We start from the raw sequence: 57,671 nt of genomic DNA on the forward strand, positions 1-57,671 counted from the left end.
GCCGGCGGTACGGTGACCGAGATCTACTATACCGAGGGCCTGCAGGTGATCTGGCCGTGGGACGAGATGTACATCTACGACGTGCGCCTGCAGAACGATGCGCGCGTCTACGACGTCATCTCAGCCGACGGGCTGGAAATGAGCGTCGAGATCGCCGTGCGCTACCGCGTGACGCGCGACAGCGCCGGCTATCTGCACAAGCTGATCGGCCCGAACTATCCGGAAATCCTGGTCTACCCGGAAATCGGCTCGCACGCCCGGACACTGATCTCGCGCTATTCGCCGGAACAGCTCTACACGACCAAGCGCGCCTTCATCCAGAAGCAGATCCTGGAGCGCATGGTGACCCAGCTGGGCGAGTCCATGCTCGACCAGGGCCTGGACGACCGCCTCGTGCAGGTCGAAGACGTGCTCATCCGCTCCGTCCGCCTGCCCGAGCCCGTGCGCCAGGCCATCGAGCACAAGATCCAGCAGTACCACGTGATGCTCGAATACGACTACCGGTTGCAGAGAGAGCAGAAGGAGCGGGCGCGCAAGCAGATCGAGGCCGCCGGCATCCAGGCTTTTCAGCAGACGGTGTCTCAGGGAATCACGCCCGACTACCTGCGCCTGCGCGGCATAGAGGCGACACTGGCGCTGGCGCAGTCGCCCAACAGCAAGATCGTCATCGTGGGTGGCGGCGACGACGGGCTGCCCATCATCCTGGGCGGCCTGGACCAGGCACCGGCCGCCACGGGGCGAACAGGCAGGACTCCGGCTGCCGCCCTGCCCGGAACGGGCCATCCGGCGCAGGATTCGGGAATCGCCGCATCGGACTTTCCCGCCATGGTGGGCAACGCAAGCCACCAGCCCGCGCCCGGCGGCGACGCGACGGCAGGCGGAGCCACCGCCGGCACGGCCTCGCCCCGGGTGGCGCGACCGACGATGGAGCCTCGCCAGGATCTGGCTCCGACAGGGCCCGCCGGTAACGTCGCACCGGACCGTCCCGCGCCGTCGGAGCGGCCGAGCACCGGCGCCGACGGCCGCCCCACGGGCGACCGCCCGGCCGCCGGCGCCGCGCCGTCGGCTGCTGTCGACGCCAGTCCCGCGCCGCCTTCGGGCATGCCGCTGCGGTAACGTGACGGGGCGCCCTGCGCAGGTCATAAGACCACCGTCGAACGACCGTTGCCACTACCGTTGATTTACATTCCTTTTCACGCACGTCAGGGTTGCCCCCGCAACAGGCCTCTGATAGCGTCAATTGCGATGGTCGATGGGGGACCATGGAACCGTCTCGATTCCGCAAGGGCGGTATCGGCTACATCCAGCCAGGGGGAATTTCCGATATGACTGAGCGCCTCAACCAGGCCAAGAGCGTCGTCAACCGCTATGCCATGCTGTCCGGCGGTGCCGGCCTGATTCCGGTGCCGCTCGCCGACGTCGCCGCCATCACCGCCATCCAGGTCAAGATGATCGCCGACCTCGCCAAGGTCTACGAACTCGAGTTCAAGAAGGACCGGGTGAAAAGCGTCGTGACCAGCCTGCTGGGCGGATTCGTGCCGACCGCCGCCGCCGGCGTCGCCACGGGTGCGGCGGCCTCCTACGTGAAGTCCGTGCCCATCGCCGGCACCATCATCGGCACCATCACCCTGCCGGCGTTCGCCTACGTCGCCACCCGCGCCGTCGGCCGCGTGTTCACCACCCATTTCGAGTCGGGCGGCACGCTGCTGAACTTCAACCCGGAAGCGGTGCGCGCGCAGTTCGAGGCGGAGGTCCAGAAGGCCGCCGAGGAGAAGGGCGCCGACAAGAAGCCGGCCGCCTCCGGCACCGGCTCCAAGGCCGCCACGGCGTAAGCCGAGCGGCGGGGCGGCCTGGAACCGGAGGTTTCCGGCTGCCCCGCCGGACGCCGCGCCGCCGGCTGGAGCAGACCGCACCAGCCGCCGGCGCCGCCTTGAAAGACCAGGACTACGGCATGCGTCCGACACGCCTGCCGGTCGACCCATCCAGCGCCGTGACCGGAGGTTGGGACCTCGTGCCCGTGCCGATCCGACAGACGCTGCAACGGGCCTTCGACCGGCCGGACCGGCGGTGATGCCGTGCGACCGGGACGCAGGTCAGCGCCCGGAGTAACAGGGGCTTAGGCTTCGGACACGCGACCACCGCGGCGCAGGGGATCACGCTGCCATGGTCGATACGGTCCGAGGGCCGAATGGGGGGAAAACGCCATGCTGCCTCCGCCAGGAGAGACGGTATCGGCCTTGCCCGCGGCGTCCGTGCGCCAATCGGGTGCAACGGGAACCGGCGGTTTTTCGGAGTGGGGACCGGGGGCCTGCACGCCATGACCGTGCAGGACCGGACGCTCATCGACCGCGTGCGCGCGGTTGCCAACGACCGAACCCACGACCGGGGCATCATCTTCATTTCCGGCGAGCGCCAGGAAACGCGCGTCCCCTACGCGCGCCTGTGGGACGACGCCGGACGCATGCTCAGCCGCCTGCGCGCCGCCGGCGTGGCGCCCGGGCACGAACTGGTGCTGCAGATCGAGGACCAGCGCACCTTCCTTACCCTGTTCTGGGCCTGCCTGCGCGGCGGCATCGTTCCGGTGCCCCTGCACGTGGGCGCGCGCGACGACTATCTGCGCAAATTCCTCAAGGTTTGGAAGACCCTATCCCATCCATGGCTGGCGACAACCGACAAGCGGCTGCCGCAAATCTGCGAATTCTGGATGGCCGAGGGCGCCGATGCCCGCGCCCTGGAGGCGCGCGCGCTTCTGATCGCGAATGCCGAGGACGGGGCGGAGAGGTTCGAGCCGGCCGACGAGGTCGCCCCGCAACCCGACGCCCTGGCCTTCCTGCAATTCTCCTCGGGCTCTACGGGGGATCCCAAGGGCGTCACCGTCACCCACCGCAACCTGCTGGTGAACGTCGAGGCGCTGGCCGACCGCGCCGGCATGACCCCCGACGACACGGCCCTGTCATGGATGCCCATCACCCACGACATGGGGCTGATCTGCATCACGATGACCGCCCAGTTGCGCGGCCTGACGCTGTGCCTCATGCCGACGCCGCTGTTCATCCGCCGGCCGCTCCTGTGGCTCAAGAAGGCGCACGAGCACCGGGCGACCATGCTGTGCTCGCCCAACTTCGGCTACCACTTCTTCCTGTCCGCCTACGAGGGGCTGGAGGAACGGCCGGACTGGGACCTGTCGTCGGTGCGGCTCATCTGGAACGGCGCCGAGCCCATCTCCGTCGATCTCTGCCACGCCTTCCAGGAGCGTCTGGCCGTCCACGGCCTGCCGGGCACCGCGATCCTGCCCTGCTACGGCCTGGCAGAGGGAACGGTCGGCGTGGCCGTGACCCCGCCGGGCACGGGCATCCGCACCCACCGGGTCAGGCGCGACCGCATCGCGCTGGGCGAGGCCATCGTGCTCGCCGACGCCGCCGACACGGACACCGACGCCATCACCTTCGTCGACTGCGGCCCGGCCATCGACAACGTCGAGATGGCGATCCTGGACGCCGCCGGACGCCTACTGCCCGAGGGCACCGTCGGCCGCATCGCCATCCGCGGGCCCAGCGTCACCGACGGCTATTACAACAACGAAGACGCCACCGCCGCCGCGCGCCTGGACGACGGCTGGCTGGACACCGGCGACATCGGGTTCCTGGACGACGGCCGCCTGACAGTCACCGGCCGGGCCAAGGAACTCATCATCGTCAACGGCCTGAACCATCACCCGCACGACATCGAGCAGGCGGTGGAGACGCTGGACGACGTCAAGCCCGGCAACGTGGTCGCCTGCGGCGTGCCCGGCGGGCGCGACGGGCGTGGCGCCGAGGAACTGGTCCTGTTCCTGCGGTGGACGGGCGGCGACGACGGGTTTTCGGCACTTGCCGACCGCGCCCGCGCTGTCGTGCTGGAGCGTGTCGGCCTGCCGGTGGCCCAGGTGGTGCCGGTGCGCAAGATTCCAAAGACCACCAGCGGAAAGATCCAGCGCGTGGCGCTCGCCCAGCAGCTGGTGGCCGACAGGGCACAGACCGCCGCGGCACAGGCACTGACGGGTCCGCGAAAGGCTGGCCCGGATGACGCACGGCTGCTGGCCGACATCATCGCCGTGGCGCACGCCATCACGGGACGGGACATAGCGCCTGATGTCCGCTTCGCCGACGCCGGCTTCACCTCGCTGGTCGCCGTCACCTTCGCCGACCACCTGGGCACGCGGCTCGGCCGGCGCCTGCCGCCCTCGCTGGTGTTCGACCACCCGACGCCGCTCAGCCTGGCCCGCCGTCTGGGCGGCGGAACACCAAATGCGGCACCCGCCGTGGCCCTGGCGGCAGAGGAGCCCGTCGCGCTGGTGGGCGTGGGCCTGCGCCTGCCGGGCGGCGTGGTCGACATGGACAGCTTCTGGCGCCTGCTGGAGGGCGGCGTCGACGCCATCACCGGCATTCCGGCCGACCGCTGGGACGCCGAGGCCCTGCACGACCCCGACGCCGCCGCGCCCGGCCGCCTGACCATCCGCCACGGCGGGTTCCTGGACGGCGTGGACCTGTTCGACAACCGTTTCTTCGGCGTCTCCGCGGCGGAGGCCGAATGCGTCGACCCGCAACAGCGCCTTCTGCTGGAGACAGCCTATGAGGCCATGGAGGACGCGGGGCTGGACCTGGGTCCGCTGGCGGGCGGGCCGGTGGGCGTGTTCGTCGGCCTGTCAAACGCCGACTACACGCGCAAGCAGCTGCATTCCGGCGATCTGGCGCGCATCGGCACCTACAGCATGACCGGCACGGCGTTCTCCACCGCCGCCGGCCGCCTGTCCTACGGCTTCGGCTTCCAGGGGCCGAGCCTGACGGTGGATACGGCGTGCTCGTCGTCGCTGGTCGCCGTGCACCTGGCGGCCCAGAGCCTGCGACGGGGCGAGTGTTGCGTCGCGCTGGCCGCCGGCGCCAACCTGATCCTCTCGCCCGAGGTCCATGCCGGCTTCTCGCGGCTGGACAGCATGGCGCGCGACGGCCGCTGCAAGACCTTCGACGCCCGCGCCGACGGCTATTGCCGGTCCGAGGGCGTGGCGGTGGTGGTGCTCAAGCGCCTGTCCGCTGCGCAAGCCGATGGCGACCGCATCCTGGCGGTGCTGAACGGCGGCGCGCTGAACCAGGACGGCGCCTCCAACGGTTTGACGGCACCCAACGGCCCGGCGCAGGAAAGCCTCATGCGCCAGGCGCTTGCCGCCTCCGGGACCACGGCGGACGCGGTGGGCTATGTGGAGGCGCACGGCACCGGAACACCGCTTGGCGACGGGATCGAGCTGAACGCGCTCAACGCCGTCTATGGCGCGGCCAAGCGGCCGGTTTATGTGGGCTCGGTCAAGAGCAACATCGGCCACACGGAAGCCACCGCCGGCCTGGCGGGGCTGCTGAAGGCGGTGCTGGCGGTGCGTCACGGCATCATCCCGCCCAGCCTGCACATCCAGGCGCCGACGCCGCAACTGGATTGGACGGCGAGCGGCCTGTGCCTGCCCATCGCACCGACGCCCTGGCCGGAGGATACGCCGCGCACCGCCGCCGTCTCCTCCTTCGGGTTCAGCGGCACCAACGCCCATTGGCTGGTGAGCGCGGCGCCCGTCGTGAAGGGCGAGCCCGTTGAGGCACCCGAGGCCCTGCCGCTTTGCCTGTCCGCCCGCACGCCGGACGCGCTGGAGGCCCTGCGCACCGCCTGGCTCGACCGGCTGGCGGAGGACGACGCGGCGGAGGCCTTTCCGGCCCTTGCCGCCACCGCCGCCCACCGCCGCACCGCCCATCCCTGGCGCCTCGCCGTCGCCGCCCGCACGGCCGCCGAGGCGCTGGAGGTGCTGGAAGGCGCGCCGCTGCCCACCCGTGCCGTCTCCGCCGCGCCGGGACGCACCGTCTTCGTCTATCCCGGACAGGGCGGCCAGTGGCCCGGCATGGCGCGCGATCTCGCCACCGCCGAGCCGGTCTTCGCCGAGGCCCTGACGGCCTGCGCCGAGGCCCTGCGCCCGCATGTGGAGTGGGACCCGGCACTGCTGACCGAGGGCGCCCCGGACGCGCTGCTGGACGGCATCGACCGCGTGCAGCCGGCGCTGTTCGCCGTCTCCGTCGCGCTCACCCGCCTGTGGCAGAGCAAGGGCGTGCACCCCGACGCCGTGGTCGGCCACAGCCTGGGCGAAGTTGCCGCCGCGCATGTGGCCGGCATTCTGTCGCTGGAGGATGCCGCGCGCGTCATCGCCGTGCGCAGCCGCCTGCTCACCCGCATCGCCGGCCAGGGCGGCATGATGGTGGTCGACCTGCCCATGGCCGAGGCCGAGGCCCTGTGCGAGGGCGCGGGCGGCGGCGAGGTGTCCGTCGCGGTCAGGAACGCCACCGGCTCCACCGTCATCGCCGGTGACCCGGCCGTGCTGGAGGCTCTGGCCGCCGACCTGGAGGCGCGGGAGGTCTTCTGCCGCCGGGTGAAGGTGGATGTCGCCTCCCACAGCCCGCAGGTTGAGCCGCTGCTGGACGACCTGAGGGCGGAGCTTGCGGGCATCACGCCCCATGCGGGCCGCATCCCGCTGGTCTCCACCGTGCATGGGCGCGTGCTTGAGGGGGAGGAGGCTGGCCCCGACTACTGGGTGGAGAACCTGCGCCGGCCGGTGCTGTTCGCCGATGCCGTCGCGGCGCTGGCCGACGATGGGGCGCGCTGGTTCGTGGAATGCGCGCCGCATCCGACGCTGGTCTCCTTCATCGACCAGGAATGCGATGGGGTGGCCGCCTTGCCGTCGCTGCGCCGGGACGAGCCGGGACCGCGCGAGTTCACCGCCGCCGCCGCCGCGCTCTGGGCCGCCGGGTATCCGGTGGCATGGCGCGGTTTCGTGCCGCGTCCCGCCGAACCCGCGCACCTTCCGCGCTACCCCTGGCAGCGGGAGCGCTTCTGGCTGGAGGACGCCACACCCGTCGACCGCGCCACCGATCCGCTGCTCGGCCGTCGCACGGACCTCGCCGGAGAGGACGCGGCGGTGTGGGAGACGACCGTCAGCACCGCCGCCCTGCCCTGGCTCGCCGATCACAAGGTTGCGGGGTCGGTGGTGCTGCCCGCCGCCGCCTACACGGTCATGGCCCTGCGCGCCGCGCCCGGCCGGAGTCTTCGCCGCATGGACTTCCGCGACATGCTGGTGATCGAGGACGGAGCGTCCGTGACCGTCCAGACCCGCCGCCGGGGCGCGCGGGTGGAGGTTCTGGCGCGCGACGGCGAAACCTGGCGCCTGCTCGCCGAGGGCACGCTGGCCGATGCCGCCGATCCGCCCGCCGCCGCCGTGCCGCCGGTGCTGGAGGGGCGCGAGGACGCGGGCGCCTTCTATGCCGGGCTGGATGCCGCCGGCCTGAACTACGGCCCGGCCTTCCGCCTCATTGACGGCATCGCGCGCACGGAGGGAGAGGCTGTCGCCGATCTGACGGTGCCCGCGCCGGGCGGCCCGGTGACTCCGGCGCTGCTGGATGCCTGCCTGCAAGCCGCCGCGCCGCTGGGCCTCGCCGAGACGCGCGTGCCGGTGGCCCTGAGCGGCGTGACCCTCTTCGGCCCGGCGCCCGACGCCTTGCGCGTCACCGTGCGGCGCGAGGGCGAAACCGCTCGCATTCTGGCGACGGCACCCGACGGGACGCCGGTGCTGGTGGTCGACGCCCTGCACCTGTCGGCCGGGGACGCCGGGCGCGACGCCGTGGCCGACGCCATGCTCCGCCTGTCCTGGACCGATGCCGGCCCCGCGCCCGCCGCCGTGCCCGGCCCGGTGACGCTGATGGGCGCGTCCGACCCCGCGTTCAAGGACGCGCTGGTCGCCGCCGGGGCGGAGATCACCACCGATGCACCGCGCATCCTCTGGCGCGCGCCCGCCGCCGGAGACCTGGACGCCCTGGACCCGGCGGAAGTGGAGCGCTGGACGCTGACGCTCGCCGCCGACCTGACCGCGCTGGCCGACCGCGCCGCGCCGCCGGCCTCAGTTCGCGTGGTGACCTCGGGCGCCGACGCCGATCCGCTGGCTTGCGCCCTCACCGCGCTGGCCCGTACCGCGCGTGCCGAGCACCCGGAGCTTGGCGTGGCGATCGTGGACCTGGACCGCCCGGTGGAGGCCGCCGCGCTGCTGGCTCCGCTGCCCGCCGAGGCCGCCCAGGTGCGCCTGCGCGACGGCCGGATCCTCACCCCGCGCCTGACGCCCGACGCCGACGCCGCCGCCCCGCTGCTGGAGGTGCCGGCGGCGGAGGTCGACGCCTACCGCGCCGTCCTGGCGCGGCCGGGCGATGCCGGGTCGATGCGCTTCCTCGCCGCCGACCGCCCCGCGCCGGACGCCGGGCAGGTGGAGGTGTCGGTGGAAGCCGTCGGGCTCAACTTCATCAACTTGCTGTCGGCGCTCGGGCTCTATCCGGGCGCGCCGGAGGGCTTCCGGGCGCTCGGCATCGAATGCGCCGGGCATGTGACGCGCGTCGGGCCGGGGGTGGAAGCGTTCGAGCCGGGCGATGCCGTCATGGGCATCGTCGACCACTGCCTGAGCAGCCACGCCCTGGCCGACGCCCGCCTGGTGGTGCCCGCGCCCGCCGGGCTGACGATGGCCGAGGCCGCCGCCCTGCCCGTCGCTTATGCCACCGCCGCCATCGGCCTGCAGGACATGGCGGGGCTGGAGGCCGGGGAGACGGTGCTGATCCATGCCGCGTCCGGCGGCGTGGGCCGGGCCGCCATCGCGCTGGCCCAGGCCGCCGGAGCCACCATCATCGCCACTGCCGGCACGCCGGAGAAGCGCGCGGCGCTGGCGGCGCTGGAGGGTGTCGCGCATGTGTTCGACAGCCGCTCCACCACCTTCCGCGAGGGCGTGATGCAGGCCACCGGCGGGCGCGGCGTGGACGTGGTGCTCAACTGCCTCGCCGGGCCGCTGCTGGAGGCGTCGCTGGACTGCCTCGCCCCCTTCGGCCGCTTCGTCGAGATCGGCAAGCGCGACCTGTGGGGCGCGGGATCGGTGCCCATGGCGGCCCTGCGCCACGGCACCGCCTTCCACGTCCTGGACCTGGACCGCATGAGCCGCGAGAAGCCGGCCCGCGTCGGCCGGGTGCTGGCGCGCATCGCCAACGGAACCCTGCCGCCGCTGCCGGTGACGGAGGTTCCCTTCGCGGATGCCTCCAAGGCCTTCGCCGAGATGGCGGCGGCGCGGCACACCGGCAAGCTGGTGCTGACGCGCCACGACGCGGGGCTCACCGTCATCGCCCCCGACGACGCCCCGGCGTTCGACGAAACCGGCACGGCGCTGGTCACCGGCGGCGCCGGCGCGGTGGGAACGGCGCTCATCGACGATCTGGTGGCACGCGGCTGCACGAACATCGTGGTGCTCGGCCGCTCGGGCACCCTTCCGGACGACCGGGCGGAGGCCTGGCGCGCGGCCGGTGCGACGGTCAAGGCCGTCGCCATGGATGTCGCCGACGCCGGGGCGCTCGCGCGCGTGCTGGCGCAGCTGGAGGTCACCATGCCGCCGCTGACAGCCGTCATCCATGCCGCCGGCGTGCTGGACGATGCCAGCCTGTCGGCGCTGACGCCCGATCAGGTGGTGCGGGTCATGGCGCCCAAGGTGCGCGGCGCGCTCAACCTGCACCGCCTGACGCAAGGGCAGCCGCTGGAGGCCTTCGTGGTGATCTCGTCCGCCGCCGCGCTGCTCGGCCCCATGGGCCAGGGCGCCTATGCCGCCGCCAATGCCTTCATGGACGGCCTGATCGCCGCCCGCCGCGCCGCCGGCCTGCCGGGCACCGCCCTGGACCTGGGCCCGGTCGCCGGCGCCGGCCTCGCAGCCCGCGCCGACCGCCTGGCGAACGTGCTGGCGACGGGCCTGCGCCCCATGCCGGCCGAGGCGGTGGCGGAGGCCCTGCACCGGGCGCTGTTGGCCGACACGCCGCGCCTCGCGCTGCTGGACCCGCTGTCCACTTTTGCCGACCCGCTGTGGCAGGGCGGAGAGGCCCCGGCCCCCGCGGAAGACGGCTCCGACGCCGCCGATGGCTTGCGGGCAGTGCTCGTGGACCTGCCCACTCAGGACGCCCGGCTCGCGCACCTGGAAGACCTGCTGACCGCACAGGCCGCCGCCGTGCTGCGCTGCGCGGAAAGCAAGGTGGACCGCGACACGCCGTTCAAGAGCCTGGGTCTGGACAGCCTGCTCGCCATGCAGCTACGCAACCGGCTGATCGAGGCGACGGGCGTGACGGTGGCCGTCACCACCTTCTGGAACACGCCGACCATCACCGCTTTCGCCCGCCTTCTGCTCGCCGAACTGATGCCGGCGGCGGACGATGGCGCGGCCGTGACCGACGACGACTACGACGCGCTCTCCGACGAGGACGCGGAAGACCTTCTCCTGGCGAGGCTCTGACATGGCCGACGGTTCCGCGAAATCCGCCCGCCCCACCGGCGACACGGTGAAACGCGCGCTGGCCCGCATCGACGCGCTGGAACGCGAGCTGGCGACCTTGCGCGCCGCCGATGATCCGGTGGCCATCGTCGGCATCGGCTGCCGTTTCCCCGGCGCCGAAGGGCCGGACGCCTTCTGGGACATGCTGGTGGCCGGCCGCGACGCCACCGGCCCCGTCCCCGCCGACCGCTGGACGGCCGATGCCTTCTACGACGCCGACCCCGCCGCCGCCGGACGCTCCTATGCCCGCGCCGGCGGATACCTCGCGCGCTCGCCGGAGGAATTCGACGCCGCCGCCTTCGGCATCATGCCGGTGGAGGCCCACGCGCTCGACCCGCAGCAGCGCATGCTGCTGGAAGTCAGCCTGGAAGCCTTCGAGCACGCGGGCCTCGCGCCCGAGCGCCTGAAGGGCAGCCGCACCGGCGTCTTCGTCGGCCTGTCGCAGAGCGATTACGCCAGCCACACGGTGTTCTCCGGCGCGCCCGAGGGCATCACGGCCTATGACGTCACCGGCTCCATCGGCTCCACCGCCGCCGGGCGCTTGTCCTACGTGTGGGACCTGCGCGGGCCGTCGGTGGCGGTGGATACGGCGTGTTCGTCGTCGCTGGTGGCCGTGGACATGGCGGTGCAGGCCCTGCGCCGGCGGGAGGCCGATGCGGCGCTGGCCGGCGGAGTCAACGTGATCCTCGGGCCGGAAACGGGCATCTGTTTCTCGCGCATGCAGGCGCTGGCGCCCGACGGCAAATGCAAGACCTTCTCCGCCGAGGCCGACGGCTTCGCGCGGGCGGAAGGCTGCGGCCTGGTGGTGCTCAAGCGCCTGTCGGATGCACAGAGGGACGGCGACCGGGTGTTGGGCGTGATCCGCGCCACCTGCGTCAACCAGGACGGCCGCTCCAACGGACTGACGGCGCCGAGCGTCGAGGCCCAGAAGGCGCTGCTGGCGGAAAGCCTCAGCCGCGCCGGGCTCGAAGCGGCGGACATCGGGTACCTGGAGGCCCACGGCACCGGCACGCCCCTGGGCGACCCCATCGAGATCGAGGCGGTGGAGGCGGTCCTGCTGAAGGATCGGCCCAAGGCCGCGCCGCTGGTGGTGGGCTCGGTCAAAACCAACATCGGCCACGCCGAAACCGCCGCCGGCATCGCCGGGCTCATCAAGGCGGTGCTGGCGCTGGGGCACGAGACCATCCCGCCGCATCTGCACTGTGCGACGCCGAGCCCCCACATCCCCTGGGACCGCCTGCCGCTCACCGTTGCGCGCGAGGCGGTACGCTGGCCGCGCGGACAGGCTCCGCGCCGGGCGGGCATCTCCAGCTTCGGCTTCGGCGGCACCAACGTGCATGTGATCGTGGAGGAAGCCCCGCCGGCGCCGGCGGTTGAGGACATCGCGCCCGGCCCCGCCGCGCTGTGCCTGTCGGCCCGCACGCCCGAGGGGCTGGCGGCCCTGTCGGCCCGGTGGGTGGAGTGGCTGACGGCCAATTCCGATCTTCCCGCCCCCGCCATCGCCGCCGCCGCCCTGCGGGAGCGCGCGCGTCATCCGCACCGCCTGTCCGTCACCGGTGCCTCGCCCGCCGCCCTGGCCGAGGCGCTGGGCACGGCGAAGCCGGGCAAGGCGGAGGGGCGGCCGCGCGTGGTCTTCGCCTTCACCGGCCAGGGCAGCCAGTTCGCCGGCATGGGCGCGGACCTGTATGCGGCCGAACCCGCCTTCCGCAAGGCTTTCGATGCCTGCGCCGAGCACTTCCGGGAACCGCTCGGCCTGTGGCTGCCGGATGCCGTGTTCACCACGGGGGACGAGGCCGGGGCGACGCTCCAGCGCACGGGCCTCGCGCAGCCGGCGCTGTTCGCCGTGGAGTGGGCGCTGGCCGCGCTTCTGAAAAGCCGGGGCATCACGCCCTGGGCCGTCGTCGGCCACAGCATCGGCGAATATCCCGCGGCCGTGCTGGCCGGGGCGATGAGCCTGCCCGACGCCTGCGCCCTGGTCGCCGCCCGCGCCAAGGCCATGGACGCCCTGCCCGAGGGCGGCGCCATGGTCGCCGTGCAGGCCGACGAGGCAACGGTGCGCGCGGCTCTGGAAAAAGCCTCCCCGGACGGCGCCGCCGCCATCGCCGCCATCAATGCGCCGAAGCGGGTGGTTGTTTCGGGCGAGGCCGAGGCCGTCGCCGCCGTGGTCGCGGCGCTGGAGGCCGAGGGGGTCAGGAGCACCGCCCTCAAGGTCTCCCACGCCTTCCACTCGCCCCGCATGGATGCCGCCCTGCCGGCGGTTGAGGCGGCGGCGCAGGCGGTGACGCTGAAGGCCCCGCGCCTGCCGTTCGCCTCCACGCTGACGGGCGATGCCTCCGCCGACCTGACCACCGCCGCCTACTGGTCGCGCCAGCTGCGCGCGCCGGTGCGCTTCTCCCAGGCCTGCGCGCATCTGGCGGACCAGGGCGCGACGCTGTTCCTGGAGGTCGGCCCCGGCCCGGTGCTGACCATGCTCGGCCCCCAGGCCACGCCCGGCACGCCCTGGACGGCTTGCCTTGAGCGCGGCAAGGACGGCCCCGCCCGCTTCGCCGAGGCGCTGGGGCGGCTGTTCGTCCATGGCGCGCCCGTTGCCGCGCCGGGACGGGGGCGGCCTCCGTCCCTGCCCACCCTGCCTCATACGGTGTTCGAGCGCCGCCGCTTCTGGCGCCCGCGCACCATCACGCCCACGCCATCCACAGCCACCGCGCCCCGGACCCCGACCCGCCAGGAGACCCCCATGACCCAGACGGCCGCGACCGACGTCATCCGCTCGGCCCTGCTTGATATCCTGCACGCCAACTCGGGGCTGGCGGACATCGACCCGGCGGTGAACCTAATCGAGCTGGGGCTCGACAGCCTCATGCTCATGAGCACGCGCCAGCAGATCGCCGAGCGTTGGGGCCTGGAAATTCCCATCAGCGACTTCATCGAGACGCTGAACACCGCCGACGCCATCGCCGCCCACATCGCCGCCCACGCCGAGCCGGGGGCGGTTGCCGTGGCGGCGGTTCCGGCCGCGCCCGCCCCGGCGGCGGCACCGGCGGGGGCGGGCCTGCTGGACTGGCTGACGGAAACCATCAAGGCCGACGCGGGGCTGGAGACGGACGACCCGGACGCGAACCTGATCGAGGTGGGCATCGACAGCCTGATCCTCATGACCGCGCGCCAGCAGATTACCGAGACCTTCGGCATCGAGATCCCCATCAGCCACTTCTTCGAGGACATGGACACCCTGCGCAAGATCGCCGCGCACCTGGAGGCCCAAGGCGCGCGGCTGGCCGGCGCGCCCGCTGCCGCCCCGGCGGCGGCGGCTCCGGCGCGCGAGGGGCTGACGTGCTCCATCACCGCCCGCCCGGCGGCGGTGCCCGCGCAGGTGCCGCAGATGCCGGCCATGCCCGCCGCTCCGGCGGTTCAGGCCGAGGGGCTGCCGCAGCTTTTCGCCGCCCAGCTTCAGGCGTTGACCACCCTCATGGCCCAGCAGAACGCGCTGCTCTCGGGCCAGCCTGCTTCTCCGGCTGCCACTCCGGCGGCGCCTGCTCTCTCGCCGCCGGCCGCACCGGCGCCCACGGCACCCGTTTCCACGCCCGCGCCGACTGCCTCCCCGGCGCCGGGCGTGTCGGTGCCGGCGTCGGTGGGGCAGCCGGAGACCTTCGTGCCCTACAAGGCCATCCGCACCGACGAGGACAAGGCGGCGACCGACGCCCTCCAGCGCCAGCACCTCAAGGAACTGGCCGAGGCCTACACCGCCATCACCGGCGGCTCGAAGGAGCGCACGCAGCGTTTCCGCCAGTATCTGGCCAACAACCGCAACATCGCGGGCTTCCGCCCCTCGTGGAAGGAAATGGTCTACCAGCTGGTGGTGGAGCACGCCGAGGGCTCGCGCATCCGCGAGGTCGGCGGGCGGGAGTTCATCGACCTGACCATGGGGTTCGGCGTTCACCTGTTCGGCCACAAGTTCAAGCCGATCCACGAGGCCGTCGCCAAGGAATGGACCAAGGGCGCGCCGCTCGGCCCCATGTGGGAACTGGCCGGGCCGGTGGCGGAAGACATCTGCGCCATGACGGGCATGGAGCGCGTCGCCTTCTACAACACGGGCACGGAAGCCGTGATGGTGGCGCTGCGCATCGCCCGCACCGCCACGCAGCGCAACAGGATCGTGATCTTCGAAGGCTCCTACCACGGCAGCTTCGACGGCATCCTGGCCCTGCGGCGGGAGAAGGACGGCCAGCCCGTCGCCGTGCCGGGATCGCCGGGCACGCCGCAGAGCATGGTCGATGATGTCGTGGTGCTGCGCTACGACGACCCCGCCTCGCTCGACTACATCCGCGCCCACGGCCATGACCTGGCCGGCGTGCTGGTGGAGCCGGTGCAGAGCCGCCGCCCCGACATGCGCCCGCAGGCCTTCCTGCAGGAGCTGCGCGCCATCACCGAGCAGACCGGCACCTGCCTGATCTTCGACGAGGTGGTGTCCGGCTTCCGCGTGCATCCCGGCGGCGCTCAGGCCGTGTTCGGCGTGCGGGCGGACCTGGCCACCTACGGCAAGGTGATCGGCGGCGGCCTGCCCGTCGGCCTCGTGGCCGGCAAGGCGGCCTTCATGGATGCGGTGGACGGCGGCTACTGGCGCTATGGCGACGACAGCTATCCGACCAAGCGCAACACCTTCGTCGCCGGCACCTTCTGTCACCACCCGCTGGTTCTGGCCGCCATGCGCGCGGTGCTCGACACCCTGAAGGCCGAGGGGCCGGAGCTGCACGAGCGCCTGAACCGCAAGACATCGGACCTGTGTACGCGCATCAACCGCTTCATGGAAGACAACGACGTCGCCATCCGGGTGGCGAACTTCGGTTCGCTGTTCCGCTTCTTCCTGCGCGGCGACGCCGACCTTCTGTTCTACCACCTGATCGCGCGCGGCATTTACGTGTGGGAAGGGCGCAACTGCTTCCTTTCGACCGCCCACACGGACGAGGACATCGAAGCCGTCTACCGCGCCGTGGTGGAAGGCGTGGAGGCCCTGCGCGCCGGCGGCTTCCTGCCCCGCGCCCATGCCGCCGGGGGCCAGCCGAAGACGGCCCACGCTCCGGCCCTGCCCGCCGCGCCCGTGAAGGCGGAGAGCAAGGGCCTCAAGCGCACCCCGGCCGATATCGTCAAGTACCTGGCGCCCGAGACCATCCACCGCACGGAGGTCTCCGCGCCCCTGCCCGACCCGGCGGAGATGGTGCGCTCGCGCACGGACTTCTCGCTGTACTGCTTCGCGTCGGCCGAGGACGGCGGGGAAGAGGGCTACCGCATCCTGCTGGACGCCGCGAAGTTCGCCGACACCAATGGCTTCGCGGCCATCTGGGTGCCCGAGCGCCACTTCCACGCCTTCGGCGGCCTGTCGCCCAACCCGGCCGTCGCCGGCGGCGCCATCGTGGCGGTGACGGAGCGTGTGCGCCTGCGCACCGGCTGTTCCGTCACCCTGCTCCACCACCCCGTCCGCTATGCCGAGGACTGGGCCATGATCGACCGCATGTCGGGCGGGCGCGTAGACATCGGCGTGGCGCTGGGCTGGAACCCCAACGACTTCGTCTTCACCCCCGACAACTTCGAGCGCCGCAACGAAATCCTGCCTGAAATGCTGGATACCGTGCGCCGCCTGTGGCGCGGCGAGACGGTCACTTTCAACGGCGGCAAGGGCGAGCCCGTGCCGGTGGAAATCTTCCCCAAGCCGGTGAACGGCGACATCCCGCTGTGGTTCACCGCGCCCAAGAACCCCGACACCTTCGTGCTGTGCGGGCGCCAGGGCGTGCCGCTGCTCACCTACCTGGAAACCATGTCGGTCGACGACCTGGCCGAGCGCATCCGCCTCTACCACGCCGCCTGGAAGGAAGCCGGGCATCCCGGCCGGGGCTACGTGACGCTGATGATGCACACGCTGGTCCTGCCGGATGCGGAAGAAGCCCGCGCGCTGGCCCGACCGGCGCTCAAGAAGTACCTGCGCAGCGCCTGGGGCCTGCGATCGCAGCTGGTGGGGTCGCTGGGCATGGGCCTGGATGCCGCCGATGAAAGCGACGTGGAGGCCATGCTGGATCGCTCCGTCGACCGCTACCTGGACGGCGTGTCGCTGATCGGCTCGCCGGAGACCTGCGCCGAGGTGGTGGCGACCTGCAAGCGCATCGGCGTCGACGAACTGACCTGCCTCATCGACTTCGGCCTGGACGAGGATACCGTGCGCCGCGGCCTGCCCCACCTGGCGGAGCTGAAGGACCTGACCCAGGGCGCGCCCGACCCCGACGCCCCGACGCCGGGCAAGGCCCGCGCGCCCAAGGCCGCCGAAAAGAAGGAGGCGCTTGCCGCCGTCCCTTTTCCTGACGTGCCGGCCGTGGCTCTCCCCGACGGGCGGCTGGCGCTGTCCGACGGGCAGAAGGAGATGTGGTTCCTGACCCAGGCGACCCCGGCCGCCAGCCTCGCCTACAATGAAATGGCGCTGCTGAAGCTGTCCGGCCCGCTCGACCTGGATTGCCTGGACGCCGCCCTGGCGGCCGTGGTCGCCCGGCACGAGGCGCTGCGCATCACCGCGCTCGACGGCACCGGCCAGACCGTCGCCGATCGGGTGGACGCGACGGTGGAGGTCGTCGACCTGACCGGGCTGGACGAGTTGGACCGCGATGCCGCCTTGGCCGAGCGCCTGGAGGCAGAGGCCCGCCGCCCCTTCCGCTTCGACGCCGGGCCGCTGTGGCGGCTGGTGGCGGTGCGCGTGGGGGGCACGGACTGGCGGCTGCTGTTCTCCGGCCACCACATCGTCACCAACGGCTGGTCCATCGCCCTGGTACTGGACGAGGTGGCGCGGCTGTACTCCGACCCCGCCGCCGCCCTGCCCGCGCCGACACCCTTCACCGCCTACATCGCCTGGGAAGCGGCGCGCGGGGACAAGCGCGCGGCCAACGCCCACTGGTGGAAGGAACACCTGGACCCGCCGGCGCCCGCGCTCGCCCTGCCGGTGGATTACCCGGAAACCGGCCGCCCCACTTTCACCGGCGGCCGCGTGACCCTGACCCTGGACGGCGAGGCCCTGGCCGCCGTGCGCAAGCTGGCGGGCAAGCACAAGGCGACGCTGTTCATGGTGCTGCTGGCCGGCTGGCAGGGGCTGCTCGCCCGGCTGACGGGGCAGGAGCGCATCGCCGTCGGCGTGCCCGTCTCCGGCCAGGCGGCCATGGACCGGGCGTGTCTGGCGGGGCAGTGCTCCACCATGCTGCCGGCGGTGGTGGATGCCGCGCCGGATAGTGCCTTCGCGAACCTGATCGGAGCCGTGCGCAAGAGCATGGCGTCGCTGTATGAACACCAGGAAGTCAGCCTCGCGGCGCTGGCGGCGGAGGGCGTGGCGGTGCCGAGCCTGTCGGCCATGTTCAACCTGGACAGCGTGGCCGCCGCGCCGGACTTCGCGGGCCTGACCGCCGAGCCCGAACTGGCGCCCATCGCGCGCGCCAAGTTCGACCTGGCGCTGAACGCGCTGGCCATGCCGCGCAAGCTGGTGCTGGACCTGGATTACCGCCAGGACTTGTTCGCCGAGGACACCGTGGCGGCCTGGCTGGAAACGCTGCGGCTCATGCTGCTGGCCGCCGCCGAGGCACCGGAGACCGCCCTTTCCGCCCTGCCCGCCGTGGCGCCGGCCGCGCTGCCGGTGCCGGTGCCGGAGGGCGAGCCGGTGCCGCCGGGGCTGGAGGATGGTGTTACGATCGACGACCCGGCCCTCAGCCCCTTCATCCGCGAGCGGCTGCAACAGGCTGACGCGGCCACCACCGCAGCCGCCCGAGCCCTGATCGATGCGCTGGAGTTGACGGCTGACGACGTGATCCGCGTCACCGCGACGCCCGCCGACGACATCATCCTCGCCGCCCGCCTGACGGGCGCCTGCCTGGGGCGGATCAGCCCGCCGACCATCGTCGACCTGCCGGAACACCTGCTGCCCGACACCGCCGACCTGTCGGACGTGCGCGTCCTGCTGGTCTCCGGCGCGCCGCTGCTGGCGGGACATGCCGCGCGCGGGCCGAACGCCGCCAGGCGCCTGGGCGCCCTGCGCTCGGCGGACGGGCGGCGCACGCTCGCGCTGGGGCCGATCCGCGAGGACGCGGCGCGGGGCGACCGCGTGGTCTTCGACCGGCCGCTGTACCCGGTCCCCGCCGTCTCCGTCGCCGGCACGATGGCGGAAGGGGTGCGCGTGCGCGCCGAGGGGCGGCTGGACGGCACCGCGCCCGACACCGATGCCCATGTGGCGGCCGTGCTGCGCCTCGCCTGCCGGGACGCCGTCGTGGAAGGTGCGACCGCCTGGGTGGTGCTGGAGGACGACACGACGCTCGCCGACATCCGCGCCACCGCCCGCGACCTGCTGCCGCCGGCGCTGGTGCCCGCCCATCTGGTGCCGGTCACCGCCATTCCCGACGCGGCCCGCGTCGACCCTGTCCGCGGGCTGGGCGTGCCGCTGCCCGAGGCCGTTCCCCGCGAAGCCGCCGAGGGCGACACCGCCGGGCGCCTCTGCCTCCTGTGGGCGGACCTGCTGGGCCGTCCGGTGGCCGCCGACGACGGATTCCTGGAACTGGGCGGCAACAGCCTGAAGGCAACGCAGCTTCTGCTGCGGGTCAAACGGACCTTCGGCGTCGGCCTGGCGCTGGCGGATATCTTCGCCGCCCCCACGCCCGCCGCCATGGCCGCCCTGATCGACTCGCGCCGCGACGATGGCCCGGCCCTGCCGGCCATTCCCTCGGCCGGGGAACAGGAGGACTACCCGCTGTCGGCGGCTCAGCATCGCATGTGGATGCACCAGCGCATGCAGCCGGACTCGGTGGTCTATGCCGTGCCCGTGGCGGTGATGATCGAGGGCGCGCTGGACGTCGACCGCCTGCGCGATGCCTTCGCCGCCGTCCAGAAGCGCCACGACGCCCTGCGCCTGCGCTTCATCGACCGCGACGGGGAGCCCCGCCAGCTCATCGAGCCCGACCCCGGCCTGCCGTTCTCCACCGAAACGCCCGCCGAGGGCGACCCGGAAACGGTGCTCACGGAACAGGCCCGCACGCTGGCGCAACAGCCGCTGGACCTGGAGGCCGCGCCGCCGTTGCGCGCGATCCTGCTGCCCTTCGCCGAGGACCGTCACGGCCTGGTGCTCAACGCCCATCACATCATCACCGACGGCTGGTCGCTGGCCGCCCTGCTGCGCGAGGTGGCGGGCATCTACGAGGCCGGAGAGGCCGGGCCGGCGCCGACGCTGCGCTATGTGGATTATGCCGCCTGGCAGGCGGCGGCCGGCGGCATCGATGCCGGCGACCGGGCCTTCTGGCGCAAGACCCTGGCCGCCCCGCTGCCGGTGCTGGACCTGCCCGCCGATCACGAGCGCCCCGAGAGCAGCGCGAACCCCGGCCGCACGGCCTTCCTCAGCCTGCCCGTCGCGCTGGCCGAAGGCGTGCGGGGCATGGCGGCGGAGCGCGCGACCACGCCCTTCGTGGTGCTGACGGCGGCGGTGAAGGCCCTGCTGTTCCGCCTGTCGGAACAGACCGATCAGCGCGTGGCGACACCTGTCGCCGGGCGCGTGCATCCGGACCTGGAGCCCGTCCACGGCCTGTTCGTCAACACCGTCATCCTGCGCGACCACATCGACGGCGCCCAGGGCTTCGGCGCGCTGGTGGATGCCGTGCGCGGCACCACGCTGGCGGCACTCGACCATGCCGCCTGCCCCCTGGATCAGGTGATCGCCGACCTGGACCTGCCCCGCGACTGGAGCCGGGCGCCGCTCGCCGACGTGCTGGTGGCCCTGCACGACGAGTCCGAGTTGCGGCTGGAGTGGGGCGGCCTGTCCCTGCGGCAACTGCCCCTGCCCATGGAGGCCGTGCCCTTCGACCTGCTGTTCCAGTTCATCGACACCGGGGCCGCCATCGACCTGCGCCTGGACTATCGCGCCGACCTTTACGCGCCGGAGCGCATCCGCCTGTGGCAGCAGCGGCTTCTCGCCCTGCTGATGGATGCCCTGGCCGCCCCCGACAAGGCCCTGTCGGCGCTGGACGTCGACACCAAGCCCACCCGGCGCCGTCGCGCCGGCAGCCGGATCAAGCTCTGACATGCGTATCTCCGACTTCAAGCTGGTCGCGAAAGACGACGACCGCGCCGCCCTCAAGGCCACGCTGGCGGGCTTCAACCGCACCGCCCGCGACTTCGACCGGACGCGGCTGCTGCCCGACCTGCTGGCGGAAACCGCCCGGCGGGTGCCGGATGCCGTGGCGGTGGAAAGCGACGGCCGCGCCTGGACCTACGCGGAACTGGACGCGCGGGCCGAGGCCATGGCGCGGTTCATCGCCGGGCTTGCCCTGCCCCCGCCGCGCGCGGTCGGCGTGCTGACGGAAAACACCGCCGAGATGCTGGCGGCGATCCTCGGCGTCCTGAAGGCGGGATGCGTCTACCTGCCGCTCAATCCCGACCTGCCGGTGGACCGCCTGCGCTTCATGCTGACCGACGCCGGCGCCGGGCTGCTGGTGTTCGAAAAGCGCTTCGTGCGCGAGGCCAACCGCCTGCAGTGGGAGTGCCCGAGCCTCGCCCATGTGCTGTGCGTCGACAGCGACGCCCCGGCCGAGGAACCGGAATCCCTGTCGGAACTGATGCGCGACGACCTCTGGGCCTACGTGGGCGAGGAAGCGTCGGACGACATCACCGGCGGCGGCTGGTTGTCCTCCTACGACGGGCAGCCCTTGTCGCGCGCGGTGATGGACGACTATGCGGCCAACGTGGACGCCAAGGTCCGCCCGCTGCTGGGGCCGGAGACGCGGGTGCTGGAGATCGGGTGCTCCACCGGCATCACCATGTTCCGCCTCGCGCCCCACTGCGGGCACTACACCGGCGTCGACCTTTCGCCGGCCATCCTGCGCCACACGGAAGCCGAGCGCGCGCGGCTGGGGCTGGACAACATTACCCTGCACGCGCTGCCGGCCCACGCCATCGACCGGCTGGCGAAGGAGGCCGAGGCGGCGGGCGGGTATGACGTGGTCATCATCAACTCCGTCATCCAGAACCTGAACGGCCACAACTACGTCCGCGACGTGCTGCGCAAGGCCGTCGGGCTCATGGCTCCACGCGGCCACGTGTTCCTGGGCGACCTGATGGACCAGGACGCCAAGCAGGCGCTCATCGACGACCTGACGGCCTTCAAGCAGGACAACCCCGATCCGGCGGTGAAAACCAAGCTGGACTGGTCGCACGAGCTGTTCATCGCGCGCGGGTTCCTGGATGACCTGCGCTTCGAGATCCCGGGCGTCGCGGCGGCCTCCCACACCGACAAGATCACGTCGGTGGAAAGCGAGCTGTCGCGGTTCCGCTACGACACCATCCTGACCGTCGACAAGGCCGCTCCGCCCCCGCCGGCGGACGCGCGCCGCCGCCACCAGCACGGCATGTTTGCGCCGGACGCCGCACCCGATGCCACGCCGGCGCAGATCGCGGCGGAGGATGCGGCGTATATCATCTATACATCCGGCACCACCGGGCGGCCCAAGGGGGTGGCGGTCAGCCACCGCAGCTTCCACAACTACATGCGCTGGGCGGCACGGACGTACTATGAAGGCTACGGCGGCGGCTCCATGGCGCTGTTCACCTCGCCGGCCTTCGACCTGACGCTGACCAGCATCTTCGTGCCGCTGTTCCTGGGCCGCACCGTCCATTGCCTGCGAGCCGACGACGTGGACCGGCAGTTGGCCGCCATCTTCCAGCCGGACACAGGCGTCGACGGGGTGAAGCTGACGCCCTCGCACATCACCATCCTGGGCCAGATGGAGCCCGAGCCCGTGCCCGGCATCCGCGTCGCCATCGTCGGCGGCGAGGAACTGACGGAAAAGCAGGTGGCGACGCTGAAAGGCATCTGCCCCAACGTCACCATCTACAACGAGTACGGCCCGACGGAGGCCACCGTCGGCTGCACCATCTCCGTCGCCGATAAGCCGCCCATCCACATCGGCACGCCCATCGACAACACCGAAGTGCTGATCCTGGGCACGGGCGACGACTCCGACTTCAAGCCCGTCGGCGTGCCCGGAGAGTTGTGCGTGGCCGGCGACGGCGTCGCCATCGGCTACTGGAACCGCCCCGACCTGACGGCGGAGAAGTTCCGCCCGCATCCCGACGATCCCGGCCGCCGGCTCTACCGCACCGGCGACCTGGCGAAGTGGACGCCCGAGGGCAACCTGGTCCTGCTGGGCCGCGCCGACCATCAGGTGAAGATTCGCGGCAACCGCATCGAGACCGGCGAGATCGAAAGCCAGTTGCGCACCCTGCCCGAGGTGGTGGACGCCCTGGTCACCGCCCATGCCGCGCCCGACGGCGACAAGGTGCTGTGCGCCTACATCGTCAGCCGCGCCGACGTGCCGCTGGAGACCATCCGCGCCCACCTGTCGGTGGTCTTCCCCGACTTCATGATCCCGAGCCACGTGGTGTCGTTGCGCGAGTTCCCGCTCTCGCCCAACGGCAAGATCGACCGCAAGCGCCTGCCCGCGCCCGATGCCATGGCCAAGGCCCGCGCCAGCGCCTACGTCGCCCCGGCCACGGACAGCGAGCAGGCCCTAGCCGCCGTCTGGGCGGAGGTTCTGGGCGTCGATCAGGTGGGCCGCGACGACGATTTCTTCGCGCTCGGCGGCCACTCGCTGAAGGCAACGCAGGTGGTGTCCCGCGTGCACAAGCGGCTGGGGCTGGAGTTGAGCCTGCGGGAAGTCTTCGGCCACCCGACGCTCCGCGCCCAGGCCGCCCTGCTGGCGGACCGGGAGCGCCGCAGCGCCACCGTCATCACCCCCGTGCCCCCGGCGGTGGATTACGAGGTCTCCCACAGCCAGCGGCGGCTGTGGGTGCTGCACCAGCTGGAAGAGGCGCCGGTCGCCTATACCATTCACGAGGCCGTCGTGCTGACCGGCCCGCTGGACATCGACCGCCTGCGCGCCGCCTTCGCCGCCCTCATGGCCCGTCACGAGACCCTGCGCACCAGCTTCCACCGCGTCGGCGGCGAGCCGCGCCAGCGCATCGTTGATGCCGAGGCCCTGCCCCTGCCGCTGACCGTCGCCGACCTCTCCGCCGAGGCCGACCCGGTGGAGGCGGCCCGCCGGCTGTCGCGGAAGGACGCCGCGACGCCCTTCGACTTGGCGGCCGCGCCGCTCTGGCGGGCGACGGTGGCGACGCTGGGGGCCGACCGCCACGCGCTGCTGTTCAGCATCCACCACATCGTCTCCGACGGCTGGTCGGGGCAGGTGATGATTGCCGAGCTGACGGCGCTCTATGACGGCCGCGAGTTGCCGCCGCTGCCCGTCCAGTACAAGGACTTCGCCGCTTGGCAGAACCGCCGCGTGGCCGGGGCCGGGGCGCATCGCGACTACTGGCTCGCGCAGATGGCCGGCGGCGGGCCCGAGCCGCTGGCCCTGCCGACCGACCTCCCGCGCCCGGGCGTGAAGGGCTTCGCCGGAGACCTGGCACCCCACGTCATCCCCGCCGGGCTTGGCCGCAAGCTGCACCGGCTGGCGCGGGCGCGCGGGGCGAGCCTGTTCATGGTGCTGACCGCCGGCGTGAAGGCCCTGCTGCACCGCTGGACGGGGCAGCAGGACATCGCCGTCGGCTCGCCCGTCGCCGGCCGCACGCACGAGGACCTGGAGCACCAGATCGGCTTTTTCGTCAACACACTGGTCCTGCGCGATCAGGTCGACGGCGACGCCGGTTTCGCGGCGCTGCTCGACCGGGTGCGGGCGACGGCCACCGATGCCTTCGAGCACCAGATCTACCCCTTCGACAGTCTGGTGGACGCGCTCAACCTGCCGCGCGACACCAGCCGATCGCCGCTTTTCGACGTGATGGTGGTGTTGCAGGACGGCGCGACACCGCAGCCGCTGGGCGCCGACCTGGCGGTGGAGAGCCTGGAGGAAACGGCCGCCGTCAGCCGCTTCGACCTGACCTTCCACTTTGCCGAGGACGCGGGGTCGGGGGACATCCTCTGCGGCCTGGAGTATTCCACCGAACTGTTCCGCCGCGACACCGCCGAGCGCCTGTGGCACCGCCTGACCGCGCTGCTGGAGGCCGCCGTGGCCGAGCCCGAGGTGCCGCTTGCCGCCCTGCCCCTGCTGCCGGCGGAGGAAGCCGACACCATCACCGCCCGCTTCGTCCCCGGCCCGTCGGCGCCCGTGCCGGCGCTGCTGGAACCCTTCGCCACGTGGGTCGCCGAACACCCGGAGCGCGCCGCACTGGTGGCGGAAGGGGAGATACTCTCCTACGCCGCGCTGGATGCCGCCTCCGACGCGCTGGCTGCCCGTATCGCCGCCGTGGCGCCCGAGGGCGCGCCGGTCGCCGTGCTGCTGCCGCGCGGGCGCCTGGGGCTGGTGGCCTTCCTGGCCGTACTCAAGGCCGGCTGCGCGTATATGGCGCTCGACCCCGCCTACCCCGCCGACCGCCTGCGCCTGATGGTCGACGACGCGGAGGCCGCCGCGCTCATCACAGCGCCCAGCACCGCCGACCTGCTGCCGGCGCCCGGCGTGCCGGTGCTCGACGCCGCCGCGCCCGCGCCGCTGGAGCGGTTCACGCCCCGCACCGGTGACGGCACGGCCTATATCGTCTACACCTCGGGCTCCACCGGGCGGCCCAAGGGTGTTACGGGCACGGCGGAGTGCCTCGCGAACCTCATCGCCTGGCAGCGCGGCGTCATCGGCGACGGGCTCCGGCAGGCGCAGTTCGCCCAGGCCGGGTTCGACGTCGCCGTGCAGGAAATGCTCTACGCCGTGTCGTCGGGCGGCACCCTGTACGTCCCGGCGGAAGAGGATCGCCGCGACCCGGCCCGCCTGACCAGCTTCGTCGCCGCGCACGGGCTGGACCTCATCACCCTGCCCTACTCCGCCCTGCAAATCCTCTTCGCCGCGCCCGACGCCCAACCGAAGCTCGCAAGCCTCAAGCACATCGTCACGTCCGGCGAGCAGCCGCGCGTGACCGGGGCGCTGAAAGGCTTCCTGGAGGCCCGGCCGGAAGTGGTGCTGCACAACCAGTACGGCCCGTCGGAAACACACGTCGTCACGGCCCACAGCCTGTCCGCCGCCGCCGGCACGCTGGAGCCCCATCCGCCCATCGGCCGCCCCGTCGCCAACGTCCGCGCCCACATTTTGGGCACCGACGACCGCCCGGCGCCCGTTGGGATGCCCGGCGAGTTGGTGATCGGCGGCGTGGCGGTCGCGCGCGGCTATATCGGCGCCGCATCCGGCGAAACGTCGGCCCGCTTCGTGCCCGAGCCGGGCCACGGCGACGCCCTCGCCTACCGCACCGGCGACCGCTGCCGCTGGCGCCCGGACGGCACCATCGAGTTCCTGGGCCGCGCCGACGATCAGGTGAAAATCCGCGGCCACCGCGTCGAAACCGGAGAGGTGGAAGCCGCCCTGGAATCCCTGCCCGAGGTCGCCGCCGCCGCCGTGGTCGCGCGCGAAGTGGCGGGACAGGCGGAACTGGCGGCCTATGTCACCGCCGCCGGCTCGACCCCCGCGCCATCCGCCGTGCGCGCCGCCCTCGCCCGCCGCCTGCCCGACCACATGGTGCCGGCCACCGTCACCGTGCTCGACGCCCTGCCGCTGACCGCCAGCGGCAAGCTCAACCGCCGCGCCCTGCCCGAGCCGGCGCCCGCCCTGGCCGAGGGTGCGGAGCCGCCGGCGACGGAGACGGAAGCCACCCTCATCGGCCTCTGGGAAACCGCGCTCGGCCGCGCGGGCTTCGGAGCGGAGGCGGAGTTCTTTGCGCTGGGCGGCAACAGCCTGCGGGCCGTGCAGCTGATCGTCCGCGTGCAGGAGGCCTTCGGCGTCGAAATGCCGCTGCTCGCCGTCTTCCAGAGCCCCGCCCTGCGCGATCAGGCCCGCTGGATCGACGAGCGCCGCGCCTATGCCGACCGCCACGAGGCCCGCGTCATGCTGGAGCTTTCCGGCGGCGAGGGCCAGCGCCTCTTCGCCCTGCCGCCGGTGCTGGGCTACGGCAGCGTCTTCGCGCCGCTCGCCCAGGCCGTCGGCCACCCGGTCACGGCGCTGGACTTCATCGAGGCCGAGGACCCGCTGCCCGCCTACGCCGACGCGCTCGCCCAGGCCCAGCCCGAGGGGCCGCTGCTGCTGTTCGGCTATTCCGGCGGCGGGAACCTGGGCTTTGAGCTGACCAAGCACCTGGAGGCGCAAGGCCGCACGGTCGAACGCCTGATCCTGCTGGACACCTTCCGGCTCGACCGCACCTACGACACCCCGGCGGACGAACGGCGCGAGGCCATCGAGCGCAACCTCGACTACTTCGCCGACCACATCCGCCGCGACGCGGAAACCCGGATGCTGGTCGACAACCCGGCCATCCGGTCCATGCTTGTCCGGCGCATGGACGCCTTCCTGCGCTGGCTGGACAGTGTCGACAACCGGGGCACCATCGCCGCCGACATCGACCTGATCGAGGCCACCGACCACACGGGCGACCCGCGCCGCGCCGCCTGGGGCCACGCCACCACCGGGCGCTTCACCGTCCACGCCGGCGCCGGGCCGCACGTGGACATGCTGCTGCCCGCCCATCTGGAGGCCAACGCCGCCGTGCTCCGCCGCATCCTCGACACCGTCTCCGCCAAGGTGCCCACGTGAACGCGCAAGTCCGCTCTGCGCCGCGCCCGCCGCTGCGCCTCTACCTGCTGCCCTACGCGGGCGGCGGTGCCTCCATCTGGAACGACTTCCGCAAGGCCCTGCCGCCGGAGATCGAGGCCGTGCCCCTTCAGCCGCCCGGCCGCGAGACCCGCGCCGCCGAAACCCCGCTGACCGCCATCACCGACATGGCGGCCGACGTGCGCCGCCAGATGGAGACGCCCGCGCCCGGCCGCCCCTACGCGCTGATGGGCTACAGCATGGGCGCGCTGATCGCCTTCGAGCTGGCCCGCCTGCTGCGGCGCGAGGGGGCGCCCATGCCCGACATGCTCATCCCCTGCGCCCATGTGGCGCCGCACCTGAAGTCCGACCGCCCGCGCATCTGGGATCAGCCCGACGACGTCTTCCACCGCGAGGTCAAGGCACTGGGCGGCACGCCGGACGAGGTGTGGGACCACCCGGAACTGGTAGAGTTCCTGATGCCGCTGCTGCGCGCCGACTTCACCGCCTGCGACACCTACGCCATGACGGAAGAGGCGCCGCTGGACCTGCCGTTCCTGGTGATCGGCGCCCACGGCGACGTCAACGTGCAGCGCGACACCCTGCTCGCGTGGTCGTGCCACTCCACCCGGCCGCTGGCGCAGCGTTCCGTGCCCGGCGGCCACTTCTTCCTGGCCGAGCAGCCCGCGCTGCTGGCCCGTATCGTCTCCGACGCCCTGGTTCCCGCTCATGCCTGACACCCGCGCCCCCGCCGACACCGCCCGCCTCGCCGACCAGGAATTCTGGAGCCTGCGATTGCGCGGGGCCGAGCCGCACCCCGCCCGCGACCGCCGCCGTGCGTCGGGCACGCGCGAGACGGCACGGATCGACCTGCCGGCGGACCTGGCGGATCGACTGGAGGCGGTGACGGAGGGGGACGCGGCAAACATTTTCGCCCTGGCGGCGACGGCGCTGGCCGTGGTGCTGCACCGCTGGGGCGCGCCGGCGGAGGCCGTCATTGCATCCGCCGCGCTGCACCTGGACGACGAGGATGAAGACGCGGAGGGGCCGGTCTTCCTGCGCCTGCCGCTGGACCCTGACCAGCCCTTGCGCGATCTGGTGGAACAGGTGCAGGACGCCATGGACGAGGCCGCCGCCCACCAGCGTGCGGAGCCCGGCGACTGGCTGGACCCGCTGCGCCCCGCCGCCACCTGGATCGGCCTGCGGGTGCCGGGGCTGACGGCCGACGCGCCCGTCCTGGACACCCTCGACGGCCTGCTGTCGGTGGAGGCGGACGGCACCGCCGCCTTCACCCACGACACCGGCCTGTGGCCCGCGCCCCTGGCCGCCCGCCTGCTGACGCACTGGCGCGCCGCGCTCACCCTGCTGCTGACCGACGGCGGCCGGCTCCTGCGCGACGCCGACACCCTGGACGAGGCCGAGCGCCGGACGGTGCTGGAGGACTTCAACGCCACCGCCCGGACGATCCCGGCGGCCTCTGTCCCCGCCCTGTTCGCCGACACCGCCGCCGCCCGGCCCGACGCCGTGGCGGTGGCGGACGTGACCGGCACCACGCTCACCTATGCGGAACTGGATGCCGCCTCCGACACGCTCGCGCGCGGGCTGGTGGCGCGGGGCGTGGCACCGGGCGCGCTGGTCTGCGTGCTGGTGGAGCGCTCCTGCGCGCTGGTGACGGCCATGCTCGCGGTGCTGAGGGCGGGTGCGGCCTATGTGCCGCTGGACCCGGCGTGGCCGCTGGAGCGCCTGAAGCTGGTGGCCGAGGACGCTGGTGACGCACTCATCCTGGCCGACCGCGCGGTCGACGGGCTGGCGGTCGTCACGACCGGGGACCTGACCGGCGACGGCGCGCTGCCCTCCGTCGAGCCCGATGCGACGGCCTATGTGATGTATACCTCGGGCTCCACCGGGCGGCCCAAGGGCGTGGTCATCCCGCATCACGGCATCGTCCGGCTGGTGCGCGAAAGCGACTTCGTGGACTTCGGGCCGGAGATGGTGACGCTCCAGGCCGGATCGCCCGCTTTCGACGCCGCGACCTTCGAGATCTGGGGCCCGCTGCTGAACGGCGGCAAGGTGGTGCTCGCACCCGTGGACCAGCTGATGGACACGCCGACCTTCGGGCGCATCCTGGCCGACCACGGCGTCACCGCCATGTTCATGACGGCGAGCTGGTTCAACGCCGTGGTGGACGAGGACGCGACCGTCTTCGCCCCCGTCCGTCAGCTCATGGCCGGCGGCGAACGCCTGAGCCCGCGCCATGTGGCCGCCGTGCGCGCCGCCAATCCGGGGATCGAGGTCGTCAACGGCTACGGCCCGACGGAAAGCACCACCTTCACCTGCTGCCACCGGGTAACGGATGCCGACGCCGACGACGTGCCGCTCGGCCCGCCCATCGCCAACACCACCTGCACCATCGTGGACAGCCTGGGCCGCCCCTGCCCCGTCGGCGTGCCGGGAGAGCTTCTGATCGGCGGGCTGGGCCTCGCGTCGGGCTATCACGCGCGGCCCGAGCTGACGGCGGAACGCTTCATCCCCGACCCCTTCCGCGACGGCGGCACCCTCTACCGCTCCGGCGACGTCTGCCGCTGGCGGGAGGACGGCGTGGTGGAATACATCGGCCGCCGCGACGATCAGGTAAAGCTGCGCGGCTTCCGCATCGAACTGGGCGAGATCGAGGCCCTTCTGACCGAAGACCCCGACGTGGCGCTGGCGACCTGTCTGGTGCGCGGTGACCGCCTGCTGGCCTGGATCGTGCCCGATGCCGCCGCCTCCGATCCTCAGGCCCTGGCCGATCGCCAGACGGCGCGGCTGGAAACCCGCCTGCCCGCGCCCATGCGCCCGTCGGCCATCACGCCCCTGCCGCGCCTGCCGCTGACCGCCAACGGCAAGGTGGACCGCGCCGCCCTGCCCGACCCGAAGGCCGCCGCCGTCCCGGTCACACCGCCGCGCACCCCCGCCGAAAAGGCCCTGGTGGCGCTGTTCGAGGCGTTCCTGGGCACCGCGCCGCTGGGCATCGAGGCTGATTTCCTGGCACTCGGCGGCCATTCGCTGAAGGCCGCCGCGCTGATCGCCAAGGCCCGGCGCGACCATGGTTTGGCCTTGAGCCTCGCCGACCTGTTCGCCGCCCGCACGCCCGAAGCCCTGGCGGCGCGCCTGGGCGAGACGGCCGCCAGCGCGCCGCCCGCCATTGCGCCGCGCGACGCCGCCAATGATCCGCCGCCGCTGTCCTTTGCCCAGGCGCGCCTGTGGGTGCTGGACCGGCTGGAGGGGCCGCGCGCCACCTACAACATGCCGGGCGCCCTGCGGCTCTCCGGTCCGCTGGACGAGCCGGCGTTGCGCGCCGCCCTCACTGATCTGGTGGCGCGGCATGAGACCTTGCGCACCACCTTCGGCGATGATCCGGTGCAGTTGATCCAGCCGCCGGCGCCCGTGCCGCTGGAGGTCATCGACTGCCCGCTCGCGGACCTGGAGACCGAGGCCGCCGCCCACGCCGCCCGTCCCTTCAGCCTGTCCGCGGGCGAGGCGCCCTTCCGCGCCGTGCTGCTGCGCGCGAGCCCGACCGAGCACGTTCTGGTCGTCGTCCTGCACCACATCTGCGGCGACGGCTGGTCCGTCGGCGTGCTGGTGAGGGAGTTGGGCGCGCTCTATGAGGCCCACACCACCGGCTCCGCCGCCGACCTTCCCGCGCTGCCCGTCTCCTACGCCGACTACGCCGTCTGGCAACGCGACTGGCTGGCGGCCGGCGAGATGGACCGCCAGCTTGCGTGGTGGCGCGACGCCCTGGCCGGCGCGCCCGCCCTGTCCGGCCCGCCGACGGACCACGCCCGCCCCGCCACCTTCTCCGGCCGGGGTGCCGCGCATCGCTTCCGCCTGTCCCAATCCGGCCTCTCCGCGCTCACCCGAGAGACCGGCGCCACCTCCGCCATGGTGCGTCTGGCCGCCTGGGCCGCACTGGTCGGGCGGTTGGGGCGGCTGGACGAGGTGGTGATCGGCACCCCCGTCGCCGGCCGGCCGGAAGGGACGGAGGAGCTGGTGGGCTTCCTGGTCAACATGCTGCCCATCCGCGTGGACCTGTCCGACGATCCTGACATCCGCACGCTGGTCGGGCGGGTGCGCGAGGCGATGCTGGACGCCATGGCTCATCAGGACCTGCCGTTCGAGAAACTGGTGGACGCGCTCGCGCCCGAACGCGACCTGAGCCACGCGCCGGTCTTCCAGGTGGTCTTCGCACACGATGTGCTGTCGACGGAAACCCCGCTCGGCCTGCCGGGGCTGGCGGGCGGGGCGCTGGAGCTGCCCGTCCATACGTCCAAGTACGACGTCACCCTGGACGTGCGCGAGACCGCCGACGGCCTGGACGCCGCCCTGGAATACGCCACCGACCTGTTCGACCCCGCCACCATCGCCCGCATGGCGACCATGCTGGGCCGCGTGCTGGACACCTTCGCCGACGCCCCGGCCACCGCCGTGTCGCGTATTCCGCTGCTGGACCGGGCGGAGGAAAAGGCGCTGCTCGCGCAAGGCGCCGCCACGGCCGACGCGGCCGCCGATACCACCCTCGGCGCCCTGTTCGCCGCGCAAGCCGCCCGCCGCCCCGATGCGGTCGCCGTCACCTGCGAGGGCGAGCGGCTGACCTATGCCGAACTGGACGCCCGCGCCAACCGCCTCGCCCGCCGGCTGATCGCGGAAGGTGTGGGGCCGGAAACGCGCGTCGCGCTCTGCCTGGACCGCTCGCTGGACATGATCGCCGCCGTGCTCGCGGTGGTGAAGGCCGGCGGCGCCTATGTGCCGCTGGACCCGGCCTACCCCGCCGACCGCATCCGCTACACGGTCGAGGATTGCGGCGCGAGCGTCGTCCTCACCCACGGCCCCGCCGCCCATGCGCTGGAGGGGATGGACGGCCTGACGCGCATCCTGGCCGACGCGCCCGATCTGGCGGACGAGGACCCGAGCCCCGTGCCGGAGCGCGCGGCGCCCGACGGGTTGCTCTATGTCATCTACACCTCCGGCTCCACCGGGCGGCCCAAGGGCGTGGAGATCACCCACGCCAACGTCGTCCGCCTGTTCTCGGCCACCGACCACTGGTTCGGCTTTGACGAGCGCGACGTGTGGACGCTGTTCCACTCCTACGCCTTCGACTTCTCGGTGTGGGAGATGTGGGGCGCCCTGCTGCACGGCGGACGCCTGGTGGTGGTGCCCTGGATGACCAGCCGCGCGCCCGATGCCTTCCACGCCCTGGTGCGCGACGAGAAGGTCACGGTGCTGAACCAGACCCCGTCCGCCTTCCGCCCCTTCATCCAGGCCGACGCGGCGGCCGGCGGAGCCTTGTCGCTGCGGCTGGTGATCTTCGGCGGCGAGGCGCTGGAGCTGAACGCGCTTGCGCCCTGGTTCGACCGCCACGGCGACGAGACGCCGCTGCTGGTCAACATGTACGGCATCACCGAAACCACCGTGCATGTCACCTACCGCCTCATCCGCCGGGCGGACCTGGCGCACGGGGCGAGCGTCATCGGCCGCCCCATCCCGGACCTGTCGCTGCACGTGCTGGACGCCCACCTGCACCCCGTCCCCGTCGGCGTGCCGGGGGAGTTGTGCGTCGGCGGCGCCGGCCTCGCGCGCGGGTATCTCGGGCGGGAGGCGCTGACGGCGGAACGCTTCGTGCCCGACCCCTTCACCGGCGCGGGCCGCCTCTACCGCTCCGGCGACCTGGCGCGGCGGCTGGCGGATGGCGACATCGAATACCTGGGCCGCATCGACCATCAGGTGAAGGTGCGCGGCTTCCGCATCGAACTGGGCGAGATCGAGGCCGCGCTGACCGCCCGGCCCGAGGTGCGCGAGGCCGTGGTGCTGGTGCGCGAGGCCGGCGGCGTGAAGAGCCTCGCCGCCTGGATCGTCGCCCCCGGCTGTGATGTAACGGACCTGCGCCGCCGCCTGGGCGCGCGCCTGCCGGACTACATGGTGCCGGCCGCCATCGTGCCCATGGATGCCCTGCCGCTCACCCCGAACGGCAAGCTCGACCGCCGCGCCCTGCCCGAGCCCGAGGCCGACACCACCGCCTACGCCGCCCCGCGCGGGCCGGAGGAAACGGTGCTGGCCGACGCGTTTGCCGAGGTTCTGGGCGTGGAGCGCATCGGCCGGGACGACGGGTTCTTCGCGCGCGGCGGCGATTCCATCCGCGCCATCCAGGTCATCACCCAGGCCCGCGCCAAGGGGCTGGAAATCGAGCTGGCGACCCTGTTCCGCCACCCCACACCCGCCGGCCTCGCCGCCGCCATCGGGGCCGCGCCCGCCCCGGCCGCAGCCGTCGAGGTTCTGGACGACCGCCGTTATCCCATGACCGCCCTTCAGGCCGGCATGGTCTTCCACGCACAGATGGAGCGCGACGGCGCCGTCTATCACGACGTCTTCTCTGCCGACCTGGCTTGCGCCTTCGATGCGAAGGCCCTGGACGCCGCCGTGCAAGCGGCCTGCGCCCGGCATCCGGTCCTGCTCACCGCCTTCCCAGCCGAGGGCGGCGTGCAGGTGGTGGCCGATCCGGGCAGCGTGCGCGTGCCCGTGGTGGTGGAGGATATCTGCGCCCTGTCCGAGGCCGAGCAGGGCGCCGCCGTCGTTGCGGCCATGGAGGCCGACAAGGCTCGTCCCTTCGACCTGTCCGCCGCGCCGCTGTGGCGCGTGACGGCGCAGGTGCGCGGTGCGGATCGGGTGTCGCTGACGGTCGGCTTCCATCACGCCATCCTGGACGGCTGGAGCTTCGCGACCCTGCTGACGGAAGTGCTGGGAGAGATGCTCGGCACCGCGCCGCCGCCCGCCCCGCGTGCCTCCATGGCCCGCTTCGTGGCGCTGGAGCAGGCGGCCATCGCCGACCCCGCGAGCCTCACGCATTGGCGCGCGACGCTCGACGGCGCCACCGCCACCACGCTCCCCGCCACCGGCGACACAGCCACGCCCGGCGCTGCCCGGCATGACGTGCCGCTTCCGCCCGCGCTTGTGGCCGGGCTGGAGCAGGCGGCCGAGGCCGCCGGGGCGCCGCTCAAGACCCTGCTGCTGACGGCTCACGCCGTCGCCATGGGGCTGTGGGGCGGCACCTGCGACGTGGTCACCGGCATGGTCGCCAACGGCCGGCCGGAGGAAGCGGACGGCGAACGCGCGCTCGGGCTGTTCCTCAACACCCTGCCGCTGCGCCTCGATACCGCTGGCGGGACGTGGCTGGACCTCATCCGCCGCACTCACGCCGCCGAGCAGGCCGCCCTGCCCTTCCGCCGCCACCCGCTGGCCGACATCCAGCAGCGCGCAGCCAATGGCGCGACGCTCATCCACAGCGCCTTCAACTACGTCCACTTCCACGTCTACGGCACCGTGCTGGACGGCGGCGAGGGCCTTGCGGTGGAGGCCGTGCGCCATTGGGAACGCACGGGCCTGCCCCTGACCGCCACCTTCGCCCGATCCCCGCGCGACGGCGGCCTGTCCCTGTCGCTGGGCTTTGAGACGGGGGTCCTGTCGGCGGAGACGGTGGCGGACATCGCCGAGACCTACCGCGCCATCCTCGCCCGCATGGCCGAGGCTCCTGGCGAGGATACCGCCGGTGCTGTGCTGCTGCCCGAGGCGCACCGCGCGGCGCTGAAGCCGTTGGAGCACGCGCCCGCGCCCGCCGCCGGCACGCTGCTGACGCTGGTGGAGGCACAGGCGGCCGCATTGGGCGATGCGATGGCGGTGGAAGACGCCCTGTCCTGGCGCGCGCTTGACCGTCACGCCAACGCGCTCGCCCATCGCCTGCGGGCTCTGGGGGTGGAACGGGATGGCGTGGTGGGCGTCTGCCTGCGTCCCTCGCCCCTTCTGCCCGTCGCGCTCCTGGCGGTGCTGAAGGCCGGGGGCGCGTGGCTGCCGCTCGACCCCGACCACCCGCCGGCCCGCCGCGCGGCGCTTCTGAAGGACGCCGGCGCGCTGGCAGTCATCGGCGAGGGGTTGGGCGACCTGCCCGTCATTCCCGCCGACGCCATCCTGGCGGAGGAAGCGGACGCCCGGCCGGAGGTCGACACCGACCCCGAGGCGCTGGCCTACGTCATCTACACATCCGGCTCCACCGGCCGTCCCAAGGGCGTCGCGGTGCCGCATCGCGCCATCGTCAACACGCTGGGCGCCTATCATGCCCTGACGCCCGAGGACCGCGTCAGCCTGACCACGCGGCCGACCTTCGATGTCTCGGTGCTGGAGATTTTCTCGGCCCTGGCCGGCGGCGCGCGGCTCTACCTGCCGGACGCCGAGACCATCCGCGACCCCGCCGCCCATGCCGCCTATCTGTCCGGGCACGGCATTACGTGCACGTACCTGCACCCCGCCCTGGTGGGGCCGGTGGGCGCGGTGCTCGGCGGGACCAGCCTCCGCAAGCTGCTGATCGGGGTGGAGGCGATCCGGTGGAGGGATATCGCCTGGGCGCTGGAGGCCGGCATCGCCGTGCTGAACGGCTATGGCCCGACGGAAACGGCCGTCTGCTGCACCTTCCACCGCGTCGAAGCCCCCGCCGACGCCCCCGACGCCATCCTGCCCATCGGCCGCCCCCTGCCCGGAATGCGCGCCCATGTGGTCGACGCCGCCCTGCGCCCCGTACCGCTCGGCGCGCCGGGCGAACTGGTGGTCGCCGGCCCCGGCATCGCGCGCGGCTACCTCGGCGATCCGGCGGCGGAGGCCGGGCGGTTCATCGACGACCCGGACGGCCGCCCCGGCATCCGCGCCTACCGCACCGGCGACCGCGTGCGTTGGCGGGCCGATGGCGTGCTGGAGTTCCTGGGCCGTGCCGACCATCAAGTGAAGATCCGCGGCCACCGCGTGGAACCGGCCGAAGTCGCCGCCGCGCTGTCGGCCCTGGCGGACGTGCGCGAGGCCCATGTGGTCGCATTGTCCGACGCCGCCGGGGCCCCGGCGCTGGTGGGCTACGCGGCCTCTGATACCGAGCCCGAGGCGCTGGCCGAGGCCCTGCGCGACCGCCTGCCGGCCTACATGATCCCGTCGACCATCCTGGTGCTCGACGCCCTACCGCGCACCGCCAACGGCAAGGTGGACACATCCGCCCTGCCGCCGCCGGCGTGGCGCGAGGCCGTCTACGAGCCGCCCGCCGGACCCGCCGAGACCGCCGTCGCGGATGCCTTCGCGGCCGTGCTGGGGCGGGAGAGGATCGGCCGCCACGACGACTTCTTCGCGCTGGGCGGCCATTCCCTGCTGGCGACCCGCGTCGCCGCCCGCCTGCGCGACGCGCTGGGGCTCGACCTGCCGCTGAAGGCTCTGTTTGAGGCGCCGACGCCGCGCCTTCTGGCCGTCCGTCTCTCTGGCGGGGCCGTGGCGCGCGACGGGCTGCCGCCGCTGACCCGGCGGCTGGAGGCCGGGCCGGCACCGCTGTCCTTCGCCCAGAGCCGCCTGTGGTTCCTGGACCAGATGGAAGGTGCGTCCGCCGTCTACAACATGCCGCTCGCGCTGGAGCTTGTGGGCACCCTCGACGCCCGCGCGCTGGGCGATGCCCTGACCGATGTGCTCAGCCGGCACGAGGCCCTGCGCACCGCCATCATCCTGGGCGAGGACGGCCGGACGCCGGTGCAGGACATCCGCCCCGCCGACCCGCTCCGCCTGGCGGTGGAGACCATCACCGCCGACGCCCTGGACGCCGTCGCCGCCGAGGAAGCCGCCGCGCCCTTCGACCTGTCCGCCGCGCCCATGCTGCGCGCCCGCCTGCTGCGGCTGGCGGAAGACCGGCATGTGCTGCTGCTGACCCTCCACCACATCGCCGCCGACGGCTGGTCCCTGGGCGTGCTGGTGCGCGATCTGGGCGGGTGCTACGCCGCCCGCCTGGAAAACCGCGCCGCCGCCCTGCCCGACCTGCCCGTGCAGTACGGCGACTATGCCGCCTGGCAGCGCTCCGCCCTGACCGCCACCGTGCTGGACGCCCAGGTGGCGCACTGGCGCGAAACCCTGGCCGGGGCGCCGCCGCTGCTGCCCCTGCCGACCGATCACCCGCGTCCGGCCGTCCAGACCTTCCGGGGCCGGACGGAGGAACGGCCGCTGCCCAAGGCCGCGGTCACCGCCGCGCAAGACCTGGCGGAGACGACCGGCGCCACACCCTTCATGGTACATCTGGCCGCCTTCTCCATCCTGCTGGCACGGCTGTCGGGGGAGGCCGACGTGGTGGTCGGCACGCCGGTCGCCAATCGCGGCCGGGCGGAGGTGGAGGACCTGATCGGCTTCTTCGTCAACACCCTGCCGCTGCGGGTGACGCTGGACGAGGCCGAAAGCGTGGAGGCCCTGGTCGCGCGGGTGAAGGAGACCGCCCTGGCCGCCTTCGCCAACCAGGACGTGCCCTTCGAGCAACTGGTGGAGGCGCTCAAGCCCGAGCGCTCGCTGGCCCACGCGCCGCTGTTCCAGGTGCTGTTCGTCATGCAGACGCAGGACATCGCGCCGCTGGACCTGCCGGGCCTGACCGCCAAGCCCCTGCCGCAGGAGATCACCACCGCCAAGTTCGACCTGACCCTGTCCTTGCGCGAGGACGAAACGGGCGCGCTGGTGGCGGCGTGGGAGTACAACGCCGACCTGTTCGAGGCGGAAACCATCCGCCGCCTCGCATCCCTGCACGCCGCCGTGCTGGAGGCCGCCGGCGCCGCACCCGAGGCGCGGGCCCTGTCCCTGCCGCCGGCGTCGGACATGCAGGCGGCGGCGCTGCTCAACGGCATGGGCGCGGACCTTCCGTTGTCGGATACGGAAACCCTCGCCCACATGGTCGCCCGCGCCGCCGAGCGCGCGCCGCACGCCGTGGCGGTTGAGATGGACGGCGACCGCCTGACCTATGCCGACCTGACCGACCGCGCCGCCCGGCTGGCCGGTGTTCTGGCCGCGCAAGGCGTGGGGCGGAATGCACTGGTGGGGCTCTGCCTGCCGCGCGGGCTGGATCAGGTGACGGCCGTTCTGGCCGCGCTCTGGGCCGGGGCCGGCACCATGCCGCTCGACCCCGCCTATCCCGCCGACCGCCTGGCCTTCATGGTGGAGGACAGCGGCGCCGCCGTGCTGCTGACGACGCAGAGCCTGCGTGACCGCCTGCCCCAGACCGGCGCGCCGGTCCTCTGCCTGGACCAGCCCTGGCCCGACGCCAACCCCGCGCCGCTGCCCGAGGGCGGGCCGGACAGGCTGGGCTATGTGCTCTACACCTCTGGCTCCACCGGCACGCCCAAGGGTGTGGTCATGGGCCAGCGGGCGCTGGTGAACCTGATCCGCTGGCAGCTGGCAGAGGCCCGCGACCCGGCCGCCCGCACGCTGCAATACGCCGCCCTGTCCTTCGACGTCTCCTTCCAGGAAATGCTGTCGACGCTGGCCGGGGGCGGCACCCTGGTGCTGGTCGACGAGGACACCCGCCGCGACCCCGATGCCCTGCTGCGCGTGCTGGACGAGGGCCAAGTGCAGCGCCTCTTCCTGCCCTTCGTCGCCCTGAACGCCCTGGCCGAGGCCGCCGCCCGCACCGGCCGGGTGCCCGGCGCGCTGGCGGAGGTGGTCACGGCCGGGGAGCAGCTGGTGTGCTCCGACGCCGTGAAGGGCTTCTTCCGCGCACTGCCGGGCGCCGTTCTGGTCAACCAGTACGGCCCGACGGAAACCCATGTCGTCACCGCCCACACGCTGGCTGGAGACGCCGACGCCTGGCCCCTGCTGCCGCCCATCGGCACGGCCGTCGCCAACGCCCAGATCAGCTTGCGCGCGCCCGATCTGTCCCTCGTGCCGCCGGGCCTGCCGGGAGAGCTGTGCGTCGCCGGCGTGCCCCTGGCGGACGGCTACCACAACCGCGCCGACCTGACGGCGGAGCGCTTCGTCACCGCCTCCGACGGCACCCGCCTCTACCGCACCGGCGACCTGGCGCGCTGGCGCAACGACGGGACGCTCGCCTATCTCGGCCGCGCCGACGCCCAGGTGAAAATCCGCGGCCACCGCATCGAACCCGGCGAGGTGGAAGCCGCCCTCTCGGCCCATCCGTCCGTGCGCGAGGCCGTGGTCATCGCGCGGAAGGACCGGCCGGGCGACAAGGCGCTGGTGGCCTATGTCACCGGCGCGGATGCTCCCGTCGCCGACCTGAAGGCCTGGCTGCGGGGCCGCCTGCCGCCCTTCATGGTGCCGTCGGCCATCGTGGCGCTGGACGCCCTGCCGCGCACGCCGTCCGGCAAGGCCGACCGCCGCGCCCTGCCGGCGCCCGACCTGTCAGCGGAGGAGACGGCCCACGCCGCCCCCGTGACGCCGACGGAGGATATCCTGGCCGGCATCTGGGCCGATGTGCTGGGGCGCGATCGGGTGGGCCGCGAGGATGGGTTCTTCGACCTGGGCGGCCATTCCCTGCTGGCGACCCGCGTCACCGCCCGCCTGCGCGACCTGTTCGGGGTGGAGGTGCCGGTGCGCACGGTCTTCGAGGCGCCGGTGCTGAAGGACCTCGCCCGCCGCGTCGATGGCCTGCGCGCCGAGGCCCTGGACGCCAACGCCCCGCCGCTGGTGCCCGCCGACCGCGACGCCGCCTGCCCGCCGCCGCTCTCCCCGGCGCAGCAGCGGCTGTGGTTCCTGGCGCAGTTGGAGGGGCCGTCGTCCACCTACTCCATGCCGCTGGCGCTGCGGCTCAAGGGCGCGCTCGACGGTCAAGCCCTGCAAGCGGCGCTGGATGGTCTTGTGGCGCGGCACGAGCCCCTGCGCACCCGCTTCCCCGAGGTGGCGGGCGCCGCCGTGCAGGTGATCGACCCGCCCGCGCGCCTGCCCCTGCCGGTCGAGGACGTGGCGGAGGAGATCCTTGACGAAGCGCTCGCCGCCGAGGCCGCCAAGCCCTTCGACCTAGCCGCCGGGCCGGTGATCCGGGCGCGGCTGCTGCGGCTGGCCGAGGACGACCACGTGCTGATGCTCACCCTGCATCACATCGTCTGCGACGGCTGGTCGCTGGCGGTGATGACGGACGAGATCGGCGCCCTCTACGCCGCCGCCCATGCCGGACGCACCGCCGCCCTGCCGCCGCTCGCCGTCCAGTACGCCGACTTCGCCGTCTGGCAGCGATCGTGGCTGGAGAGCGGAGAGGCCGCGCGGCAACTGGCGTGGTGGAAGGAGACGCTGGCCGGCGCGCCGCCGCTGCTGAGCCTGCCCACCGACCGCCCCCGTCCGCCGCGTCAGAGCTATCGCGGCGAGACGGTGCGCTTCCGCCTGCCCGCCGCCCTGCGCGCGCGGGTGGAGGCCGTCGCACGGGCCGAGGGCGCGACGCTGTTCATGGCCCTGCACGCCGCCTTCGCCGCCGTGCTCTCGCGCTGGGCCGGCGAGACGGACGTGGTCATCGGCACCCCCGTCGCCAACCGCACCCGCAGCGCGCTGGAGCCGCTGGTGGGCTTCTTCGTCAACAGCCTGGCGCTCCGCCTGGACACCTCCGGCGGCCCCGGTTTCCGGGCGCTGCTGGGCCGGGCGCGGGAGGCCGCACTCGGTGCCTACGCCCACCAGGACGTGCCCTTCGAGCAACTGGTGGAGGCGGTCAACCCGGAACGGTCGCTCGCCCACGCGCCGCTGTTCCAGGTGATGCTCATGGTGCAGACCGCCGGCCCCGGCCCGCTGCACCTGCCGGGCGTGACGGCCACGCCGGTGGAGCGGCCGTCGGGCACCGCCAAGTTCGACCTGACCCTGGCGCTCGCCGACGACGATACGGCCGCCGACGGCACCATGGCCGGCGAGATCGAATACGCCGCCGACCTGTTCGACGCCGCCACCATGGAGCGTCTGGCGTCCCACGTCCTCGCCCTGCTGGACGCCGCCACCGCCGCCCCGGACCAGCCGGTGGACGCCGTGGCGCTCCTGACCGACGCCGACCGCGCCACCCTGGCGGCGTGGGAACACGGCAAGGCCCTGCCGGTGGCGCCCGAAACCCTGCACGGGCTGGTGCGGGCCCAGACCAACCGGCAGCCTCTGGCCCCGGCGCTGGTCACCGATGACGGCGCGACCTGGAGCTATGCCGATCTCGACCGGCGCGCCAACCAGTGGGCACAGGTGCTTCGCGCCCGTGGTGCCCGGCCGGGCAGCTTCGTCGCGCTGTGCGTGCGGCGGAGCCCGGAGGTCGTCGCCGCCCTGCTCGGCATCCTCAAGGCGGGCGCGGCCTACGTGCCGCTCGACCCGGAATACCCAGTGGACCGTCTGGCCTTCATGCTGGAGGACAGCAAGGCCGCCGTGGTGGTGACGGAAACGGCGCTCGCCGACCGCCTGCCGAAGACCGATGCCCCGCTGGTGCTGCTGGACGACAATGACAGCGTCGACCGGATGCCGGAGCTTCCGCCAAACGGGGACGTCACGCCCGACATGCCCTGCTACGCCATCTACACCTCGGGCTCCACCGGCCAGCCCAAGGGGGCGGTGAACACCCATGGCGGCGTGGCGCACTTCATCGCCTGGGCGCAGGATGCCTTCGCGGCCTCGCCCGGTGATGCGGTGATGCACAAGACGCCGCTCACCTTCGACGCCTCGATCCTGGAACTGCTGTGGCCTCTGACCGCCGGCACCCGCGTGGTGCTGGCAGCTCCCGACGGCCACCGCGACCCGGCATACCTCGTGCGGCAGGCACGCGAGGCCGGGGTGACGGTGATGTACTTCGTGCCCTCCATGCTCGGCGTCTTCGTGGAAGAACCGGGGCTGGAGGACCTGACAACCGTCCGCCGCATCGTCTGCGGCGGCGAGCAGATGCCCGCCGCCCTGCCCCGCGCCCTGTTCGCGCGGATGCCCGGCGTGGCGCTGTTCAACAGCTACGGCCCCTCGGAAACCGCCATCGGCGTGACGGGGTTCGAGGTCCCGCGCGAGGACATCCCCGCCGTCATCCCCATCGGCCGCCCCACCGCCAACGTCCGCGCCCGCGTGCTCGACGCGCGGCTGGCACCCGTACCGCCGGGCGTGGCCGGGGAGCTGTGCATCGGCGGAGCCCAGGTCGGCCCCGGCTATCTGGACCGGCCGGAGCTGACGGCGGCGGCCTTCGTGCGCGACCCCGAGGATGCGTCGCGCACCCTCTACCGCACCGGCGACCGCGTGCGCTGGCGCGGCGACGGAACGCTGGAGTTCCTCGGCCGCCTGGACCACCAGGTGAAGATCCGGGGCCTGCGCGTGGAACTGGGCGAGATCGAGGCCGCATTGCGCGACCTGCCCGGCGTGCGCGACGCCGCGGTGCTGGAGCGGTCGGGTGCGCTGGTCGCCTACGTGGCCGGTGGACCGGAGCGGGCGGAGATGATCGCCGCCCTGTCCCGCCGCCTGCCCGACCACATGGTCCCGCGCGTGATCGTGGCGCTTGACGCCCTGCCGCTCATGCAGAACGGCAAGCTCGACCGCCGCGCCCTGCCCGAGCCCGACGCAAGCGCGCTGGGCAGCGGGGAAAGGGTGGCGCCGGAAGGGCCGGCGCAGCAGACCATCGCCGGCCTGTGGCGCGACCTGCTGGAGATCGACGACGTGGGCGCGACGGATGACTTCTTCGCGCTGGGCGGCCACTCGCTGCTCGCCATGCGGCTGGTGGCGCGCATCCGCGATGCGCTGGGGGTGGAGTTGCCCGTGCGCGCGGTGTTCGAGCATCCCACCGTCGCCGGGCTGGCGGCGGCGCTGGACATCGCCGCCCCCGCCGCCGCCACGGCACCCCCGCCGGTGCTGAAGGCCGCCGCCCCCGATGACCTTGAAGACCTGGACCTGGACGGCCTGTCCGACGAGGAGGTGGACCGCCTTCTCGCCGAGCTTGAGGACGATGATGCATGAGTGACGCTACCCCCGCCCCCGCCACGGCCGCCGACAAGCGCGCCCTGCTGGCCGAAAAGCTCAAGCGTCGCAAGGCGGAGGGCAAGCGCGTGCCGCTGTCCTTCGCGCAGGAACGGCTGTGGGTGCTCGACCGGCTGGAGGGGGAGGCCGCCACCTACAACATGCCCGCCGTCCTGGACCTGCGGGGAGACCTGGACACCGCCGCCCTCGCCGCCGCCCTGACCGAGATCACCCGCCGGCACGAGGTGCTGCGCGGGCGATTCAAGTCGGTGGACGGGGAAGCACGGCACGTCATCCTGCCGCCGTCGGACGTCGCGGTGCCGGTCACCGACGCCGCCGACGAGGCGGAGGCCGAGGCCCTGGCCCGCGCCGAGGCCGCCGCGCCCTTCGACCTGGACCGCGACCCGCCGCTGCGCGCCCGCCTGCTGCGGCTGGCGGCGGATCGGCACTGGCTGATGGTCACCCTGCACCACATCGCCGGCGACGGCTGGTCGACCGGCGTGCTGGTGCATGAGTTGTCGGCCCTCTACACCGCCTTCCGCGAGGGGCGCGAAAGCCCGCTGCCGCCGCTCGCCCTGCAATACGCCGACGCCGCCCGGTGGCAGCGCGAGTGGCTGTCGGGCGAGACGCTGGCCGGGGAAGTCGACTGGTGGCGGAAGACGCTGGACGGCGCGCCCTCGCTGACGGCCCTGCCCACCGACCACCCCCGCCCGGCGGTGCAGAGCTTCAAGGGTTCGGCGCTGCCGCTCGCCATCCCGGCGGAGGTGCGCGCGGGCGTGGAGGCGCTGGCGAAGGCCGAGGGCGCCACGCCCTTCATGGTGCTGCTGGCCGCCTGGGCCGCCGTTCTGGCGCGCTACGGCGCGGCGGAGGAAGTGTGTGTCGGAACGCCGGTGGCCGGGCGGCCTCGGGCGGAGCTGGAGCCGCTGATCGGGTGCTTCGTCAACACCCTGGTGCTGCGCTGCCCCGGCGGGGCTGCGGCCGATTTCCGGGCGCATCTGAAGGCCGTGAAGGCGCTCGCGCTGGACGCCTTCGCCCACCAGGACCTGCCGTTCGAGAAGCTGGTGGACGCGCTGGACCTGGAGCGCACCTTGAGCCACAGCCCGCTGTTCCAGGTGATGTTCGTGTTGCAGAACACGCCGCGAAAGGCCCTGGACCTGCCGGGCCTGACACTGGAACCGCGCGCCTTCGACACCGGCACGGCCAAGTTCGACCTGACGCTGGCCCTGGCGGAGGATCCCGACACCGGCGGCTATGCCGGCAGCCTGGAGTATGCCACCGACCTGTTCACGGCGGAGACGGCGGCGCGGCTTGCGTTCCACGTCGTCACCCTGCTGACGGCCGCCGTCGCGGCGCCGGACACGCCCGTCGCCCGCCTGCCGCTCATGCCCGATGCGGAGCGCGCTCTGGTGGTGGAGGGCTGGAACCAGACCGCCGCGCCCTGGCCGCGCGACAAGACGCTCGCCGACCTGCTGGCCGAGGCCGCCGCGCGGGTGCCGCGGGCCGAGGCCGTCGTGTCCGACCACGGTACGCTCACGTATGACGCCCTGCACCGCCGCGCGGCTCAACTGGCGCACCGGCTGCGGGCGCTGGGGGTGGCGGAGGAAACGCGGGTCGGGGTGTCCCTGCCGCGCACGCCCGACCTGATCGTCGCCCTTCTGGCCATCCACATGGCCGGCGGCGCCTATGTGCCGCTGGACCCGGCCTACCCCGCCGGGCGCGTGGCGCTGATGCTGGAGGACTCCGCCGCGCCCGTGGTGGTGACGACTTCCGCCGTGGCCGCCGGTCTTCTGAAGGACAGCCCCTCGACGCTCCTGCGCCTGGACAGCGAAGACCTCTCCGCCCTGCCCGACACGCCGCCGCCGGAGCTGGCCCGGCCGGAGGGGCTGGCCTATGTGCTCTATACCTCGGGCTCCACCGGACGGCCCAAGGGGGTTGCGATCGAGCATCGGGCGGCGGTGTGCTTCGTCGCCTGGGCGCTGGAGACCTTCGGGCGGGAGAAGCTGTCGGCGGTGCTGGGGGCGACCTCCATCTGCTTCGACCTGTCGGTGTTCGAGATTTTCGCGACCTTGGCCGCCGGCGGAACGCTCTATCTCGCCGACGACGCCCTGCACCTGCAAACCCTGAAGGCCCGCGACCGGGTGCGGCTGGTCAACACCGTGCCGTCCGCCGTCGCCGCCCTGCTGGCCGACGGCGGCGGGCTGCCGGCGTCGGTGGAGGTGGTGAACCTGGCAGGCGAGCCCCTTCCCCGCAGCCTCGCCACCGCCCTTTATGAGTCCGGCGTGGCGGAGGTCTACGACCTCTACGGTCCCTCGGAGGACACCACCTATTCAACCTTCGAGATGGTCCCGCGCGAAGGCCCGGTGACCATCGGCCGTCCGCTCGCCAACACCCGCGCCTATGTGCTGGACGCCCTGGGGCAGCCGGTGCCCGTCGGCGTGCCGGGGGAGCTGTATCTGGCCTCCGACAGTCTGGCGCGCGGCTATCACGGGCGCGAAGACCTGACGGCGGAGCGCTTCCTGCCCTGCCCCTTCGGCGCGGGCGGGCGCATGTACCGCACCGGCGACCTGGTGCGCTGGCGCGGCGACGGGCGGTTGGACTACCTGGGGCGGCTTGACCATCAGGTGAAGGTGCGCGGCTTCCGCATCGAACTGGGCGAGATCGAGGAAGCCCTGCGCGCCCATGCCGATGTGGCGGAAACCGTCGTCACGGCGCCCGAGACCGCAAGCGGCGGACGGCGGCTGGTGGCCTATGTGGCGGGGCCGGCGGTGCCCGATGCGGCGGCGCTTCGCGCCCATCTGGCCCGCACGCTGCCCGACCACATGATCCCCGGCGTCTTCGTCACGCTCCCCCGCCTGCCGCAGACGCCCAACGGCAAGGTCGACCGCAAGGCCCTGCCCGAGCCGGACGCCGAGGCGCCGGCGCAAGGAGCCGGCCATGTGGCCCCGCGCACCGAGGCGGAACAGGCCCTGGCGGCCATCTGGGCGGAGGTCCTGGACCGGCCCGCCGTCGGCGTGACCGACAACTTCTTCGAGCTGGGCGGGGATTCCATCGTGTCGCTGCGCATCGTCGCCAAGGCGCGCACCGCCGGTCTGACGCTGACGCCGCGCCAAGTCTTCCAGCACCAGACCATCGCCGAACTGGCCGCCGCCGCTTCCACCAATGCCGCGCCGGAGGCCACCCGCGCGGCGGCGGCGGGAACCGTGCCGGGCACCCCCATCCAACGCTGGCTGCTGGACCGGCCGGGGCCGCTGGGACACTTCAACCAGTCGGTCCTGCTGAGCCTGCCGCCGAAGACCGACCCCGCCCACCTCGGCCGCCTGCTGGCGCGGCTGGTGGAGCATCACGAGGCCCTGCGCCTGGGCTTCCGCAAGACGGCCGAAGGCTGGGCGCAGACTCATCACCCGGCGCCGGCCACGGTGGACGTGCGGGTGGCGGAGACCGACGACATTCCCGCCGAGGCCGCCCGCGCCAAGGTGTTCGAAAACCTGGACGCGCCGCCGCTTTTGCGCGCGGTCTGGTTCCCGCGCTCCGGCCGGCTGCTGCTGACAATCCATCACTTGGTGGTGGATGCGGTGTCCTGGCGCGTGCTGCTGGAGGATTTCGCGACCCTGCTGACGGGCGGGACGCTGCCGCCGCGCACGGCCTCCTTCCAGGCCTGGGCGACGGCGCTGACGGCGGTGGATGCCTCCGCCGAGCTTCCCTATTGGACGCAGGCGCTGGAGGCCGTCGCGCCCCTGCCGCTGGAGGGCCCGGCGGAGGGGCCGACGGTGGTGACAGAAGCCGCGCTGGAAGACGCCCTGCCGCCTGCCGTCCGCGTGCCCGACCTGCTGCTGGCCGCACTCGGCCGGGTGCTGGGGCGGCGGCTCTCGCGCACGGCCGTCACGGTGGCGGTGGAAGGCCACGGCCGCGACGCCGCCCCGGCCGAGGCGCTGGATGTCTCCCGCACGGTCGGATGGTTCACCAGCCTCTACCCGCTGCGCCTGCCCGCCGATCCCGCCGCCGCGCCGGTGGACGCGCTGAAGGCCGTCGCCCAGGCGGCGCGCACGGTGCCCGGCGCCGGGGCCGGCTTCGGCCTGCTGCGAGAACGGGTGACGGGGCGGGAGCCGGACGTGCTGGTCAACTACCTGGGCCGGCTGGACGGCGCCCTGCCGCCCGGCGCGCCCTTCGCCCTAGCCGACGAGGACCACGGGCCCGACCGCGCATCCGCCATGCACCGCCCGCACGCCCTGGAACTGGATGCGGCGGTGGCCGACGGCGCCCTTCGGCTGCGCTTCACGCACCAGCCATCGGCCCTGTCCGTCGCGACGGTGGAGGCCCTGGCGGCCGAGGTGGTGGCGGAGCTTCGCGCGCTCGCCGAGGCCGCGACAGGCGCCGACCTGACCATCCCCGCCGACCTGCCGCTGGCGGGCCTCGATCAGCTGATGCTCGACGCCCTAACCGCCCGCTTCGGTCCGCTGGCCGATGCCTGGCCGCTCACGCCCATGCAGGCGGGCATGGCCTATGAGACGGCGCTGGCCGAGACGGGCGGCGTCTATGTCCAGCAATCGGTGCTGACCCTGTCGAACCTGGACCCCGCCGCCTTCCGCCGCGCGTGGGAGGCGCTGGTGGACCGTCACCCGATCCTGCGCGGGGCCGTGGTGACCGACGGCGTGCCCCGGCCGCTCATGGTGGTGCCGCGCGGTGCGGCCCTGCCGTGGCGGGAGGAAGACTGGCGCACCCGCTCAGCCGCCGAGCAGGCCCGCGCGCTCGACCAGCTCCAGGCCGCCGACCGCGCCGCGGGCTTCGACCTGGCGCGGCCGCCGCTCATCCGCTGCGTGCTGGCGCGGCTGGCGGACGACCGCTGGGCCTTTCTGGTCAGCCGCCATCACGTGATCCTGGACGGCTGGTCGCTGCCCATCCTGCTGGCGGAGGTGGGCGCCGATTACGCCGCCCTGCGCGCCGGCCGCCCGACGGCGCCCGCGCCCGCGACCTCCTTCCGCGACCATGCCGCCCGTCTGGCGGCGCGCGATCCGGCGGCGGATGAGACCTTCTGGCGCGATGCCCTGACCGGCCTGCCGAGCCCCACCCCGCTGCCTTGGGCGGAGCCCGCGGGCGGCCGGGGCGCCGGCGAGAGCGTTCTGCGCCTGTCGCCCGCATCCTCGGCGGCGCTGGCCGCACTGGCGCGGTGGCTGCGGGTGACGCCGTCTGTCCTGGTGCAAGGCGCTTGGGCGCTGCTGCTGGCGCGGCACGCGGGAACGGACGAGGCGGTCTATGGCCTTACCGTCTCGGGCCGCCCGGCGGACCTGCCGGGGGTGGACCGCATGGTGGGCCTGTTCATCAACACCCTGCCCCTGCGCGTGGCGGTGGACGAGGACACGACGCTCGCCGCCTGGCTCACTGCGCTGCGCGATGCCGCCCAGGCCGCGGAGGAACACGGGCAGGTGGCGCTCGCCGACCTTCAGGCCTGGGCCGGTCACCCCGGCCGGGCGCTGTTCGAGAGCGCGGTGGTGTTCGAAAACTACCCCGACGCCACCGCCGCCGATACCGACGACGGCTTGCGGGTGGAGTCCGCGACCACGGCAGAGGAAACGAGCCTGCCGCTGACGCTGGCCGTGGTGCCCGGCGAGGCCATGGCGCTGCATCTGTCCTGGCGCCGCGACCGCTTCGACGCCGCCACCGCCGACCGCCTGCTGGCGCAGATGGACACGCTGCTGACCGCCTTCGCCGCCGCCGACGGCTCCGAGCCCCTGGCCGCCCTGCCGCTGATGCCGGACGTGGAGTGCTCAGCGCTCGACACCTGGGCCAAGGGGGCGGAGGCGCCGGTCCCGGCGGCGACGGTGCTGGAGATGATCGGCCGGTGGACGGCGGACACACCCGATGCACCGGCGGTCCGCTGGTGGGACGGCGGCGCGCTCTCCTTCGCCGAATTGGATGCCCGCGCGCGGTCGCTGGCGGCGGTGCTGCGGGCGCGGGGCGTGGGCCGCGAGACCCGCGTTGGCCTGCTGCTCGACCGTTGCCCAGAGATGCCCGCCGCCCTGCTGGCGGTGCTCATGGCCGGCGGTGCCTATGTGCCGCTGGACCCGGCCTACCCCGCCGATCGGCTGGCCTACATGGTCGCCGACAGCGGCGCAGCGCTGGTGCTGACGCGCGAGGGTCTGGCCGACAAGGTGCCCGAGGGGGCGGAGGCCCTGAGCGTCGACACGGCCCTTGATCCCGCGCCCAACGCCGCCCTGCCGGCGGTGGCGGCGGAGGATCTGGCCTATGTGATCTATACCTCGGGCTCCACCGGGCGGCCCAAGGGTGTGGCCGTGCCGCACGGCGGGCTGGCGCATTACCTGGATTGGGCGGTCGCGTACTACCGCATCGCCGAGGGCAACGGCGCGCCGCTGTCGTCGTCGCTGTCGTTTGACGCCACCATCACCGCGCTGCTCGGGCCGCTGGCCGCCGGGCGGCCGGTGACGCTGGTGCCGCCGGGGGACGAGATCGAGGGACTGGCCGCCCTGCTGGCCGACCGCCCGCGCTTCAGCCTGCTCAAGATCACGCCGGCTCACCTGGACGTGCTCACCCGCCTGTTGCCGCGCGACCGCCTGGCCGACGCCGCGAACGTCCTGGTCATCGGCGGCGAGGCCCTGACGGCCGCCACCTGCGCGCCCTGGCTGGGGGCAGCGCCCGCCGTGCGGCTGGTCAACGAATACGGCCCGACGGAAACCGTCGTCGGCTGCTGCATCCACGAAGCGCGGGCGGAGGACGGCCCCGCCATACCCATTGGCCGGCCCATCGCCCGGACGACGCTCCGCGTGCTCGACGCCCGCCTGCGGCCGGTGCCCATCGGCGCGGCCGGCGAGCTGTTCATCGGCGGATCGGGCGTGGCGCGCGGATACCTGGGGCGCGCCGACCTGACGGCGGAACGCTTCATCGCCGACCCGCATGGGCCCGCCGGCGCGCGGCTCTACCGCACCGGAGACCTCTGCCGCATGCGCCCCGACGGGGTGCTGGAATACCTGGGCCGCACCGACCATCAGGTGAAGGTGCGCGGCTTCCGCATCGAGCTGGGCGAGATCGAGGCCGCCCTGCGCGCCCTGCCCGGCGTGGCGGATGCCGCCTGCCTGGCGCAGGACGACCCGGCCGGCGACGGCAAGCGGCTGGTGGCCTGGGTCACCGGCGGTGCGGACCCTCTCGCCCTGCGGCAGGGGCTGGCGAAGGTGCTGCCGGCGCACATGATCCCGGCCGTCTTCGTGCCCATGGAGGCCCTGCCGCTCACCACCAACGGCAAGGTCGACCGCAGCGCCCTGCCCGCCCCCGAGGCCCCGGCGTCCGCAGCCTCGGAAGCGCCGGCCGACGAGACCGAGGCGACGCTGGCCGGCCTGTGGGCGGAGGTGCTGGGCGTGCCCGCCGTGGGCCGGTCGGACGGTTTCCACGCGCTCGGCGGCCATTCGCTGAAGGCCGTGCAGCTGGCGTCGCGCATCCGTGCGGCCTTCGGCGTCGCCATGCCGCTGAAGGAGCTTCTCGCCCGCGCCACGGTGGCCGAGCAGGCGGCGTGGCTGAAGGCCGCCGCGCCCGCCTCCGCCGACGCAGGCCTGCCCGCCGCGCCGCCGGCGGAGCACTATCCGCTCTCCCACGCCCAGCGGCGGCTGTGGCTGGTGGGCGAGATGGAAGGACCCTCGGCGCGTTACACCATGCCCGGCGCCTACCTCTTCGCGCCGGGCACGGACACGACCCGCCTGCGGTTGGCGCTGAAGGCGCTGTTCGAGCGGCACGCGGCCCTGCGCACCCGCTTCATCCGGGCGGATGGGGAGCCACGCCAGATCGTCGAGCCCGACGCCCCGCCCATTCCCGAAGCCATTCCGGCGACGGAGGACGAGGCCCGCGCGCAAGCCGCCCGCATGGCCGCCGAGCCCTTCGACCTGGCCCGCGACCGGCTGACGCGCGTGCGCCTCTTCGCCCTGCCCGACGGGCGGGTTCTGCTGGCCTTCATGCTGCATCACATCCTGGGCGACGGCTGGTCCATGCAGGTGCTGCACGAGGACCTGGAAGCCCTCTACGCCGGCCGCCCCCTGCCGCCGCTCGCCCGCGCCTATACCGACTACGCGGTGTGGGAGAGCGCCCACGGCTACGCGGCCGATGAACGCTGGTGGCTGGAGCGCCTGGGCACCGCGCCGGGGCTGGTCCGCCTGCCCTTCGACTTCCCCGAAACCGACGACTCCGCCATCGCCGGCGGGGTGGAGTCGGTGCTGCTGCCGCCCGAGGCCTCGGCGCTGCTGCGCAAGGCGGCGGCGGATCGGGGGATGACGGTCTCGACCGTCGTTCTGGGCGTCTTCCTGGTGTTCCTCAACCGCCTGACGGAGCAGGAGGACTTAGCCGTCGCCATGTCGGTCGCCAACCGCCCGCTGCCGGAGCTGGAGCCCATGGTGGGCTTCTTCGTCAACGCCATGGTCCTGCGCATGACCGTGGACCCCGACGGCGACTTCAACACCCTGCTGAGTGCCCTGGACGCCGAGGTGACGGCGGCGCTGGACCATCAGTCCTACCCCTTCGACATGCTGGTGGAGCGCCTGAACCCGCCCCGGCGCGGCGGGCGGCAACCGTTGTTCAACGTCAACTACGCCTATCAGGCCTTCGCCGACATGCGCATCCGCGACGACGGCACCGCGCCCGCCGCCTCGGCCATGACCGGCGAACTGGCGCTGGAGGCGACCACGGCCAAGTTCGACCTGACGCTGTTCGTGGTGGACACGGCCGGGCCGGCGGGGGACCAGCTCCAACTCTCGTTCGAATACGCCGCCGACCTGTTCCGCCGCGACACCATCGCCGGCTGGCTGGGCGGCCTGGGCGGCTTCTGCGAGGCCGTGGCGCAAGGGCTGAACGAGGACGCGGCGCGGGAGGCCGAACCGGCGCAGTAGAGCCCGGCGGCCGCCCCGCGCGTTCCCTGCGTATGCGTATGACGGCCGCCGCCCTGCTGCTTCTTCTGCTCCCTTCGCTTGCGCAAGGGGCGTCGGAGGGCTGCGGTCAGGCGCCGCCGTCCGCGCCGCCGGAGACGGTGGAGGCGGCCGGGGAAACGCGCGAGGTTCTGGTGGCGGTGCCGGACGACTACGACCCCGCCACGCCGCATCGGCTGGTGTTCGGCTTCCACGGCCGCACCAACCCGGCGGAGCGCGTGCGCCGCTACTACGGCCTGGAAGACGCCATGGCCGAGGGCGCGCCGACCATCTTCGTCTATCCCACCGCCAAGCGGCAGGACGACGGCACCTTCATCTGGCGGGTGCCGGAAGACCTGGATCTGTTCGACGCGGTGGTGGAGGACTTGAGCGCGGATTACTGCATCGACCGGGCGCGCCTCTTCGCCGTCGGCCACTCGCTGGGGGCGAGCTTCGTCAACACGCTCGGCTGCCTGCGGGGGGACGCGCTTCGGGGCATCGCCAGCGTCGCCGGCGGCATCCATGCACGGGCGGAGGACTGCGAGGGCGACGTGGCCGCCCTTCTGCTGCACAACCGGGGCGATCGGCTGGTGGACGTCGACCGCGGCCGCCGCGCCCGCGACGTGCTGGTGGAGGCCAACGGACTGGACCCGGCCCCGGCCGGCTTCTACCCCCGGCCCTTCGGCTGCTACCGCTACGGCCCGGCGGAGGCCCGTAATCCCATCGCCTGGTGCCTCTATGCGGAATCGGTCAACCGCCGGGGCCGGTTCTACCCGCACCTCTGGCCCGATGGCGCGGAAGAGGCCATAGCGGCGTTCTTCAACGTGCTGCCATAGAAAAGGCCCGCCGACGGCTGGTCGGCGGGCCTTTCAGGGAAGACGCGGCGCGTATTACGCGGCCTTGCTCTTCTCGCCCTTCAGCCAGTTCAGCATGGTGTCGGCATCGGACACCTCGAACGGGTCGGTGGGGCAGTTGTCGTCGAAGCCGGGCTCGACGAACATCTTCTTGATGTCGCCGTCCTCGATATAGGCGGAATAGCGCCAGCTGCGCATGCCGAAGCCCAGGTTCGACTTGTCGACCAGCATGCCCATCTTGCGCGTGAATTCCGCATTGCCGTCAGGCAGCAGGAAGACGTTCTTCGCGCCCTGCTGCTTGCCCCACTGGAACATCACGAAGGCGTCGTTCACCGACAGGCAGACGACCGCGTCGACGCCCTGCGCCTTGAAGTCCTCGAACAGCTCCTCGTAGCGCGGCAGGTGGCTGGTCGAGCAGGTGGGCGTGAAAGCGCCCGGCAGCGAGAACAGCACGACATTCTTGCCGCCGAACAGCTCGTTGCTGGTCAGGTCCTTCCACTCGAACGGATTCGGGCCGCCGAGTTCTTCGTTGCGGACGCGGGTCTTGAAGGTGACGTTGGGAACACGCATGGATGTTGGCTCCTTGATGGTCGCGGTATGTGTTCACGCAGGACCGCACCGTCTCGGCGCCGCCCCCTCTCTTGCTGCACAAAGAATGGGGGCTTGAGCCTTACGGATCAAATCATCTTTCTGCCTGTTTTTGATCGGGCGTTTCGATCGTTTTTCCGGGGCAGGCTTGCGACGCGGCGGCGGCGACCGTAGATGCACCGGCACCGGCATGGCATCCTCGCCAGCCGAACCAGACGAAACCAGGAGGAAACATGTTCGCCCATTCCATTTCCCTCGCCGTGGCGGAAAAGATCGTCGACGAGGTCCTGCGCCAGGGGCGGGAGCGCGGGTTTCAGCCGCTGACGGTCGTCGTCCTTGATGACGGCGGGCACATCAAGGCGCTCAAGCGCGACGACGGTGCCAGCATCATGCGCCCCGAAATCTGCATGGGCAAGGCCTGGGGAGCGCTGGCCCTGGGCTTCGGCGGGCGCGAATTGGCGCGCCGGGCCGACAAGATGAGCATGTTCATGAACGCCGCCTCGGATCTTGCGGGCGGCAAGATGGTGCCGGTGCCCGGCGGCATCCTCATCAAGGACGGCAAGGGCACCATCGTCGGGGCCGTCGGCATCACTGGGGACACCTCGGACAACGACGAGATTTGCGGCGTGGAGGCGGTCAAGGCGGTCGGCCTGACCCCCGACGTCGGCGACTGACTCGACGAAATGGCGGCGGACCCGATCGGGCTCCGCCGCCACTCCCATCGTGATTTTTCATCCGCCGGCCACGCGACACCCCGATCCCGCCCACCGGCCTGGCTTCCGGTGGCGGGGCGGGCGTTTGGCGTGGCCTGGGCCGTGTCAGGCGCTGCGGCTCATGCGGCCGGTTCCACGCTCACCCAACTGGGCAAGGATGGCCTCCAGGCTGTCGGTCAGCGCCTGGCGCCGTTCCGCCGGCAGGTCGGCGATGGCCTGCTCCAGCGCATGGATCGGGTCGCGGCCGATCAGCGTGCGGCCCTCCTCCGTCAGGTCGATGCGGCGGCTGCGGCGGTCGCGCGGGTCCACAATCGCCTCCAGGTAGCCCTTCTTGACCAGCGCCGCCACCGTGCGCGAGGCCGGCGGCAGCGTGGTGCCCTGGTAGTTGGCCAGGCCGCTGACCGTGCGCGCATTGGCGCCGGCCTTGCTGAAGTAGCGCAGCGCCGACCACTGCACCGGATGCATCCCGTCGGCGAAACACATGGCCTGGACGATGCGGCTTACCTGTTCCAGAAGCGCAGCGATCCCGGCGGTCTCGGACGAGCGCCCGATATCCTCGCTCATTGCAGTCATGAATCTTCAATCTCCACTCGGCCGGCGAGGCCGGCCATTCCATGCCCTCCAATAACGTTCATCGCTTGCACGAAACAACGCAGACTTGATGCGCCTGAACGTTATTGCCAAGCCTACCTTACCCCTCCACCCTGGGAAGTCATAGAAAAAAGTTCGCGGCAGACGCCTACGGAGGCATTTAGATACCTCACGGCTTGGAATAGCGGAAGAATTCGCCCCCTCAGAGGGTATACGACCGATTATCGCAGGGCAGATGAACCCGTTGGCGCCGTATAGTCGTAGATGAATGGGAGCATCCTGCCCCGCGCCGGGGCGCGCCGCTCCGACCACACGGCAAGATTCGCCGCACCACGCCAGGCCGGGCCCACGCCGGGCCCGAAACGATGCCAGGGAGGACCATTGACAGCATCAACCGGGGACGCACCGCCGGAAGCGCGCGCTTCGACGGCGGCCATGGCAGCGGCGGCGCGTCTGGTGGTGCTGTGCGTGCTTCTGCTCGGCCTGCCGGCGTGCTCCACCATCTCCGACATCACCGAGCGCATCACCGGCGACTCCTCGGTCCAGGGCCTTGAGGAAGGCCAGTCGCCCGACGACCTGCCCGTGCCCGGCGACTACGGCGACATTCCCTACGAGGTCGACATCACCGGCGCCGACCAGGGCGACCTTGAAGACGCCATGGAGGACGTCGGACTGCTTTTCCGCCTGCAGGAGGAACCGCCGGGCACGATCCTCGGCCTGCGCCGGCGGCTGGATTCCGACATCGAGAAGTTCCGCGAGGTGCTGCGGTCCCAGGGCTATTACAAGGGCGAGGTCTCCGGCCGCATCGACCGCGAGGCGGACCCGGTCCAGGTGATCGTCGAGGTCGACCCCGGCCCGCGCTACACCATCGACGCCTTCACCGTGCACTACCGCGACCAGCCGCCGCCGCAGGGCGCGCCGCTGTCGCTGGCCGACGTGCCGCTGGAGCGCGGCGATCCCGCTGACGCCGACACGATCCTGGAGGTGGTGGACGACCTGCCGCAGGCGCTCATGGTGCGCGGCTATCCCTTCGCCAAGGTCGTGGACACCCGCTACACGGTCAACCACGACCAGATCGTCCTGCGCGCCGATGTCGGCATGAACACGGGTCCCGCCGCCCGCTTCGGAACGGTGTCCATCTCGGGGCTGGAGGACGTGAAGGAGGACTACCTGCACGACCTGACCCCGTGGGAGCCGGGCGACCAGTGGGACGAGGACGAACTGGAAGCCTATCGCGCCGCGCTTCTGTCCACCGGCCTGTTCCGGTCGCTGCGCCTGACCCACCCCGACCAGCTGGCCGAGGACGGCAGCCTGCCCATCGACATCGAGGCGGTTGAGGCCAAGCACCGCACGCTGGGTGCCGGCGTCCACTATTCATCCGACCTGGGCGCCGGCGTCACCGCCTTCTGGGAACACCGCAACTACTTCGGTCGCGACGAGGACATCCGCGTCGAGCTGGACCTGTCGCAGAAGAACCAGGAACTGACGAGCACCTTCCTCAAGCCCGCCTTCCTGCGCCCCGACCAGTCGCTGGTCGCCGAGGCGACGCTGCAGAACGAGGAAACGGAGGCCTTCGACCGCCTGGGCTTCGACATGTCCGCAGGCATCGAGCGCTCCGTTGGCGAGTTGTGGACGGTGGGCGGCGGCGGCTCGCTGGAAATCGCCCAGATCACCGAATCCGACGAGGACGAGCGCACGATCCTGCTGGCGGGCATCCCGCTCACGGCGCTGCGCGACAGCACCGACAACCCGCTGGACCCGACCGAGGGCAGCCGCCTCGGCATGTCGTTCACGCCCTACGCCGGCACGGCCGACGGCGCCTTCGTCGCCTTCGCCCGGTCGGAGGTGACGGGGTCGGTCTACTACAGCCCGCTGGAGAGCGACCGCCTCACCCTCGCCGCTCGCGCGGGTTTCGGCACCATCGCGGGCGAGGACCTCGAAGTCATTCCGGCCGACAAGCGGTTCTACACCGGCGGCGGCGGCACGGTGCGCGGCTTCGGATACCAGCTCATCGGCCCGCTCGACGAGAACAACAACCCGACCGGCGGCCGCTCAAAGCTGGAACTGGGGCTGGAGGCGCGCATCAAGGTGACCGAAAGCATCGGCGTCGTGCCCTTCGCGGACGCCGGCCAGGTGTTCGGCACGCAGCTACCGGACTTCGGCCGGGAGATCCGCTATGCCGCCGGCCTGGGCCTGCGCTACTACACCGCCATCGGCCCCATCCGCCTTGACGTGGCGGCACCCATCAATCCGCGCGAGGACGTGGACGACGCGTACCAGTTCTACATCAGCATCGGCCAGGCGTTCTGACACCATGACCCCTATTCCAGCCGTTTCCGCCGCGCGCCGCGCGGCCACCGTCCTCCTGCTGGCGCTCATGCTGTCCATCGGCAGCGGCGCCGGCCAGGACGCCGGTGCGCAGATCTTCGGTACCGACTGGTTCAAGGGAAAGGTGGAGAACCTGCTGTCCGGCGGCGGGCTCGAAGTGGAGATCGGCGGCCTGGAAGGCCCCCTGCCCGGCGCGGTCACGCTGCGCGACGTCACGGTCTCCGACCCCCAGGGCGTGTTCCTGCGCCTGCCGCGGGCGACCCTGGACTGGAGCCCGCTCGCCCTGGTGCGCGGGCGCTTCACCATCGACGAGTTGTCGAGCGAGGGCGGCGAGCTTCTGCGTCTGCCAGACCTGCCGCCCGGAGAGGAACCGCCCCCCGCCGAGGGCACCGGCGACGGCTTCGACCTGGGCGTGCTGGAGCGCCTGCGGGTCGACGTGCTGAACCTGCAACGGTTCCGCCTGGCGGAACCCGTGCTGGGCGAGGACATGGTGCTGACGGCCGAGGGCAGCCTGGGTCCCGTGGAAGACGGCGACGGCATCCGCACCGATCTGGTGGTGGAGCGCGTGGACGAACGCGGCGGGCGTGCCGCCGTCTCCGCCACCATCTCGCCGGGCCAGGAACTGGCGCTCGACGTGCAGATCGCCGAACCCGCCGGCGGCATCATCGCCCGACTGGCCGACCTGCCCGGCCTACCACCGGTCCAGGTGGCGCTGGAAGGTGCAGGCCCCGCCGCCCGGTGGTCCGGCGAGCTGTCGGCGGTGGCGGAAGACCTGGCGCAGGTGGAGGGCGACATCACTCTCGGGCTGCCGGCGGGCGGGGAATGGTCCGCCGGTGCCGATCTGGCCGTTTCCGTCACGCAGAACGCGCCGCCGACATGGCAGGCCCTGGTGCGCGAGTCACTGGCCCTCGCGGTGGACGCCCGCGGCACGGCGG

General features: G+C 72.8%; 14 protein-coding genes (2 of these 14 cut by a window edge). 12 read left to right on the plus strand and 2 right to left on the minus strand.

The features are described from left to right. The 9 genes from C882_RS24665 to C882_RS12285 form a co-directional block, all read left to right on the plus strand. Positions 1-1,116, plus strand: the 3' portion of a protein-coding gene (locus C882_RS24665; RefSeq protein WP_009540927.1) for a prohibitin family protein. Its footprint begins 228 nt before the window's first position; only the last 1,116 of its 1,344 coding nucleotides appear in the window; its start codon lies off the left edge, out of view; its stop codon occupies positions 1,114-1,116. Between the two features lie 209 nt (positions 1,117-1,325). Next, positions 1,326-1,832 carry a YcjF family protein gene (locus C882_RS12250; RefSeq protein ID WP_009540928.1) on the plus strand — a complete coding sequence of 169 codons (507 nt, stop codon included), beginning with the start codon at positions 1,326-1,328 and terminating at the stop codon, positions 1,830-1,832. A gap of 485 nt (positions 1,833-2,317) precedes the next feature. Continuing rightward, positions 2,318-10,360, plus strand: a complete 8,043-nt coding sequence (locus C882_RS12255) for a type I polyketide synthase (RefSeq protein ID WP_052000142.1) — start codon at positions 2,318-2,320, stop codon at positions 10,358-10,360. A gap of 1 nt (position 10,361) precedes the next feature. After that, on the plus strand, positions 10,362-20,480 hold the full coding sequence (locus tag C882_RS12260; RefSeq protein WP_009540930.1) for a type I polyketide synthase: 10,119 nt from the start codon (positions 10,362-10,364) through the stop codon (positions 20,478-20,480). A gap of 1 nt (position 20,481) precedes the next feature. Beyond that, positions 20,482-27,018 (plus strand): non-ribosomal peptide synthetase, encoded by a 6,537-nt coding sequence (locus C882_RS12265; RefSeq protein WP_009540931.1) that lies wholly within the window; start codon positions 20,482-20,484, stop codon positions 27,016-27,018. After that, the gene (locus tag C882_RS12270) at positions 27,015-27,752 is read left to right on the plus strand and encodes a thioesterase II family protein (RefSeq protein ID WP_009540932.1); all 738 of its coding nucleotides are present in this window, start codon (positions 27,015-27,017) and stop codon (positions 27,750-27,752) included. The genes C882_RS12265 and C882_RS12270 overlap by 4 nt, the downstream gene beginning before the upstream one ends. Further along, positions 27,745-42,768 (plus strand): non-ribosomal peptide synthetase, encoded by a 15,024-nt coding sequence (locus tag C882_RS12275; RefSeq protein ID WP_009540933.1) that lies wholly within the window; start codon positions 27,745-27,747, stop codon positions 42,766-42,768. The genes C882_RS12270 and C882_RS12275 overlap by 8 nt, the downstream gene beginning before the upstream one ends. Further along, on the plus strand, positions 42,765-51,647 hold the full coding sequence (locus C882_RS12280; RefSeq protein ID WP_052000143.1) for a non-ribosomal peptide synthetase: 8,883 nt from the start codon (positions 42,765-42,767) through the stop codon (positions 51,645-51,647). Before C882_RS12275 ends, C882_RS12280 begins: the two co-directional genes overlap by 4 nt. Positions 51,648-51,679: 32 nt before the next feature. After that, on the plus strand, positions 51,680-52,498 hold the full coding sequence (locus C882_RS12285; RefSeq protein ID WP_043645270.1) for an alpha/beta hydrolase family esterase: 819 nt from the start codon (positions 51,680-51,682) through the stop codon (positions 52,496-52,498). A 54-nt stretch (positions 52,499-52,552) separates the two neighbouring features. Here C882_RS12285 and C882_RS12290 read toward each other — a convergent pair whose 3' ends face one another. Continuing rightward, positions 52,553-53,086, minus strand: coding sequence for a peroxiredoxin (locus tag C882_RS12290; protein ID WP_009540935.1), 534 nt, complete (start codon positions 53,084-53,086; stop codon positions 52,553-52,555). Positions 53,087-53,337: 251 nt separating this feature from the next. Between C882_RS12290 and C882_RS12295 the strand changes: the two genes are divergently transcribed. Then, positions 53,338-53,778 carry a GlcG/HbpS family heme-binding protein gene (locus tag C882_RS12295; RefSeq protein ID WP_009540936.1) on the plus strand — a complete coding sequence of 147 codons (441 nt, stop codon included), beginning with the start codon at positions 53,338-53,340 and terminating at the stop codon, positions 53,776-53,778. A 144-nt stretch (positions 53,779-53,922) separates the two neighbouring features. On the opposite strand, the gene C882_RS12300 is transcribed toward C882_RS12295, so the two are convergent. After that, on the minus strand, positions 53,923-54,390 hold the full coding sequence (locus tag C882_RS12300) for a MarR family winged helix-turn-helix transcriptional regulator (RefSeq protein WP_009540937.1): 468 nt from the start codon (positions 54,388-54,390) through the stop codon (positions 53,923-53,925). 399 nt (positions 54,391-54,789) lie between these two features. Here C882_RS12300 and C882_RS12305 point away from each other — a divergent pair, with 399 nt between their 5' ends. Then, complete coding sequence (locus tag C882_RS12305) at positions 54,790-56,718, plus strand: autotransporter assembly complex protein TamA (RefSeq protein WP_009540938.1); 1,929 nt, start codon at positions 54,790-54,792, stop codon at positions 56,716-56,718. A 4-nt stretch (positions 56,719-56,722) separates the two neighbouring features. After that, positions 56,723-57,671, plus strand: the start of a protein-coding gene (locus tag C882_RS12310; RefSeq protein ID WP_009540939.1) for a translocation/assembly module TamB domain-containing protein. It continues 3,425 nt past the right edge of the window; only the first 949 of its 4,374 coding nucleotides appear in the window; the start codon lies at positions 56,723-56,725; the stop codon falls past the right edge of the window.

The organism is Caenispirillum salinarum AK4 (assembly GCF_000315795.1).
Classification (GTDB): Bacteria; Pseudomonadota; Alphaproteobacteria; order Rhodospirillales; family Rhodospirillaceae; genus Caenispirillum; species Caenispirillum salinarum.

Coding starts and splice junctions, on each gene's coding strand:
- C882_RS12250 (WP_009540928.1), top strand. CDS start 1,326: ATGACTGAGCGCCTCAACCAGGCCAAGAGCGTCGTCAACCGCTATGCC.
- C882_RS12280 (WP_052000143.1), top strand. CDS start 42,765: ATGAGTGACGCTACCCCCGCCCCCGCCACGGCCGCCGACAAGCGCGCC.
- C882_RS12255 (WP_052000142.1), top strand. CDS start 2,318: ATGACCGTGCAGGACCGGACGCTCATCGACCGCGTGCGCGCGGTTGCC.
- C882_RS12260 (WP_009540930.1), top strand. CDS start 10,362: ATGGCCGACGGTTCCGCGAAATCCGCCCGCCCCACCGGCGACACGGTG.
- C882_RS12265 (WP_009540931.1), top strand. CDS start 20,482: ATGCGTATCTCCGACTTCAAGCTGGTCGCGAAAGACGACGACCGCGCC.
- C882_RS12285 (WP_043645270.1), top strand. CDS start 51,680: ATGCGTATGACGGCCGCCGCCCTGCTGCTTCTTCTGCTCCCTTCGCTT.
- C882_RS12290 (WP_009540935.1), bottom strand. CDS start 53,086: ATGCGTGTTCCCAACGTCACCTTCAAGACCCGCGTCCGCAACGAAGAA.
- C882_RS12300 (WP_009540937.1), bottom strand. CDS start 54,390: ATGACTGCAATGAGCGAGGATATCGGGCGCTCGTCCGAGACCGCCGGG.
- C882_RS12295 (WP_009540936.1), top strand. CDS start 53,338: ATGTTCGCCCATTCCATTTCCCTCGCCGTGGCGGAAAAGATCGTCGAC.
- C882_RS12275 (WP_009540933.1), top strand. CDS start 27,745: ATGCCTGACACCCGCGCCCCCGCCGACACCGCCCGCCTCGCCGACCAG.